Source organism: Algoriphagus zhangzhouensis, from assembly GCF_900148515.1.
Lineage (GTDB): Bacteria > Bacteroidota > Bacteroidia > Cytophagales > Cyclobacteriaceae > Algoriphagus > Algoriphagus zhangzhouensis.
On the sequence record NZ_FRXN01000002.1, the window covers coordinates 519,044 to 576,714 of the forward strand.

Below are 57,671 nucleotides of genomic sequence, written 5' to 3' on the forward strand. Positions count from 1 at the left end.
TGATCCGTGATGCAGTAGCATATGAGCTAAGAAGAGGAGGTCAGGCCTTCTTCGTTCACAATCGTGTGGGAGAAATTGACAGTATCGCCAACTTGATTATGAAACTGGTGCCAGATGCGAGAGTGATCGGGGCCCATGGACAAATGGATGGCAAAAAGCTGGAACAAATCATGGTAGATTTTATCAATCATGAATATGATGTCCTTGTCTCAACCAACATCATAGAATCAGGATTGGACATTCCAAATGCCAATACCATTATGATCAACCGAGCACATATGTTCGGAATGAGTGACCTTCATCAAATGAGAGGCCGGGTTGGTCGAAGCAATAAAAAGGCATTCTGTTATCTATTGACACCTCCAATGTCTGGATTGACTCCAGAGTCCAGGAAACGACTTCAAACATTAGAAGAGTTTTCTGATTTAGGAGATGGATTCAAGGTAGCAATGAAAGACTTGGATATTCGAGGTGCTGGAAATCTTCTAGGAGCAGAGCAAAGTGGATTTATCACAGATCTGGGCTTTGAGATGTACCATAAAATCCTGGACGAGGCTGTTCAAGAATTGAAAGAAAATGAATTTGCTGCTTTGTTCGAAGTGGACCTGAAAGAAAAAGTCAAAGTATTGGTTCAAGATTGTACCATCGAAACCGATTTGGAATTACTGATACCAGAGAATTATGTCAGCAATATTTCTGAGCGTTTAGGATTGTACTCGAAACTTGATTCCATCAAAAATGAAGAGGAATTAGAAAAGTTTGGATCTATGCTAGATGATAGATTTGGACCGATTCCAGAAGCAGTTGTAGATCTAATGGAAACCGTTAGGCTAAGATGGAAGGCGGAGAAATTGGGAATCGAGAAATTGGTTCTAAAAAGCGGTCAGATGAAATGCTACATGCTACCTGCTTCAAGAGATGACTTCTATTCATCTCCTATCTTCCAGAAAATCATGCTATTTGCACAATTGAATTCCAAATACTTTAAAATAAAAGAACACAAGAATCGTTTGATTCTTACGGTCAGCGAAGTTTCCGGGATTTCGAAGGCTCAAAATTGGCTGAAAGAGATGCTTGAAAGCTAATTTTTAAAAAATTTAACTGGCATAAATATTGCAGTTTTGCACAAAAATTTTGCAGGATTCTCCCGATTTGGGCCATTTTTGGCTTTTTCGAGAAAATATCAAAGTTAATAATCATTGGAAGTGCCTATGATTGACTTTATATTAGCACCTTAAAACTTGATCTAAACTCCTAGAATATATGCGTTTCAGTGACAAATCTTGGGGAATGTGGGCAGCAGCGTTGATGATCGTCGGCGGCTCCGTACTTTCCTCCTGTAACAAAACCCCAGGTTATGGCCGAAGAACAGCCAATAAGCCAGGTAAAAAAAGTGCTACAACTGGAGCTGAGTTCTCTTTTGACGAACAAGACACCACTCAATTTTTCGTAGCTAAAAATGCCGAGCAGATTCCTGGTCCAAATTTGAAGTTTATCCAAGGTGGTCGAGCTGTATTGGGTTCTCAAGAAGAGGATGTGATGGCGCTTCGCGATAACTTGGAAAGAACTGTCACAGTTGCAAACTTCTACATGGATGAAACTGAAATCACGAACAATGATTTTCGTGAATTCCTCTTCGACATGAAAAAGCATGTAAGTGCTGATTCACTTTTAAAATTGGAGCCTTCTGAAGATGTCTGGGGTGGAGCTTTGTCATTCAATGACATGTACCAGTCTTATTACTTCAGATTCCCTGGTTTTAACTTCTACCCTGTTGCTGGTGTTTCTTGGAAACAAGCAAATGTCTATGCAAAATGGAGAACCGAATATGTTGAGAATCTAATTAGAGAAGAAAGAGGAATTGATTCTTCTTTTACAAAGCCTCAATTGATCGAAAGAGGTGTTGCGATGGCTGATTATAGATTGCCAAGTGAAGCAGAATGGGAGTATGCTGCTAAAGCAATGATCGGAACGCAATATTTGGATGAAAATCAAGAATACGGACGTATCTATCCTTGGGATGGTCGTGGTGTTAGAAACCCATACAATGTGAAGCGTAAAGGTAAGCAAGGTGATTTCCTAGCTAACTTCAAAAGAGGTCGTGGTGACTACGGAGGTATTTCCGGTAACCAAAGAAATGACGGTGAAATCCTTCCTACCAACGTTTATGATATGGCTCCAAATGATTTCGGCTTGTATCACATGGCAGGAAACATGAATGAGTGGGTTTATGACGTATACAGACCATTGACTTATCAAGATGCTGATGACTTGAACCCATTGAGAAAAGATGGTTACGGGGATGAAATGGAAAACTATGAAGTTTCTGTAATCACTGACGAAATGAGAGTCTATAAAGGAGGAAGCTGGAGAGATGTTACTTACTGGCTAGCTCCTGGTACCAGAAGATTTATGCATCAAGATTCTGCTACCAATGACATTGGATTTAGATGTGCTATGATCTCCATCGGAGAGCCTGGTAAATAATCTTAAAGAACATATTACATGAAAAAGCCCCGAATTATCGGGGCTTTTTTCGTTAGTAGCTGAATGTTTCTAAGGAGTCCCAATCCATTAATTTCTTCAACAAATCAAGATCTCCAGAATAAGCATCTAATGTAGAAGGATTTGATGGGTAAGAGTTCCCGTCAAATTTTACAAGTCTATTATCTCCACCGCTATATACTATTAAATTATTCCAGCCATTTGACTTTTCAGTGTCCAAATAAACTGGCATTCTCGTGACTGAAAATTGAGTGATGATATCTCCATGATGACTTAAAAGAAGAAAAGTACATCCACCAGATCCACAGAAATAGGGTCCGGTCAATCCTACCAATATTTCCTTATTTGAATCGTCATTTAAGTCTACTTGAACATACTTATATTTTCTACTTAAGGAATCTACAATTCCAAGGTCTATGTCCTCTTTGAATTGATCCGTCAGAGTTAGTCCTATTAGCCTCTGGATGTTTTCCTGATCTTCTTGTGTAAACTGTTCTGGAGCCTCAGTAAGTGTATCTTCCTCTTCCAAAATCTCAGTTACCACTGTCAAATCTTCAAATGATTTGGTCTCCCTACAGGATGAAATCAAGATAACAAGTAGGATACTCGCTAATGGTAGTCTCATAAAACACCAATTGAATTTATTAAATAATGTAGGAGTAAATCCTCCTACATTATTTAGACATGATTAGATAATCTTAAAATCTTAAGCCAGCAGTTAAGAAAAACCCTCTCGAATTTCCCAAGTCAATATTCGTAACATCCGTTTGCAAATTGGTCGCCGACCATTGATAAGATGCGTCTATATAAATAATAGAAATATCTACCCCTGCTCCTGCAAACACTCCCCATTGAGGAGACGAAATTTCGTCTTTGTCCAAAAAGTCACTGCTGGTCCCTGTCACGATAAAACTGGAAGCTCCACCAAATGCTCTTAGACCAAATGAAGACTCAGAATTTCCCAAAATATTGAACCCCAAAGCCAATGGAATTCTAATACCATGATAGGAAGCATCTGTCACTGGTCCAGAATCTACCGTCGTATACTCAAACGATGAGTTTTGATAGAAAATCCCAGGTTCAGTGTAAAACTTGTTTCCGAAAGCAAAACTTGCTCCAACTTGCCAACCAGTCTGACCTGTGGCATCCGCCCCATCTCCAGTCACATTTGTGAAATTTAATCCTGCTCCAGGCTTAATAGTTGTCTGTGCCATAAGGCTTGAACCGACAAAAAAGATGAAGCAACAAGTAATCAAAAACCTTTTCATAGCTCTTTAATTAATAGTTGAATAAAATTATTTATGAATTTAACATTTTGAAAAACAAATTGTTATCCCCCAATAGAATAAACTTATCAACTATTTACTTCAGAGTATTTTTATTGTTTAGATAGTGTTTTGAATTACATTATTTTAAAAACTAAATATTAGCACATACTCTCTTAATACCTACTAAAGCCACCATTTTACCTCTTGTTTATTTTTTTTACCAATAACCTTTACCATTATCTAACTTGATCCTAAATCAAACATTTGAAAATGAACCTAAATATTAAACTACGCCAACTAGTCTGTGCGGCACTGGTGGGAATGGCATTTCCAGCCTTCTCTCAGGTCACCTATCAGGCGCCTCCCAAAGCCATTGCAGACTTGGTCAATGCACCGAGTACTCCATCTGTTTCTTTCTCAAAGGACGGTGAATGGATGATGCTTTTGGAAAGAGCAGACAATCCTTCTATTGAAGAACTTTCTCAACCAGAATTGAGAATTGCTGGTCTACGAATCAACCCTGCTACTTCTGGTCCAAGTAGATCAAGAGGAGTGGAAAACATCAAAATCAGAAAAACAAAAAGCGGTGAGGAAATCCAAATCACAGGACTTCCATCTAAGGCTTCCATGGGTAGTTTTTCTCTTTCCAAAGATGAAAAATACCTAGCCTTCATCAATACTGAATCGAATGGAATCAGCCTTTGGGTGGTAGATTTGTCTACTTTCGCAGCAAAGAAATTGACTGATGGAATCTTAAATGATGTCATGGGAAATGTCTTGATTTGGACTCCAGAAAATCAGCTTTTAGTGAAAGCTGTAAACCCAGCAAGAGGAGCAATGCCACAAGCTCCATCCGCTCCTGCAGGGCCGGTTGTTCAAGAGACTTCAGGAAATGCAGCTCCATCTCGTACCTACCAAGATCTTTTGAGCAATCCATATGATGAGACTTTGTTTGCCTATTTCATGGATTCTCAGCTTCAGTTGATCTCCTTGGATGGCACTAGCAAAACTGTTGGTCCTAAAGCGATGATTAAGTCTTTTGACTTGTCTCCTGATGGATCCTATATCTTGGTGGATATCATCAAAAGACCTTTTTCCTATTTGGTACCAGCTTCTAGATTCCCTTATGATGTAGAAATTTGGTCTAAAACAGGTCAAAAAGTAAAAACATTGGCTCAAATTCCTTTGGATGAAGTAAGGCCAACAGGTTTTGATGCTACCGTAACTGGTCCTAGAAACATCAACTGGAGAGCAGATAAACCAGCTGTATTGTATTGGGCTGAAGCTCAAGATGGAGGTGATGGCAAAGTAGAAATGGAGGAAAGAGAAATTGTCTACACGCTTGCTGCTCCATTCTCTGGTCAAAAACAAAAATTGGCTACAACTTCACTTAGATTCGGTGGTATCGCATGGTCCACAGATGATTTTGCCGTTTTGAATGAAAGATGGTTTGGTGCTAGAAGAGAAATCCGTTCTGTAATCGATCCATCTAATCCTGGTGCCGGTAAAAAAGTAATCATCGATCGTTCTTACGACGATATTTACAATGATCCGGGAGATCCAATGTTTACCGAAAATGAGTATGGCAGAAATGTATTGATCAGAAAAGGTAATGTTCTGTTTATGACTTCTGAAGGCGGAAGCCCAGAAGGCAGCATGCCCTTCCTATCCACATTTGACACGAAAACAAAAGAGCAGGAAATCCTATGGAGATCTCAAGCTCCGTATTATGAAAGAGCTGTCAAATTGTTGAGTGATGATGGGAGTGAGTTTATCACTATCAAAGAAAGTACTGATATTCAGCCAAATTACTGGTTGGTTAACACGAAAAAAAGAATTGCTCCGCAACAAATCACCAACTTCGCTCACCCTTTTGAGTCTATCAAAAATATCAACAAGCAATTGGTGAAATACAAGAGAAATGATGGATTGGATCTTTCTGCGGTGATCTATACACCAGAAGGTTATGACCCTAAATCAGATGGTCCTCTTCCAGTTTTGATGTGGGCTTATCCTAGAGAATACAAATCCGCTGAAATCGCTGCTCAAGTAAGAGGGTCGAAATACAGATTCACAAGATTGAGCTGGGGTTCTCCAATCTATTGGGTGACTCAAGGATACGCGATCATGGACCAAACAGAGATGCCAATCGTAGGTGAAGGCGATAAAGAGCCAAATGATTATTTCATCGAACAATTGGTTGCCAATGCTGAAGCTGCAATCGACCATATTGTCGAACTAGGAATCGGTGATAGAAATAGAATTGCTGTAGGCGGACACTCTTACGGTGCATTTATGACAGCAAACTTGCTTTCTCACACGGATTTGTTTGCTGCAGGTATCGCAAGAAGTGGTGCTTACAACCGTACATTGACTCCTTTTGGATTCCAATACGAGCAGAGAACATATTGGGAAGCTCCAGAGGTGTATTTCAATATGTCTCCTTTCTCTTTTGCTCACAAAGTGAAAACTCCAATCCTTTTGATCCATGGGCAAGCTGACAACAATTCTGGTACATTCCCAATCCAGTCTGAGCGTTATTACAATGCTTTGAAAGGTCATGGAGCAACTGCTAGATTGGTATTTCTACCAAATGAAAGTCATGGCTATGCAGCGAAAGAATCCATTTTGCACACCTTGTATGAAATGGACAGCTGGTTGGATAAATATGTGAAAAACAAGAATAAAATCGACACTTCTAAGTAAGTAGAATTAAGCAAAAAAAGCCCTTCCAGTAATTTGGAAGGGCTTTTTTTAATACAAGAATCCGAACAACCAAAGGGGAATAATATTCCCTACTCCTATTTCAATATCATTTTTTACCAGATACGAATCTGGAATTCCTTGAATTTGAGATTGATTTTTATTCCTTCCTCCAACTTCAAAAACCCATTTTTCATCTAAGATGAAATCTCCCTTTTCTGCCAAATTTACTTTGCTTACTACAGCTGATTGATTAGCGAAAAATGTCTCACGAATTGTTCCTATCTGAGCACTGCTTCCTGCTAAAGCATAAAATAGAGATGGGTTATTCAAATAAATTTTTTCAGGCTTGGTTAAAGCTCCGATTCCAGAATTTACTTTATGGAGATTTTGGATGATTCTGGCTCTATCCAGTAAATCCAAAGCTCTCAATAGGCTAGGTCGGGAAATCCCTGATTTTCTTGCCAACTCAGAAACATTGGGAGTGAAAGGTACCGAGGTGCTGATCAAATTGATCAATTTTTTCAACTTAAAAATCATTTCAAAATCCATGTTTTCAACTGCATTGATATCTACCTCCAAAGTCAACTGAAGCGTCTTTTGAAACTTTTCAGGAAAAGATTCAACTCCTTCTTTAAAATAAGGATAGGCACCATAGTGGAGATAGTTTTGAAAAAGTGGAATTGGTTTTAACTCTGATAAAATGTCTGAGGTAAATTCGACATGGCTTTTTAGTAAATCTTGAAGTTTTACAGATTGAAAAACTTGGCCAGATTCTAATTGAATAAATTCCCGAAAGGATAATTCAGGCAACAAATATGTGACTAATCTTCTACTTAAGTCAGATTCGCCTTTGTAGATCTCCAAAATAGAAGATGACGTAAACACTATCTTCAACTCTGGTAAATTATCATAGATTAACTTCAATTCCCGGGACCAAGAAGGATACTTATGGATTTCATCTAATAGGAGATAGCGTCCGCCTTTCAGATTGAATTCTTCCGCAAAATCAAATAAGCGGTGATCCGAAAAATAAAAGTCGTCCAAACTTGCGTACATGGCAGTCCCATCCATTGGCAAGTCCTTTTTCAAATGCTGAAGTAGCAAAGTAGTTTTTCCTGCCCCTCTTGCACCCAAGATCCCAATCATTCTTTCTTCCCAGCGAATTTGATCGATCAAAAATCGCTGAAAATCAAGTGACACCAAACGCACCTTATTTTGAGAGCGAAGTAATAATGATTCCATATTGTAAAATCAATTTTACATAAAGTTACCAATTGTGTTAAACAAAACTAACATTTCTAGCGCTTTTTTGTAAAATTTAATTTACATAAAAGAGCCCTTCCAACAGATGTTTGAAGGGCTCTTTTAATAATTTACCTAAGAATAATTATCCTAAATCTGTTCCCCACATAAGGATCAAGAACAAAATTCCGATGACTATTCGGTACCAGCCAAAGGCTGTAAAACCATTTTTTGAAACATATTTCAAGAACAATTTCACCGCAATCCAAGCGGAAATAAAAGCTACCAAAGACCCGACAGCCAGCATCATGATTTGAGCTTGAGTAAAAACCAATTCGGATTTAATTAAGTCATATCCCCCTGCAGCTATCATGGTTGGGACGGCCAACAAGAAGGAAAACTCAGTCGCTTGTTTTTTGTCCAAGCCATTGAATACCCCGCCGATGATGGTAGCAGCTGCTCTGGAAGTACCTGGAACCATGGATAGACACTGGAACAATCCGATGAAAAAGGCATTCTTGTAAGAAATATCCTCTACTTCAGCCAATTCAGATTCTTTGCTGACCACTTTTTTATCGATCAAAATCAAGATAACCCCACCGATAATTAGGGAAATAGAAACCACAACTGGATTGAATAGGTATCCTTTGATGATGTCATATGCCAAAAGCCCAACAATCGCTGTCGGGACAAATGCTGCAAATAGTTTGTAATAAATTTGTAGCCCTCTGAAAAAACGCTTGATGTACATCAGCGCAATCGCCAAAATCGCTCCCAACTGAATAAAAACTTCGAAAGTTTTCACGAATTCATCATCGTGAATTCCCATGGCTGCTGAAGCCAAAATCATATGTCCTGTGGAAGAAACTGGTAAAAATTCGGTTAGCCCCTCTACGATGGCTATGATAATTGATTGAAATAAAGTCATGCTTGGTGATTAGAATTTGTGCAAAAATAAGAAACCCAGTTTCTATGACTAGTTAATTTTTATAAAGGTCTTTCAAGATCTGAGGAATTTTCATTTCTTACCATTAACTAACGTCATCATTATGAAAAATTACATTTTTGGTTTAGTCTGTCTTTTAGTAAGCTTTTCTAGTTTTTCGCAAGATCTACCAGAGGAAAAAACCCAATCCAAAATTCAGGAAATCACCCTCTTTTTAAATGGAGCACAGGTTTTTGAAAAAGCTGAAACCAACATCCCTTCAGGGGAGTCTACTGTGGTGATCAAAGGACTATCTCCATACCTCGAAGAAAAAAGTATCCAAGTCAAAGCCTTGGGGAACTTTACAATTCAGGCAGTGAACAAGCGGATGGATTATCTCACTGAAGATGCGATGAGTGAATCAACTCAAAAGATTGAAAACCAGATTAAAACTTTAGAAAAGGATATCCAAAAAGAGGAATTGAGATTATCTGTTTTGGCTGAAAAAGTCAGTCTATTGGATGTTAACAAAAAACTAGGTGGAAATCAGAGTCTAACATCAGCTGAATTTAGACAGACATTGGAACTCTATGATACGGAGCTGATGAAGATCAAAACTGAGCAATTGACTATCCATGATAGAATATCAGAAAGCTCCAAGGAAATCAGAAAACTTGAAAATCAAATTAATGCCATCCGAGAAAGCAATAGAGATTCCAAAGCTGAAATCCGGATCAGAATCAAAGCTCCATCGGCTGGAAAAGCCCAGTTTGAATTCAATTATTTAGTAGCGAATGCAGGTTGGTTTCCAAAATATGATGTTCGAGTAAAAAATGTAACTAGCCCACTAACTATCAACTACAAAGCGGAAGTTTATCAGAATACTGGAGTGGACTGGAAGGATGTCAAACTTCGTTTTTCCAACGGAAATCCCAATCAAAGTGGAGTAGCTCCCAATCTGGATAAATGGAATCTGAATTATGCCAGATTGACGGTTTTCGAACCTCGAAATACACAGCCTTTCAATGGCACTGTCAGCGGTGTGGTGGTAAGTGCAACAGATGGAGAACCATTGCCAGGTGTTTCAGTTTTGGTCAAGGGAACATCCATAGGGACTGTTACGGATTTTGATGGAAGATATAGCATTACGATTCCATCCAATGGGAATACCTTAAACTATTCTTTTATTGGATACCAAGTTCAAGAAACACCAATCCGAAGTAGATCCTCCATCAATATTTCTTTACGGGAAGATATGCAAGCATTGAATGAAGTGGTGACAACAGGGTATGGAAATAGAAATAAAAGAGCATTAACTGGTTCTATAGTGGAGGTAGCTGATGAAGAATCCGTATTTCCTCCCCCATCGGCTCCAATTCTAGAAACCACCTTCCAAGAAAACCAGACAACGGTAGAAATTGAAGTCACTGAACCCTACTCCATCAAAACGAATGGTGAACGGACTTTGGTTGACTTGAAAGCCTACGATATCCCGGCCAATTACCAATATAAAGCCATTCCAAAAATCGACAATGATGCCTTCCTAATCGCCCAAATCAGTGATTGGAATCAATATTCTTTACTCGAGGGAGAAAGCAATTTGTATTTCGAAGATGGTTTTGTGGGGAGATCAATCTTGAATGCAGCCTCTCTGGAAGATACACTTTCAGTCTCCATGGGACGGGATCGAAGCATAGTGATCCAGAGAGAAAAAGTGGATGAATTTGCCAAAAAGCGAACGATTGGCTCCAATATCACCGAAAGCCGAGGCTATGAGATCACTGTAAGAAACAATAAATCCCAAGCTGTCAATCTTCAGATTATTGATCAGATTCCTGTCTCTGTGAATTCAAATATCACTGTTGAAGTGGGAAATATTTCTGGTGGAATACTGAATGAAGAAACTGGGATCATCACTTGGAATATCACCATTCCACCAGGATCTCAGGAAAAATTGACTTTTCAATATGAAGTGAAATATCCTAAAAATGAAAAGGTGGTTTTGGATTAGGAAAAGAAAATAATAGCCCCCGGTTTAAACCGGGGGCTATTGATTAATCTACCTTATCAAGCGTCATTTCGAAAAACTGAAACCATTCGGTCCCCATATTATATTCACCGATTTCGTGCCACTGACCGGATTCATTGATCTGGATCACATAGCGAACTTGCTCTGTGGGATACCAATACAAAACTTCTCCTTTCAATTCAGCTTTGAAACTTCCGCTAGTGCCACTTTGGAGGAATGAGTTAAAAGCAAACTGGCCACTTTCTTCTTTAGGAGAAATAACTGCCAAAGCATTGTGTATAACTTTTCCATTCGAAATCCCCTTTCCTTCTATCATCAAATGGGTCCCGCTCAGTTGCATTTCCACCTTTTCAATCTGTTCAAAAGTGTGACGTTGTTGATCCGGAGTGATCATCCACCCGCTTCCTTTCCAGTCTCCAACCAGAAAAGCTAAAGCTTCCATTTTTTCCTGAGCCACAGGACTCAAGTCATAACTCTGTCCATGGGCCAGATTTAAAAACCCCATCATACAGGCTGCAAACAGATAAATTTTGAATACTGTTTTCATGATATAAATTGGTTTATATTATAAACTTTTTTTAGAAAATTTTTTTATGTGATGTATTTTTTGAGGTTTTCTACATAGGATTCGAAGGCTTTCACACCTACTTGGGTGATTTTACAGGTAGTCAAAGGTCTTTTACCACGAAAAGACTTTTCGATTTGGACATACCCTGCTTTTTCCAACTTATCCAATTGGACAGAAAGGTTCCCTGCAGTTGATTCTGTTTTCTCTTTAATAAAGGTAAATTCCGCCTCATCCACACTCAGGAGCAATGACATCACGGCCAACCGCAACTGAGAATGCAAAAGAGGATCTAATGGTTTAAACTCGCTCACGATACTTCTTTTTCATGTAATAGCCGGGCACAAGATAACCCAAAATGACAGCAATTCCGGACAGCAAAAACTGTTGAGAAACCGGTAATAGAAAAGCTATCACTGCTGCTACCAGCAATAAAACCCCTCCATTTCTGACTATTGAAACTTGAATCAAAGCTCCTGTAACAAACATCCCAATACCCGTAATAATCAGAATAACAGGGTTTTGATTAAACCCCAATACTGGCATAAAAGCCAAAGTGATCATGATTCCGGCAAATACCACCATCCACAATTGATTGACTACCTGGCTAATGTGGGACTTGATCCTTTCCTTTTTAGAATTTTTGAATCCATGCCAAAAGCTTACAAAAACTGCCGGCACTACCAGCCACCAAATCATGTAAGGTTTTTCATATCCTAGGATCCCTAAAGCATAATGTCCCAAATTGCAAATCGCAATTACCCAGCCCCAAAGGAGCAACTGAAAACCACCGTCTCCGGCAGTATCTTTTTTCGCCTTACTTATCATCTCTGTGATGATACTCAGCGACTCTTCACTGGTTAATGATTTTTCCATATTGTTCCGTTTCTAAAGACATAACGGGTTAAATATAAATAGGTTTATTTTATAAACTATTTTATTTATGAAAATATTCGAGAATTAATCAATTTTCTCTATACTTAAATTTATAATTCAAACTTTTAAACATGGCAAAACCGCTTTTTTCAACACTATTCATCTTATTTTCAAGCATTTCTATTGCACTTTCACAAGCTGAATTTAAGGCTGATTACCCTCAAAAAGTCAATGAAATTCTCGCAAAAAGTTTAAAATTTCCCGCCGAATCTCGTCAAAAAAGAGAAGGCGGGAACATACTTCTTTCGATAAAAATAGATTCAAAAGGGATGCTGGATAGCGTCTTTGTTTTGGAAGAAAGTCATGCACCATTGATGAATGAAGTGATGAAATCTGTTGCAATTTTAAAAGAAAACTGGGAGCCCGAATACCTAGAAGGACGTGAATTTGATACTAAATATTTGTTGAATTTTAACTTCAAATCTGAGTTGGCTAGAGGAAGGCCAATTAGCTATAAAACTGCAGTTTCAAAATTAATTGAAAAGGAAAAATACCAAGAAGCAATGGAAGAAATAGAGCGTTTGATAGCAGAAAATCCTTATGACCCAGAACTCTATTTTTTAAGATCTCAAGTCTATAATAATACTGGAGAGACTACGAAATTTCAAGAGGATTTTATGAAGACTCGGTACCTAAAAAAAGAGATGCTTAGTACAGTAATTATTCAAGCAGTAAGGTAGTTTTAAGAAGGTATTGAGTGACCAAAATCAATCCTAATTCACCTCTTTTTAGAGAAAATTAAACAGTATTTTTAGACTATATTTTTTCATTATACAATGATCATAAAAACAGAAACATTTTATCCTGTAAAAAGCAATTTTTAATGCCGGGTTTTCCTTTCTTAAGGGCCAAAAAAGCCTTAAATTAGCCAATAAACCGACATTATTATCGAAAGTTCAAAAAGCGCCCAACCTTCCTTTTTCAAAAGCATTCAACCTTGGGTTTTCTTCCCTTCAGCTGCTTTAATTCTCATCTTTGTCACCCTTACTTTGATCTTTCAAGAATCCGTCGGATCCTTGTTTGAATCATTGCAGGCACTGATCTCACAGGACTTTGGCTGGCTCTATGTAATTGCCGTCAATGTGGTCCTTGTTTTCTGTATTTTCCTGGGATTTGGCAAGTTCAAAACTATCCGTCTCGGAGGCCCTAAAGCCAAACCAGAATTCAGCACTTTTGCTTGGCTCAGCATGCTCTTTAATGCAGGGATCGGATTGGTATTGATGTTCTACGCAGTAGCAGAACCCATCAGTCATTTTACCAATCCTCCGATAGGCGAAGCTGGAACTTTGACCGCCGCCAAAAATGCATTAAATCTTTCCTATTTGCACTGGGGTCTTCATGGCTGGGGAGTCTATGCATTAATGGGATTGGCCATTGCATTTTTTACTTACAATCGAGGTCTTCCTTTGGGAGTAAGATGGATCCTTTATCCCATTTTGGGCGACAAACTGAAAGGTCCAATCGGCCATTTTATCGACACTATGGCAGTAGTAGCCACCATGTTTGGACTAGCTACTACCTTGGGATTGGGGATTCAGCATATCAATTCCGGAATGAATTACCTCTTTGGGGTCAAAGAAAGCCCGGAAGTTCAAGTAATCCTTATTGGAATCATCACTATTTGTGCCACTATCTCAGTAGTTTCTGGTCTTCATAATGGGATCCAGCTTCTCAGTAAAATCGCTTCATTTATGGCGATTATCCTGATGGCATTTATGCTTATTGTTGGACCAACCTTGTTTATTATTGGGTCTACAGTCCAAAGTACAGGATTCTATATCCAAAGCTTGATAGGTACAGCAACATGGATGGAAATCTTCCAAGGCACCCATTGGATGGATGGGTGGACCTTCTTTTATTGGGCTTGGTGGTTTGCCTGGGCGCCTTTTGTAGGACTATTTATTGCAAGAATTTCCAAAGGAAGAACAATCAGAGAATTTATTCTGGGTGTATTACTTGGTCCAACAGCAGCTAGTATTGTTTGGATTTCCATTTTTGGAAGCACTGCATTTCATGTCGAACTATTCGGAGCAGGCGGAATCAGTGAAGCAGTTCAAGAAAATATCAACACTGGTTTATATACTCTCCTTCAAATGTTCCCGCTTCCCTATGTCAGTATCCTATTTGTGGTAATGGCAGGAGTAATTTTCTTTGTCACGTCCTCAGATAGCGGATCCTTAGTCATTGATTTTATCACGAGCGGTGGAAAAGATGACACTCCGGTGAAACTGAGAATTTTCTGGGCATTGACCGAAGGAGCAGTTGCTTCGGTTCTTGTTTTAGGTGGTGGATTAATCGCCTTGCAAACAGGATCTTTGGTCACGGGCTTACCAGTTTGTGTCCTAATGCTCCTAGTTTGCTACTCAGTAAACAAAGCCTTGAAAAAATATATGGAAGAGAAAAAAGAAAGCCAGGAATAAGAAATCCCTGGCCTTTAATTGCTACTCAAAGCTCTTCAAAATTGAATTTGAAGAGCTTTTTTCACGCTTGATTAATCTTGCTTTTTGTAAAAAGGAACGTGCTCAGGCTCGAGCGGCTTATTTCCCAAAATGATATCAGCAGCTTTCTCAGCAACCATCATGACTGGTGAATAAATATTCCCATTCGTCACGTAAGGAAAAACAGAAGCATCCACTACTCGTAGATTTTCCACCCCATGAACTTTCAAGGTTTTCGGGTCAGTCACATCCATTGGTCCGACACCCATTCTACAGGTAGCACAAGGATGATATGCGCTTTCTCCTTCTTTGGCTACAAAATCTAGGATCTCTTCATCAGTCTGAACGTCCTTTCCAGGAGACAATTCTTCTCCTCTCAATTCTCCCATTGCCTGGGTTTCAATGATTTTTCTGGAAAGCCGAATCGCTTCTATCCATTCTTTCTTTTCTTTCTCGGTAGAGAGGTAATTGAAAAGGATACTTGGATATTCTGTAGGGTCAGCTGATTTGATTTTCACCCGACCTCTCACGTCAGTATTCATAGGTCCGACATGAAGTTGGAAGCCATGTCCTTCTTTAGGAGCGGATCCATCATATCTGATTGCAATTGGCAAGAAGTGAAACTGTAGGTTTGGATATTCTACTTCATCATTCCCTCTAATAAAACCACCTGCCTCAAAATGATTAGAAGCACCGACACCTTTCTTTCTAAACAACCAGTCGAAACCAATTTTTGGTGCTCTCCAAGGGCTCAGTGAAGGATACATACTCACCGGTTTTTTGCAAGCCCACTGAACATATACTTCCAAGTGATCTTGAAGATCTTCTCCTACGCCAGGCAAATCATGGACTACAGGAATCCCCAAACTTTTCAAATGCTCAGCATTTCCTACTCCAGAAACTTGCAAAAGCTGAGGAGAATTGATAGCCCCTCCACAGGAGATGATCTCTTTCCCGTAGACTTGCTTGATTTTTCCTCCCTGCTTGTATTCAACTCCAACTGCCTTCTTTCCTTCAAACAAAATCCTCAAAACAGTCGCTTGAGTTTCTACATGTAGGTTTTTGCGCTGATCCTTGATAGGATGAATATATGCTCGAGCTGCATTGAGCCTTCTAGAATTGTAGATCGTCTGGTCAAACTTGCCGAAGCCTTCTTGCTGATACCCATTCACGTCATCGGTCAAAGGATAGCCAGCTTCTTGAACTGATTCAAAAAAGGCATCAAAAAGAGGATTATCACATTCAGGAGTCGTCAATTTCAGATTCCCTTCGTTACCTCTATAATCATCTCCTCCAATCAATCTCTCTTCTACTCTTTTGAAATAAGGAAGACAATGTGCATAATCCCAATCCTCCAATCCTTCATCTTTGGACCACTTTTCGAAATCCATGGCATTTCCACGAATCCAAATCATACCATTGATACAGGAAGAGCCACCCAAAACTTTTCCTCTCGGCTGAGCAATTCTTCGATTGTTCATGTGGGGCTCTGGATCAGAAGAATACCCCCAATTGTAGTTGGTACCTGTCAAAAGGTAAGTCAATGCTGCCGGCATGTGGATTCTAAAATCCCATTTATAATCCGGTCGACCAGCTTCTAAGACTAGGACTTGATTTGCTGAATTTTCACTAAGTCGATTGGTGAGAACGGCACCAGCAGAGCCTCCACCAACAATGATATAATCGTACGTCATCAATCGTATTTATTTCCATGAATAAGATAGACAAGGTCTCCTTGCTTGAGCTTGAATCTAATCTTAATTTGTCTCTTCAATAATCCAATAATTCAAATAACCAGAAGGTGTTTCCAACACAATTTTGTAGAAATCAGAATCCAAACCTTCGGTTGAAAAGGAGAATTTACCATCTTTTAGATTTGCTTCCCCCATTGATTTATATGTGTCTTTACCTCCAGTTTTGAATTCGTTTGTTGTGCTCACCCAAACCTGACCTTTTTCTGCTTGAGAAAGCGAATGCCATGTCAAATCGATGGAATCTCCAGCTTTAACAGCCTTCAATTGGCTAGCATCTACCTCCCCAATGAAAGGAACTCCATCTAGTTCCATTGCCTCTTCTTTAGGGATTTCAAGGTTTAGGAAATTAGCGATGGAAGGCAAAATATCTACTGTTTGTCCTCTCTCTGCAAAGTGAGCATTCAAATCTTCCGCATTCGTAGCGATCCAAATACTTCTCTCTCTATCACTCTGACCTCCATGTCCATAGCCATCATCCCCTCTTCCATGATCCGTGGTGATCACGATCAACCAGTCCTCATTGAAGTTTGCTTCTCTTTCCATGATTGCATCCCAGACTCTTCCAATTTGGACATCAGCTTTTTCTACTGCATCGACGAATTGTGGGCTATTTCCAAACATATGAGACATATCATCTGTAAACTCTAGATACATCCAAGAAAGATCCGGGGCGTTTTCACTAATTGCTTTAGCGGCAGCTTTGGAAACTTCCTCGTCAATATTATGGATGAAAATTCTTTCATCATCATGTGGATATTTGACAGTATCCAATTCCAAACCATCGAAATGGTAATCGAAAGTCAATCCACCCGTTTGAGGAAGTTCTGCCCCAGCCAATTTGGTTCTATTATCCAACCAAGTGGAGAAAATCCCAATAGATTTATCTGGATGCTGGTCCTTGAACAACCTAAATATTGTCGGATAATGATAGTTTGGGTCTTTGATACTATTTCCCCAAACGTTGTGCTTGTTTGTCCAAACCCCTGTCAATACTGAATTGTATCCAACTGCAGAAATCGTAGGCGTTTGGCTATAGCCATCTTTTTCACCTCCCATGGTAGCTCGCATGAACCCACCTTCTGCAATGATTTTATCCAAATTTGGAGTTGCAACAGAATCTATGACATCATCAGGGATCCCATCAACAATTACAAAGAGTACTTTTTTTTCAACTGACTCTTCCTTTTTTTCTGGAGTAGAGCAACCCTGAAATAGCAATATGCCGGAGCAAATTGCCCAAATAAATTTCTTCATTTCGTTGTGTGTAGAACTTTAGAAAGCCCGGAGGTACTCCCCGGGCTCATATTGGTTTCTAATTTAAATTAATCCCACCCAAAAATCTGAGTAAGATTCGGGTTAAGTGTCACTTGCTGGATAGGAACCGGTCTGTAATAATACTTCGGCTCTTCAAAGGTTCTGGTTTTTGTTTCGGTAACCATATTTCCTCCGTTTTCCCCATTCTCTAAGAATACTCCAACATTTTCATCGATAGTTCCTGCTTTGTAATAGATCAAATCAACACCCAGGCTATTTTGCTCTTTTTCATCTCCTACAGGAATATCTGCATCTTTATTGATCAAAATGATGTCTTCAATACCGTCTCCAGTCATGTCATATTTTCCAAGACCAGGGAAATACATTCCTTGAGGAATTTCAGCTAGAAGCTGACCAGCATTCCATCTCATCAAGTCATCATAACGATAGCCTTCCATGGCCATTTCAATTCTTCTTTCTCTTCTGATTTCCAACAAAACACCTTGATTGGAACCAGAAACTTGAGAATATTTATCAACAAGGAATTGATCAGGATTAGCATTGGCTTCTGCCATAGTCAAAGCTGGCATTCCAGCTCTAGTTCTTAGCACATTGATTGTCGCATCAAGATCCGATTGACTTAGCGTATTCAATTCAGCTTTTGCTTCTGCCAAAGTCAACAATACTTCTGCATATCTGTAAACTGCAAAGTCAACACTCGCAACATCAATGTTATCCACCGTGTTTTTATAGCCTTTGATTTGATGATAACCCGTGAAGTTTTTGTTCAAAGTTTGAATGTATGGCGTCGAATTTGGAGCCAAAATCCATCCTGGATATGCGACAGTCTGTGCTAGTCTAGGATCTCTATTTTGGAACTCCTCTACAAAAGTCATCTCTTTATATCCATCAATATCAGTATAAGGAGTCCCGTCTGCCATCAAGTAAGTCATGACTAAATCACGGGAAGGAGACTGCTCATAATCCCCAAAAATTCCTCGATTATTATCACTGCTTCTGTCTTTGTTGACATCGTAAGCATTATTCAGAATCACTTCAGGATTTCCGGTCAAATTTGTACTGGTAAACAAAGTTCCGTAGTCACTTTGAGGATTTCCTGTCATGTAAATAGAAAACATTCCAGACTCCATGATTTCTGTCGCCTGATCCACAGCCATCTGCAAGAAAGAATCTGCAGATGCCTCCAATCCTAACTCAGAATGGTATTTTCTATACGTTCCTTCATACAAAGCAACTCTTGCAAAGAACGCTTTCACAGCATATAAATCTGGAGTTCCTTGAGGAACTGACTCTCTTACATTTGCTACTGCAAATTCTAGATCTTCAATCACATTTGCCATCACGACATCTCTTGGATCACGAGCTTTGTAAAGATCTTCATCACCCGGATTCAACGTCTTGTCATACCATGGCACATCAGAATAACGCTGGACCATGTCAAAATAGAAATAAGCTCTGTAATACCTCGCCAAACCAACATAGTGAGAAACTACCTCATCAGAAGTTGAAGTTTCTGCTTTTCCATAATTGTCCAGAAAGTAATTGATATTTCTTAATCGGCCCCAATTCCAACCACTGGTCACAGTTTGGGAAGATGGAGTACCTGTCATGATATTTTTGATTTCCACAGCTGCTGTGGTAGCCATATTGTCGCTGCTTTGGTCATCCAAAAAGCTGCCTCTACCAGGCATGGATAACAAACCATTGACATAAAGCTCAAGATCTTGCTCTGTTTTGAAAAACTCTTCAGGAGCTACAGATGTTTGAGGATATCTGTCCAAGAAATCTTCTTGGCAAGATGATAAGGCAAACATCGCCCCGATTATTACTATATATTTTTTCATGATTTTATCCTTCTTAATTATAAATCGATATTAACCCCAAATGATAATTTGCGCTGGAATGGATAAGCCCATCCATAGCCATCATTGATTGCTTCAGGATCTATAAATTTCTTGATGGAAGAAAACTCAAATAGGTTTTCACCGGATACAAACACTCTTACTCTATCTACTTTGATTTTATCGGTAATTACTTCAGGGAAAGTATAGCCAAGAGTCACATTTTTGATTCTCAAATAAGCTGCGCTTAACAAGTATTTTGTCTGAGGAATATCCAGACCAGAACCATAATTGTTATCTGCCAACCAAGACTGAAGAATTGGATATTCTGAATCCAAATTAGCCTCTGCTAATCCAGCATCGATATAGGATTGAGAATGTTGAGCCATTAAGGCTTCGCTATCGGCCTGACCTCTGTAGAAGTCTAGATTCCATGGATAAACATTCGCATAGGGCTGCTGATATGGCCCCCAGAACAAGTAGTGATGAGGATAGTAATCTCTTTTTCCAACACCTTGAACAAAAACTGACAAGTCAAATCCACTCCAAGCAACATCTACATTTGCTCCATATCTATATCTGGCAGAAGTATTTCCAATCACTTGAAGATCTTTTGGGTCATCGGTGGTCTGACCTCTTTCGATTTTGCCATCACCATCCAAGTCCACATATTTTGGCCAGCCAGGTACGATGTCCAATGCTCCCCAAGGGACAATAGCAGATTGATCCAACTGCTCGATCTCATCTTCGGATTGGAACATCCCGTCATTTACCAATCCCCATAGCTCACCGATTTGCTGTCCTACTCGATAGTTGGAGAACAAATTCTGCTCATTTTGGAATTTGGTAATCTCAGATCTAGAGTCTGAAAGAACCAACCTCATTCCGAAATTGACAGGGTTGGCTGTACTTCCATAAGTATCTCTATAGCCCAAAGTCAATTCAAATCCTTTGGTTCTTAAATCAGCTGCATTTTGCTTTGGAGGACTTGTTCCCAATACACCTGGCAGCTCAACAGGATCCGTCAACATTCCTTTGGTATCCCTCACAAAGTAATCAAATGATCCAGTGATTCGATCAGCCAGCATTCCGAAGTCCAAACCGAAGTTGGATGTTACCACCTGCTCCCAAGTGTAGAAGTTGGGATCAACAGCCAAGGAAGGAGATGAAGTGATTATAGTTTGTCTATCACCATTGATCAAGTAACTAGATAGGCCAGTAGGCAAAGCCTGAATATATCCGAAGTCACTTACATTTTGGTTACCCAATCCACCGTATGATGCTCTAAGCTTAAAGGTAGAAACCGTATTAGTCAAACCGGAAAAGAAATCTTCATCCATCATCAACCAAGAACCTGAAACAGAAGGGAAGAAGCCCCATCTATTGGAAGAAGGGAACCTAGATGAACCATCATATCTCCCATTCAATTCAAGTATGTACTTGTTTTTGAAAGAATAATTTGCTCTTCCGAAGACACTTCGCGTACCGTAAGTGCTGTAAGTAGGAGTGATAAAGGCATCACCAGTTGTCAATCCGATATAAGGGAGAGAAGAGGAAATCAAAATTCTCTTTTCAGCCTGAATAGTGCTGTAGGTATAGCTCTGCTGGTTATATCCAGCTAGAATTCCGAAAGTATGGTCTCCCAATGTTTTTTCGTAGCGACCGTATAGGTCTAGAATGATATCTGACAAGTCTCCATTTCTTTCGATCACGGACCCATCACCTCCTGCAGCTCTTACATCACCAGGACCGTATCCGATATTGTATCTTCTTTGGTCTCTGTGATATTTCCATTGCTCTCTTTTGAAACTAGCATTGGCATTCACTGTCAGGTCACCATTCAAGAATGTACCAGTCGTTCTGAGAATATTGTGGAAACCAAACATATTCTCTTCGTTTTTACCTCCATCGGTCAACCTACCAGCAAGTCTACCAGCGCTAGTGTTTGCCCAAGTACCATCAGGGTTCACAGCGACATCAGTTGGCTGTAGATAGTAGATATCTGTGATGCTATTGGTTGGATCTGCTCGCTTGGTTTGATAGATATTTAGGTTGTTATCCACATTCAACCAAGGCAATGGATTAGCCGTCACTCTTGATCTCAAGGAGTATCTATCCCAATAATCATCCGCTAGTTTGTTCAAACCATTCTCATTGGTATAGTCACCAGATACGTAATAAGAAACTGGAACTTTTCCACCACTGCTTCCACTGATGGAAAGGCTATGGTTTTGAGAGAAAGAGGATGGACTGAAGAAGTAATCATACCAGTTGTTGTTCCCCATATATGCCCAAAGATTTGGGTTGTTAGGATCCAATCGGGTATCTTCCACAGAAGGATCTTCAGATCTTTCCTTTGCCCACTGATAATGCTGATCAGAATAGTTTACATAATCCCAAGGAGTATTATTAGTAGAAGTCTCCAATACTCTGGAGTAGATATATGGATCTGTCACTGGCTCAACCAAAACTGTTGGTCTACCCCAAGAGAAATAATTATTATAACTGATCTTTTGTCTTCCTTCTTGGCCTTTTTTGGTAGTGATCAAAATCACCCCGAAAGCAGCTCTTGCTCCATAAATAGCAGCTGAGGCGGCATCTCTTAATACTGAGTAAGACTCAATATCTGATGGATTCAAACGTAGCAAGTCACTGTTGTTTCCTGCTACACCATCAATCACGATAAGTGGACCACCCCCATTAATGGAAGTAAATCCACGAATATTAATGTTTGGAACAGATCCTGGACGACCTCCTTGATAGGTGATGTTCAGTCCAGGGCTCATTCCCTGAAGACCTTGAACCAAGTTTGCAATCGGTCTATCGATAATATCTTCACCACTTACTTGATCAACTGCACCGGTTACATTGACTTTTCTTTGAGTGCCGTAACCAACCACCACCACTTGATCTAGAAGAGTATCTTCTTCCTTAAGGGTGATATTGATAGTCGACTGACCATCGACAGGCATCTCAATCGTTTGATAGCCGATAAAAGAAAAAATCAACACGGAGTTTTCTGAACTGGTTGAAATGGAGAACTCTCCATCCAAACCTGTAATGGTACCGTTTTGAGTTCCTTTTTCCAATACAGAAACTCCTGGCATCCCAAGCCCCGAATTGTCAGTAACATTTCCTTTCACTTGAGTCTGAGCAAGTGATTGAAATACCACCGCCAGCATGACCAAAGCCCATAGCCCCATCCCTCTTATGAAGGTGTGCCGGACAGAGATTCTTCGTAAAACGTGTTTCATAAATTATTCTATTGATTTGATTCCTTGTCCAATTTTTTATTCCAAAACCAAACAGTTTACACCATTTTAAGAATTGAGTTTATTGAATATTCATTCAATATTAAATATTGTAAATTACTTATCAAAGGAATTTAATTTCATTTCTTAATATCTTAACGAATAATTAATACTGATAAAGGAAATTTTACACAGAAGAAAAAGCTCGATAATAACTTGCCTGAATTAGGAGTTATCCCCATTAAAAAATGCCTTACCACCTATCTATAGAAGGAAATTTGGAAGATGACTTAACATTGAATTTGTAGCCAAAAAGAAAAAAGCAGCCTATCTGGCTGCTTTCCATGATTCTCAAAAAAATCGCTTTTACATTAATGGGAAATAGTCATTTTCCACTTTCCCATCTTCATGAAGTTTGAGGATCGCATAACCTGGAGGTGTTTCTAGGTAATATTGCTTACCTGCAGACTCCCCATCACCTTCACCCCACCAAAATCCACTTAGAGAACCGTTACAGAAGTAATGAACATCATTGTACCAAGTTCTATCCAATAGATGCTGATGACCACTTAGACAAACTCTGACTTTGTCTTTATGCTTGTAGAATAATTTCTTCAATTCCTTGTGATCCTTATGTTGTCCTCCAACCAAAGCGTTGGTAATTGAAGTAATTGGAAAATGAGACATGATCAAAGTTGGAGTTCCTGCTGGAATACTTTCCAAATCCTTTTCCAGCCATGCCATTTGCTCATCTCCCAAGCTTATCCCTTCATGATTCCCATCCAAAATGATAAAGTGCCAATTCCCCTTGTCAAAACTGTAATATTCAGAAGGTATCCCTAACCTTTCTACCACATAAGGCTTTCCATACATAGGCTCCTCATCTTTGTTTGGTACATCCCACCAAGGATCATGATTTCCAATACAGCTGTAAACATCATCTTCCTTTATTTCTTCACGAAACAAATCCCAAGCTTTCCATTGCTCTAGCATTCTTTCTTTCGTGACTCCATCATATGACGCATCATGAATACTATCTCCACCATTTAGGTAAAAATCCGGCTTATGTTTTTTCACTAATTTGAGCCAAGCCAAAGCTCTATTTGGAATATCGTCTTCCGGCCTAATATGCACGTCGGTAATATGCGCCACTGTCAAATATGATTTCTTGGCCTTCTCTTCAGCCTCTGCGGGAATACTATTTGATACTGCAACTCCTGCAGAAAGCAAGGCCGATTTAGTTAAGAAACTTCTTCTCTTCATTCTGGATATTTTCGATTCTAGATTCTGGTTTTCAATATTTTAGTGCAGGAAAACAACAAAAACTGAAACATTTTTGTTGAATGACCATTCAATATTATGTATTGTATTTTTTTAAACAAAAGAACATAGATTAAATAGAAAGTTGATTAACTTAGTTTTATTATATATTTAACATGAGCAGCAAAGTTTCCACTGATAGGAAAAGAGAAATAATTGAGGGCTTTTATGAGCTAGCAAAAATCAATGGGATCGAAAACACCTCGATAGCCAAAATCGGGAAACACTTAGGGATGCCACCAAGCTTGATCATGCATTATTTCCCGACCCGAAACATTCTGATATCCAATTTAATTTCTTTCATTCTCAAGAGGATTCTAAAAATATACACTCCTATCATCAAGGAGTTAAGAACTCAGAACTATACCGACCCCGAAACTTTCGTGAATCGTTTGTTTTCTAGAGACTGGAATTTGCTGATTGATGATGGCGTATTTTATAGCTGTTTCAGTTTGATTTTTAGAAATGAAACCATCAAGAGAGAATTCCGAAATCTTCACGTCAAGCTTAGAGAGGACCTGAAGGAAATCTTAGATCAAGATGAAAATTTAAAAGAAAAAAATACCGCTCTGTTGTCAGAGCAGATTTTCGTAATCGTGGAGGGAGCTTATTATTACCTTTCTATGGTTGAAGATCAGGAAGAGTATGAAGCAAAGGTCATAATTTTTAAAAATCAGGTTTACCAACTTCTTCAACCTTAGCATCCCGTCTACCAATCATCTAGTTAATTTTTTGTACTTTGAGGCATCAGATTTTTCTTCTCTGAAGCCCTATCTTTTGAGAAACTTTTCCGATAAGTCCATCAAACCCAGTACAAACGAAATGAAAAACATTTTTGAACCTGAAGTAACAAAAGAGCTAATCACCAGAATTAATGCTCTTACACCTGAAACCCAACCTCAATGGGGTAAAATGAGCGTGGATCAAATGTTGGCTCATTGTTCTGTAGCTTATGAGATGGCATTCACAAATAAACACCCCAAGCCAAATGGTTTCATGCGATTCATGCTAAAAGCCTTTGTCAAAAATGGAGTAGTGAATGAAAAACCATATCCTAAAAATTCCAGAACGGCACCCGCTTTTATCATTTCAGATCATAGAGATTTTGAAAAAGAAAAAGATCAGTTGATCTCTTATCTCAATCATACACAGCACTTAGGCTATGATCATTTTGAAGGAAAAGAATCCCTTTCCTTTGGTCCTATGACGGCATTGGAGTGGAACAATCTCTTTTATAAACACCTCGATCATCATCTGACCCAGTTTGGAGTATGATCCAACCTGGAAAATCCATACGGACATTTATTGGAGCCAAAAACTTTGAGGAAAGTTGCAGGTTTTATGAGACTTTGGAATTCCAACTCAATCATCATGGAAAAGGCTTTGCCTATGTCTCTATAAGCCCTGAAATTGGTTTTTATCTTCAGGATTACTACGTAAAATCATGGTGCGAAAACAGCATGGTTTTCTTGGAAGTAGAGGATTTGGAAGCTTATCTAGAGAAAATCATAAGCTTGGACTTACCTGAAAAATTCCCCGGAGTAAAGGTTTCCCCTATTAGAAAAGATACCTGGGGTAATGAGTTTTTCATCCATGATCCTGCTGGTGTTCTTTGGCATATTGGCCAGTTTACACCTTAATTTTCAGTTATATACAAAACCAATTGGTTTAGTTATATTTCCTAAAACCTCAGGATTTATGATATTAAATGCCTAATTTTTAAGACACTAAACTCCATAACCATGAAAAAACTACTTGCAATTACACTTTTTACTTTTTCTATGGCCTTTTCCACGTTCGCACAGGAATCAAGTCCGATGAGAGAATTCAACCAATTCTTAGCTAAAAACTTGAAGTATGGCAGTGAATTAAGGCATGAAAGAATCCAAGGGCCGGTGACTGTTTCATTGAACATCAATGAAAAAGGAGAATTGAAAAATCAGCCCGAGCTGGTAGGAGGAAATGAAGACCTTGCTCAAGAAGTTTATCTTTCAATTGAAAAAATGGAGGCAGAAGGGATTTCTAAATTTATCGAACCTGAATTTTTCGGCAAAGAGGTATTGGTAAGTGTTGAGTTTAAACTTTCTGAATCTAATAGAACGGGATTTTATGTCCCAAACACACCCGAAAATGAAAACAAGGAATTAGAAAAGCTAAATATAGCAATTGACGAGAATCCATATTTCGCTCCCAACTACATTAAAAGAGCAGAATTTTATGAGCACATGGGCAAGAAAGTTCAAGCTCAATTGGATACAGAATATGCGGAGTTATTGAAGGAAAAAAATATATCAACAATAGTTGTTGTTGGTTATATATCTAACGATATCCAAAGAAAGTTGAAAAGCGAATAGTTACCCTCACATTCAAGGACTTGCACCCCTATTTCCATTGGGGTGCTTTTTTATTGGACTCTATTTTTCCTTTGTTCAAAGGTTTCATAAGTTTATTCCTCAGAATAAAAGCTATCATGAAGCAGTACCTGTCCCTACTTTTTCTTATTTCCTTATTTGCATTTTCTTGTGCCGAAAAGAAAACAGAATTAAATGAGGAAGAGGCTATTGAAGTCATTCAAGAGCCAGTGGAGGAAACCTTGGATGAATTCCCTGAAACGATTGAAATCCCCATGTCCATGGGAGACAATTCCAGAACATCTTTGGATTGGAACGGTACTTATTTGGGAAACCTTCCTTGTGCCAGCTGCGAAGGAATCGAGACAAAAATCACCCTCAACACAGACGGAACATATCATTATACCACCCATTACTTTGGGCTAAATGATGCCCTTGAGCATGAGTTTTTAGGCAAATTCACTTGGGATGAGACCGGCTCCATTATTACACTTCAAGGAGTCAATGGGATCCCCGGTAAATACAAAGTAGGAGAGAACCAATTATGGCATCTGGATATGGACGGCAACCGAATCACAGGAGATTTGGCTGACCGCTATATTTTGAAGAAACAGTTCTGATTATTTAAATCGAACGATTTTTCCGTGAGCTTTTGAAGTCATCTCTTGAGGAATAGATTCGGTGATTTCATTGAAAAGCAACTCTACCAGTTTTTGCTTTAAATAGCTGCGATTCAAAATAATACTCACCTCTCTTGTCGGGGATTCCCCTTCGAAAGGTCTCAGTCTTGTTTTCTCCTCATCAGAAAGCTCATCAGTAGCAAGCTCAGGTAGCAATGTCAAACCCTGATATCGATTTACCATATTTTTCAAGCCTTCCAAGGAGCCGCTTTCGTAGTGGAAGTTTTGATGGCCACTATTGGTTTGGTCACAGAAGTTGATCACTTGATCCCGAAAACAATGTCCCTGCTGCATGATCCACAATTCATCTGATTTGATTTGTTCAACACGGACTTCCTTTTGAGCCAAAAGAGGATGATTTTTGGAAAGGTAAACGTAAAACTTTTCGTAAAACATCGGCTTTTCCACAATCCCTGGCTCAGCCACAGGGGTAACTATTATCCCCAAGTCCAACTCATCATTTTTAAGTCTTCTCACCACTTCTTCGGTGACCATTTCCTGAACTTCCAATTTGACATTTGGATACTTTTCCAAAAATCTCCTAACAAACCTATGCAATAAGTAAGGAGCGAGCGTCGGAATGATTCCCAATTTGATGGTTCCGGAGATATCTCCTTTTAGTTGGGCGACCAATTCCAAAATCCCCTTGCTTTCAGAGACAACCTTTTTGGCCTGAGCAATGATCTGAACTCCAATCTCAGTAGGAATCACAGGCATTTTACTCCGATCAAACAAGATCACACCCAACTCACGCTCCAATTTGCTCAATTGAGCACTTAAGGTTGGCTGGGTTACAAAGCATGATTCTGCTGCCTGTCCAAAATGTCGGTACTTATCTACTGCTATTAGATATTCAAGTTGCTGGATTGTCATTTCTAAGGGGTTTCGATGCTAATTTAGAAAAAGCTGAATAGGTTCAACAGCCAAATTCTTTTTGCTTTTGGTCAATTCATCCATTTTTTTCGGTTCATCATCCCTTTCAGCTTCGCTTTCCTAAAGATTTCCAGTATTTTATGTTTTTGGATAGACCAAAAACAATCAAACCCAAAACCCTATCAAACATGTCAAAATCTAATTTTTCAAGGAGAAAATTTATCGGTACCAGCCTGCTTACTGGAGCCGGTTTAGGATTAACTCCTCAGTTTTCATTTGCTTCTTCAGCCAAAAAAGCATCAGACTCCAGTATCAACCTAGGGTTTATCGGAGTCGGCAGACAAGCAATGGGCCTACTTAATCGCTTTATGGCATTACCGGAAATTGAAGTTCTGGCAGCTGCCGATGTCTATGAAGTGAAGCGAGAAAGATTCATCCAAAGAGTAAAAAAGAATTACGCTGATCGAGGGACTGCAGCTCCAGAAATCAAAGTTTATGAGGATTATCAAGACCTATTGGCCAATCCAAATATAGATGCGGTAGTGATTGCAACTCCAGATCATTGGCATGCCAAAATCGCCATAGATGCCTGCAAGGCCAAGAAGGATATTTATCTTGAAAAACCATTGACTTTTACCATTGTTGAAGGACAAGAATTGGTAAAAGCAGTGCGGGAGAATTCGATTGTCTTGGCTGTGGGAAGCATGCAAAGATCTGCTGTCAATTTTCAAACTGCTGTGGCACATGTACAAAAAGGGAAACTGGGTAAGTTGAAGCAGGTTTTAGCTCATGTTGGAGAAAACCCATTTCCAAAACCATACGATCTTCCTAAAGAAACGGTCCCTGCTGGATTGAATTGGGAAATGTGGACTGGGCCTCTTCCAAATATTTCATACAATCCTGAATTGGATCCGCCGATTTCTCTAAATCCTGAGGAAAACGAAAAGTATTGGGGTGCTTGGAGATGGTATGAAGAAACCGGTGGCGGACTGATGACCGATTGGGGAGCTCATATGATTGATGTAGCCCAATGGGGGATGGGAATGGATAGAAATGGACCTGTTGAAATCCTACCGCCAGCTGGAGACAAGCCCTTGATTTATAAATATGCTAATGGACTTGAGCTTTGGATTACTCCATTTGATGAAGGTAGACAGGGAGTGAAGTTTATTGGTGAAAAAGGATGGATTAAGGTTTCTAGAGGCAATTATGACACTTCAATCCCAGAACTTGCATTGGAAGACAAGCCAGAGAACTTCAATTATGATCAGCACTACATAGATTTTGTAGAATCTATCAACCGAAGAAAAGACCCGATGGTCCCAGTAGAAATCGGGCATAGCTCCTGTTCCACTTGTACCTTAGGTAATATCGCCCATCAATTGGGAAGACCTCTAAAATGGAATCCTATCGCACAAAACTTTGGTGACGATTATGAGGCAAATACCAAATTGCATTACGTTTATCAACACGGAATATCGCTCACTTAGTCAGTAATAGCTGATTTTATAAAGAGAGATTAATCGGGGAGAGTTTTCTATTTCCATGGATTCAAATTAAATTGAGTCAAATTTAGATTCCATGGCAAACCTTAGAGAACTCTCCCTTTTACTTTATACCAATTCAAGGCTTTTAATTCAGGCTATTCAGTCTCGGCTGAATGAATTTGAAATCACTTATCCACAGTACCTTACCTTGGCAGTTCTTTGGGAGGAAGACGGGCAATACGTCAACCAAATCGGACAAAAATTAGCCTTGGACTCAGGTACTTTGACTCCTTTAATCAAAAAACTAGAGGCTCATAACTATGTGAAAAGAATCCGAAGCGAAGAGGATGAGCGCAAAGTGAAAGTGGAACTTACCTATCCTGGAAAAACCCTTCAATCCAAAATCAACGCTGCCTTACATCGCCTAGAAATTGATTTTGGAGGCGAAGACAATATTGAAGTGGGCACCTTTATCACAGCGATGGAATTGCTCCAGGGAAAAATCAAAAACTTCCAGGAAGAAGAAAAATAAAGGGAATCAAATCACCACAACCACTTTCCCTACTAACTTCCTATCCATCATGGCACGTATTGCTTTAGGAGCATCTTCCAAGGAATACTTCGAAACTATTGGTTTTTGAATTTTCCCTTCGGAAATCCAATTCATTAATTGATTTAAATTCTCACGGTTTTTATCTGCTTCCTTTCTGGAAAAATCACCCCAAAAAACACCCAAGATGGAACAACCTTTCAGCAAAGGTAAATTCATAGGAATCTTTGGGATTTCTCCTTGAGTAAAACCAACAATCAAATACCTTCCTCCCCAAGCCATTCCTCTCAAAGCCAGTTCAGTGTAAAAACCTCCAACTGGGTCTAAAACCATATCCACACCTTTTCCACCTGTTAATTCTTTGACACGGGCTTTCAGATCCTCCTCGGAATAATTTATTGTCAAATCAGCACCCTTAGCCTTTGCGGCTTCCAACTTATCCACAGAAGAAGCCGCTGCTATGACTTTGGCTCCCATCAGTTTCGCCAACTCCACTGCGGCCAAGCCAATCCCTCCACCAGCTCCCAAAACCAATAAAATTTCTTCCTTTTCCAGTCTTCCTCTATCCTTCAAAGCATAAAATGAAGTCGCATAAGTATACAAAGTGGATGCTGCTACCTCTGCCGGAATTCCTTTAGGCAAAGCAAAAATTCGGTCTTCATCCACTAAGGCCTTTTCGGCCATTCCTCCCCATCCGCTTAGTCCCAAAACATAATCGCCAACCTGAAAGCTGGAGACATCTTTTCCACATTCGATTACTTTCCCAACCAATTCCCCTCCTGGAGAAAAAGGCAATTCTGGTTTGAACTGATATTTGTTTTGGATGATCAACGTATCTGGAAAATTGACACCACAAGCCTCTACTTGAACTAGAACTTGATTAGGGCCCGGAATTGGATCAGGTATTTCCCCAACTTGGAGAGTTTCTGGCATTCCGAATTTTTCACAAATCAGGGCTTTCATAGAGATTTTATTTGAGTCGGAGAAAAGTGGCTTGAAAGTAGGCATTTCCTATCGAAAGCGATAATTTTGAGGCCTTTAAACAAATAGAATACAAACCCATGGCTGTAAACGATTTTATCCAATCCAACAAAGATAGATTCCTAAACGAACTGATCGATCTTTTGAAAATCCCTTCTGTCAGTGCAGATCCAAAATTCAAAGATGATGTGTTCAAAGCTGCAGATTTTGTCAAAGAAAGCTTGATCAAAGCAGGAGCTGATGTTGCAGAAATCTGCCAAACGGCAGGCTATCCGATTGTTTATGGAGAAAAAATCGTAGACCCAAGTCTTCCTACAGTTTTGGTCTATGGGCACTATGATGTGCAGCCAGCAGATCCTTACGAATTATGGGATTCTCCTCCTTTTGAACCTGTCATCAAGAAAACCAAAATCCACCCTGAAGGAGCAATTTTCGCTCGTGGATCTGCCGATGATAAGGGGCAATTTTACATGCATGTGAAGGCATTTGAAGCGATGATGGCATCTGGCGAACTTCCTTGCAATGTGAAGTTCATGATCGAAGGGGAAGAGGAAGTAGGTTCTGACAACTTGGACAAATTTGTCATCAAGAATAAAGAGAAGCTGAAATCGGATGTGATTTTGATTTCAGATACGCATATGATTTCAATGAAAGATCCATCTATCACAGTTGGTTTAAGAGGCATGGCCTATATGGAAGTCGAAGTAACAGGACCAAATCGTGACCTCCACTCAGGAACTTACGGGGGCGCTGTTGCCAATCCGATCAATATCCTTTGCAAGATGATTGCCTCTCTTAAAGATGAGAATGAACATATCACGATCCCTGGTTTCTACGACAAAGTTCAGGAATTGACAGCTGAGCAAAGAGGTCGATTGAATGAAGCTCCATTTGACTTGAAGGAATATGAGGAGAAACTAGATGTAGACACTGTTTTCGGTGAAAAAGGATATACCACCATCGAGCGTGTTGGAATCCGTCCAACTTTGGATGTCAACGGAATTTGGGGTGGATACATCGGAGAAGGTGCCAAAACTGTACTTCCTTCCAAAGCTTATGCAAAAATCTCCATGAGATTGGTTCCTGATCAGGATTGGCATGAAATCGCACAATTGTTTGAAGATCATTTCAAATCTATCGCTCCTGCGGGTGTAAAAGTGAAAGTGAAAAGCCATCATGGTGGTTCTCCTGCGGTAGTTTCCGACACGTCAGTTGGATACAAAGCAGCTGAAGCGGCAATGGAAGAAACTTTCGGCAAAAAGCCAATCCCTACTCGTGAAGGTGGATCAATTCCTATTGTTGCTTTGTTCCAAAAAGAATTAGGCTCAGATCCTATTTTGTATGGATTTGGATTGGATACAGATGCACTACACTCACCAAATGAGCATTATGGCGTTCAAAATTACTTCATGGGTATCGAAACCATTGCAGCCTTCTTCCGTCATTTCAAAGCCTTAAGTGACCAATAATACAGAACCATTCGTCCAGTTAAATCCGTTGTGATTTAATTCCCTATGAGTTTATGAGCTTCAAATCCATTCAAAAATTCGGCTTTTTCAGTATGCTTTTGCTACTGGTGAGCTTTTCCGCTTTTTCCCAAATCATTAAACCTCCAGTTTGGACCAGCAGAATAGAACCTGCAAATCCAACCGTGGGCGAGGAAGTGATTTTGATTTTTGAAGCGGACATCCCTGCCGGCTGGTATGTGTATGGAACAAGCTTTGATCCAGATTTGGGGCCTTTATTGACTGAGTTGAAACTGGATCTCTCTGATCAGTATCAAATCGAGGGAAGACTCAATGAAGTTGGCGCTAAAACGAAATATGATGATACCTGGGAAGGTGACATCACTTATTTCATGAAAAAGGGCGTTTTCCAACAAAAGCTAATTCTCAAATCTACTTCTGGACAACTCAAAGGAACTTTGGAGTACCAAATGTGTACTGACCTGACGGGACAATGCATCAATTACGAAGAGGATATTTTGGTGGATTTTAAAGCTCAGCCAAATGTATCTGCTCCAGCTGAAAAAGTTGTAGAATCTCCAAAAATTGAAAGTCAAGAGCCAGAGGCATCAATTCAGGAGGACGATCAAGAAAGTCCTTTTACAAGTGTTGACACAGAGGAAACAACTGAAATTGATTCTACTTCTCAGGTTTCAGAAAATAACGCTGCCGGAGCCTCTTCGGAACCTACCAAATTTGAACTGACCAGTCCAGAAGAGTCAAGCTTATTGGGATTTATGGTTTTGGCATTTTTGGCAGGATTGGCCGCACTATTGACTCCATGCGTATTTCCTATGATTCCGATGACCGTGAGCTTTTTCACCGGAAGGGCTTCATCGAAAGCAAGCGGTATCAGAAATGCATTTATCTATGGATTCTCAATCATTGCAATATATACTGTTGCAGGCACTGCTGTGGCGGCAATCCAAGGACCTGAATTCGCCAACTGGCTGGCCACACACTGGGTTCCAAATCTGTTCTTCTTTGGGATCTTTATCTTCTTTGCCCTTGCATTCTTAGGCTTATTCGAGATCAATTTGCCTTCCTCTTTTGTAAACAAAGTGGATGCAAAAGCAGAAAAAGGCGGCTTGATGGGGATCTTCTTTATGGCTTTCACACTGGTTTTGGTATCCTTTTCTTGTACCGGACCGATTGTAGGTTCCATTTTGATTTCCTCTGCAGGAGGTGAACTTCTCAAGCCTATTTTAGGGATGTTCTCTTTCTCTTTAGCCTTTGCGATTCCGTTTACCCTATTTGCCATCTTCCCTGAGTGGATGAATAGACTTCCAAAATCTGGAGGATGGTTGAACTCAGTTAAGGTGGTTTTAGGATTCCTGGAGTTGGCTTTAGCTTTCAAATTCTTATCTATCGCAGACTTAGTCTATCATTGGGGCATTTTGGATAGGGATATCTTCCTTGTTATTTGGATTGTGATTTTCTCAGCCTTGGGACTTTATCTCCTTGGAAAAATCCGACTCCCTCATGATTCCAAAATGGAAAGCATTGGTGTACCAAGACTTCTTTTAGCACTGATCACTTTTATGTTTGTGGTCTATATGATTCCAGGCCTTTGGGGAGCTCCATTAAAGTATCTAAGTGGCTACCTGCCCCCATTGACTACCCAGAATTTCAAATTGGGTGAAAGTAGTTCTGAGGTGGATGGGGCCTATATTCTGGATGAACCTGTGAAGTATGGGGACATCTTGGAGATTCCTCACGGGATCAAAGGATACTTCGATTATGATCAGGCGATGCGTGCCGCCAAAAAAGCTAATAAGCCACTTTTGATTGACTTTACTGGACACGGCTGTGTCAACTGTCGTAAGATGGAGGAAAATGTCTGGGTGGACCCTGAGGTACTGAAAAGACTGAAAGAAGACTTCGTGATGGTTGCCCTATACATTGACGAAAGAACAGAGCTTCCAGAAAGCGAATGGTTCACTTCCGACTATGACGGAAAAGTCAAAAAGACCTTAGGTAAGCAAAATGCAGATTTCCAGATCACCGAGTTTGAAAACAATGCCCAGCCTTATTATGTGATCTTAGATCACAATGGTGAATTATTGGCTTCACCGCGAGCTTACGACACCGATATCCAAGCTTTTATCGACTTTTTGGATGGGGCGAAGGGTGAGTTTGGAAAGAGGAAGTAGATTTTTAATTACAGTCTATATCCAATTAAGAAATAGTATCTATTGGCTAAATGTCCGAGAGAAACCCATTTGGACATTCCATTTCCTCTTTCGAATCGACCTTCGAAAGAAAATCTATTTTTCATAACTCCTGCACCAAGAATAAAACTCTGTTCGTATTTTCTAGGATCTTCTATTGCTGGACCTTCATTGATTTTATGGTCCTGGTAAAAAGTTTTATCTTCTCTTCTGAGGTTTGTTTGAGAAACAACAAACCCATTTGAAGCACCTCCATTTACAAATAAAAAGCTAGAGCCTACAGGGAATTTATATTTTAAAAGGATATTTAATTTAAGGTAGGAATTAGAAATTTTTGACTCAAATGAAGAATATTGGTTTTCGCTAATATATTCATCATAAGTCCCCTCAACACTATAGGAAGAGAATTGAAGTTCACTTTGAACAGATAGCTTTCCTTGATTTCTTGGTAGCACAAAATTCAAAAACAATCCTGCTGTTGGATAGATTGAAGTATTAAAATTACCTTGAGTCAAATAAAGAAATCCATTGCCTTGGAAGTCCACTGAAGTGTAGTCTACGCCAGTAAAAATTCCCCATTCAGTATGTCCCTTTTCAATCTCTTTTTCAAAAGTCAGTTCCGATCCGGTGCACTTATAATAAGCCTGAAAAAGATCGGAAAGAGATTTCTTTTTATATGACACCCTCGTCAACCTATCCCGAATAGATTCACAATCATTTAAATAAAGCGTCAATTGACCTGCATACTTTTTACTCTCTATGATTTTAGGATTGCCATCATTTTTTTTTTCATACTTCTTGTATAGCAATAGTTCATAGCCAGATTCGCCATCAATATAAAAGTAATCTCTTCCAAGGGGGTGTCTATAATAGTATAGGCTTTTGGGACCTTTCACCAATGTTTGTAAAAAAGTCGTGTCCCTACCCAATTGAATTTGTGCAGATTCTGAAAGGTGTTCTATTTGAATTGGAGAAACTTCGATATCAACGATTCCACTCACATAAATTTCACCTCCTACTTTAAACTCCGAAATGTCATGGAAGGTGAAAACACTTGGGTTTTCTCCCAATTGAGTAACAAAGTTTATTTTATCTGGATTTTTCTCCCAATTCCGATAATCTATAAACCCTGATAGTGTATCGGCATCGGTTTTTATAACATAACCTGGAAGATAATTTTCTTGAGAAAATGAACTCTGAAAAATTAAAAGTGATAAAACAAGTAATCCAATTTTTCTAAAGGAAATGGTTTCTTTCATAGTGAAAAAGCGTGAATCTAGAATTATTCTTCCCTTCATCTTCTGAAGAAAAGGGAGCGCTAATAAAAGGAATAATTTGACTCAAAGCATTCACTATTTTGATTGTTTTGAGGCAAAAGAAATTGCGCTTTTAACCATTTATTTAATCATAAAATATCATCCATTACAGAAATGACTAAATATCAAATATTTAGAACTAATAATTAAGATTTTAATATTTCTTTTATCAGATAATTCAAAAATTGAAAACTTTAACACATTACACTTTATTGACTTTTATCAAAAGGAATAAGGAAGTGATTATATCTTCCCAAACATTACCCTCTCCCCAATATCTTCACCACACGATTGTAAAGAACCTCAGAAAGATTCCAGTTGTATCCATCAAAATTCACGGTATTCGTAAACTGGATAACTACTGCATCCAGTTCTGGATGGTATTCGGCGATGGTTTGATAGCCAGGAATCAACCCTGTATGATTGAAAACATAGATGGAAGAATAAATTTCTTGCTCGCCATTTTCAAATAATGACCCGTCATTCAATGCTCTCAGGAATATCCCCACATCCTCCGCTGTAGCAATGATTCCCCCAACATTATCTGTTTTCAAGTCTCGATCAACTCCCACATAATAACCACTCATCAGCCTATCCATATCGATCTCGTCCATCGATAGGTAAGTATTTTTAAGCCCTAAAGGCTCAAAAATTCTGGTTTTGAAATACTCAACCTTATTTCCGCTAACCTTTTCAATCAATTCGGAAATCAGCAAATAGTTGGTATTGGAATACTCATAGCCTTGATCTGGCGCGAATGAAGCAGGCTCGTCCAAAACCAAATCCAAGATAGCTTCAACTGATTGAGGTGGATTCGCCCAATAGTTAGGGTAATTGGTATAATTGGGGATCCCACTTCTATGCTGAACCATCATTCGAAGTGTGATTTGATCGGCATATTCGATTCTATCCTTCAGTTCTGGAAAATATTCAGCCAATGTCCCATCCAAAGAAAGCTTGTTCTCAGAAACCAGCTTCGAAATAGCCACTGCATGATACAGCTTTCCTACACTGGCGATTTTGAAATAAGCCTTTGGATCAGCAGGAATCTTTTTATCCCGATCATGCCATCCAGCGGCATAATACTGGGGTTCTTTGCCTTTCTGATCGACGTAAACAATAATTCCTTCAAAGCCATAACCTAATCCATCTTCCAATTGCTCCTCAATCGTATTTGGAACAGGAGGAAGCCAAGCCCAAACAATAGACCACGGGACATAGAACAAGGAAATCGCTGTACTTGTCAGTAAAATGATCTGGAAAATCCGTTTTTTGTTTTTCATTAAAAGAGAAAAAAATTGAGCATCAAGTTTTTATCTTTTTCAAGTACGCCCCCACAGTAAAAAAGTTGGAGAACGGGTATTTTAAAATCCTTACCCTAAAAAAAAGAAAAGACCTTCGAGGTTTTAAAACCTCAAAGGTCTGTCTAATATTATTCGTGGGCTGCTTTGTAAATCGCATCTAACAAAGAGCCTTCTTCCTTGGTGTCATTGCCCAATTCCCAGAACATGATCCCTCCGATGCCTTTTTCCATGGCATACTTGGTTTTCAAAGCCACCGAAACGGTGTCATCATAAGAAACCAATAGACTATCCTGAGCATTGTACATGTAAGGAGCTTGCGCTTTGTCATCCCAATATCTTTTGAATTTAGAATCTGGCTCATATTGATCACGGATGCTGTGGTAAGCCATCCAACCAATATGCAAACCACTACTTAGCTGGTACAAACCATTGTTGGTAGGAGGAACACCTTTCCATACTCTACCATAAAATGCGCCACCGATCACTATCTGCATTGGATCCACACCTTCTGCAATCAAAAAGTCCACGATTTTCTGAGCGGAACGAGGATCTGCATCTAAGTTCTCACCACTTTGATACAAGCTATCCATATGAGCACCGAATGGAGTGCCTTCCACATCTGAACTTTTCATGTCTCCCAACGGAGTATGATGACCTGTATAAATTGATACCCCGGAAACCTGATCATAGGTCATTACATTGGTGTAATCCGCATATTTCATTACCTCCAAAGTCTCAATATGATCGTAATATTTTTTCCAACCTGCCGATGCAAAAGTCAAGACTTTTGGCGAATCAAAGGTGTCCAGCATCTCTCTCAAACCTTTCATCAATGCGGTGAAATTCTGGGTATCTTCTTCGCGAGCCATAGTTCCAGCACCGGAGATTCCTGGATATTCCCAATCCATGTCCATGCCATCTAGCTGATATTTCTGGATGAAATCATGCGCACTTTGAATGAATTTGGCTCTACTTTCCTCTGTCAAAGCCATATCAGAAAAGCCATCTGCTCCCCAGCCTCCACAAGCAATCATCACTTTCAATTCAGGATTCCGTTCTTTTTGCTTCACCAAAGCTTCCAATTTAGGGCCGGCAGCTTCTGGATTTCTGAATTTCATTTCCCCATCGATCACATTAGTGAAAGAAAAAATAATATGGGTCAATTCCTCTACAGGGATAGATTCAGGTTTATAATCTCGCTCGGGCACGTAATAGGCCATGATCACGGGATTAGGGTTTTTCACTTCACTTGAAGGTGTTTCTTTTGTTTCCTCTGTTGCCTGAGGAGAACAGCCCAAAACCAGCATAGCCAATGCCAATATGGAGCAATTAATTTTGGTTAAGTTCACAGGTAGGTTGGTTTAAACTTGGTATATATTTTCGATGAAGTTACGAATGCTTCAGTTATTTTTTTCATTTAAACTGTGAAACCCAATATTTTATTCAATTCTTCAATAAATGGAAGCTTCTTATTCTTTTGACTTTATAACAAAAAAAGCCCTCTGCAAGCGCAGAAGGCATTTAGTTGGTTTAGACCATAAGTATTTATTGATCAGTCTCTAGTTCGGCCTTTCTCATCCAGGTCAACACAAAACTGGAGATATGTCCTATAACAAAAACTAGAAGACCAAATAAGGGAGATAGTAAAGTGATTTTTAAACCTCCCGCCAAGACATCCGGAGCAATATCTCCAGCTGCTTCTATCGCATCAAATGCTCCTATCAATGCCAAAAGCGAATTCATAAAGGAGATCACCAATCCAAGTAAAGCCGCATGTTGAATCAACTTTTTGTTCTTCGAAAATTCTGCCTCAGGCCCTGCTAAGCCAGTAAATGCTTTGAATGAAAAAAAAATTGCAACTAATAGACACAGTAGGACTAAGGTCATTCCGAGTGTGCCTCCATCTTGGAATCGGTCGATTATATTAAATCCCAAAACCAAGCTCCAGCTAATAGAAAGTACGTTCATTTGATTTGTTGTTTTGTTGATGGGACAATAGTACCCATATCCAAAAGCCCATATTAATTAATGCGACCAATGACCTTTGTGGGATTAGTTTCTACCAAATTTATCCGAAAATTGGGAAAGAGAGCCTTCTGAATGCAATCAGTCCTGCTAAAACAGTCATCTATCGCAATTTTTTTGGAAAAAGGAATTTTTCAAAGACCTTGTCCCATTCAATGAAGAATCGAAAGTTCGTATTTAAACAAGTGGGCAAAGAACTAGGAAAGCAAATTGGTATTGCTGCTGGTTCTCTTTTGTTTTTTGCTTTTTACTTCGGTATCACCCTCTCCAATTTGGGCCCCGCCTTTACGTTTGGATTCTTTTTGCTACCAGTCACTATGGGAATGGTCAATGTCTTTAGCTTTCATCTGATCCCAGAGTACTTATTTAAACAGAGGTACGGACTTTTCGCACTTTACACCATTTATTCTCTGGTAATCTCCATATTTCTCATCGGACTTTCTTCCTTTTATGGGGTGCTTTTTATCAATACGCTGGATCTTTTGGGAGGAGAATTCCTATTGACCAAAAACCTATATTTGATCATTATCGCGGTCTACATCGTGGTCTTAATGACCTCCGTATTTGCTGCCTATCAGGAAAATATCAAAACCCAAATTCGAAATCAGGAACTTCAATACACTTTAATCAATGGGCAACTGCAATTGAAGCAGGAGGAACTTTCCTATCTGAAGATGCAGATCCATCCGCACTTTCTTTTCAATACTCTGAATACGATTTATGGATCTGCCATTGCAAAAAGTAGTCAGACCCCAGAACTGATTTTGAAGCTATCTAACCTGCTGGATTACATCCTATACCAAACCAAAAAAAGCATGGTTCCATTGGCCGAAGAAATAGCGCATTTGGAAGATTATTTGGCTTTGGAAAAGATGAGACATGGATCCAGAATTAAGGTAAAAACCGATTTCCCTGAGAAAACGGATCATTTGATGATCGCTCCGATGCTCTTCCTCCCATTGGTCGAAAATTGTTTCAAACACGGGAAATTCGACGAAAAAGACCCATTTCTGGTATTAAAAATAGAAGTACAAAACGATCAAATTGAGTTCCGCTCCAAAAATAAAATGGATGAATCCCAGGCAAAAGTCAACTTGGAATCATCTGGAATAGGTCTTCAAAATATCGCCAAAAGACTTAAACTCCTTTACCCAAAAAAGCATCAGTTCATCATCAATAAATCCGCTGATTTCTTTGAGGTCATTCTCAAACTTGAATCCTTTACTCCAAATCCTGTTTCTGTATGAATTGCCTAATCGTAGATGACGAACCCATCGCTCAGGATATTTTAAAGGAATTTGTATCCAAAGTGGATTTCCTTAATCTCACTGGAGTTTGCAGTAATGCCCATGATGCTTTCAGTGAGGTTCAAAAAAATCAAATTGATTTAGTCTTTTTAGATATCAATATGCCGGGGATTGATGGGATAGCCTTGGCCAAGATCCTGCCCAAAGATGTTCAGGTCATTTTTACGACAGCATATCGAGAATTCGCTGTAGAAGGCTTCAATCTGGAAGCAACTGATTACTTGTTGAAACCGATACCTTTCGAGCGCTTTCTAAAGGCAGTGAACAAATTCCGAGAATCAAAAAGCATTTCAAATCCAATTGCCGAAAGGCCAGACTTTATTTTCGTTCGTCAGGATAGGAAAATGGAGAAAATCGGGATTCAAGAAATCCTATTCGTTGAAAGTTATGCTGATTATATAAAAATTCATCTTCCAGACAGGGTCTCAATTGTAAGAGAAAGTATCAGTAATTTTGAAAAGAAGCTCCCAGAAAAACAGTTTATCCGCTTTCACCGATCCTATATTGGAAATATTTCAAAAATTGATTCCTACACCAACGAATACTTGGAAATCGGAGGAAAAGCCTTGACGATCAGTAGATCCTTTAAAAAGGAAGTATTAGAAAAACTTTCAGAATTTGAATAATTAAAGTTCCATTTTGTCAAAATCTGAATCTGTAAGATTTTGGACATTCCGAGTGATTTTTTCGATATCCCAATCCCACCATCTCAAATCCAAAAGCTTTTTGATTTTATCATCAGAAAATCGCTTTTTGATCTCCTGTGCAGGATTCCCACCTACTATAGAATAGGGAGCGACATCTTTGACAACAGTGGAATTTGAGGCGATAATTGATCCGTCGCCAATCTTCACTCCACCCATGATTGTAGCATTGAATCCTATCCAGACATCATTCCCAATTTCCAAGTCTCCTTTTTGTGGATAGGTCTTTCCTTCCATAGCTTTTTCCCAACCATTTCCAAAAATCGCAAAGGGGTAGGTAGACACAGCCTGAGTTAAATGATTAGCTCCATTCATGATAAATTTGACATCAGAAGCAATCATGCAAAACTTTCCGATGATGAGTTTGTCTCCAATGAAGTCAAAATGATACTTGACGTTCTTTTCGAAGTTTTCTACATTTTCAAAATCATCATAGTAGGTGAAATCCCCGACAATAATATTTGGATTGGTGATGATGTTTTTCAAAAAGCAAAGCCGATCGTAATGCTCGAGAGGAAATTTCTTGTTCGGGTCTGGTCCTATCATATTTCTTTCTAAAAATTGAAACTAGTAAGATAAAAAAAGGTCTTCAGTTTAGACTAAAGACCTTTTTCGTATTTAAAATTTGATTTTCGTTTCTATGAGCTTCCCATCACGCTCATAGGCAACCTGCGCTTCATCACCTTTTTGGAAGGCGCTCAATGCTCTCATATAGCTCATCATATCATAGATGGTTGAATCCCCCAGTTGAACCACTACATCTCCTTTTTCCAAGCCGGCCAATTTTGCGGGCTTATCTTCGGAAACACCATCGATTCTCATCCCTTTACCATCAAAAAGATAATCTGGAACTACCCCAAGAGAAACTGTGAAACGAGGAGAATCCCCTGAATCGTCTTTGGTTTTAGTAAAGGCCAATTTTGACTCAGAATCCAATTGATCCACCAATCGATCGATGTATCGAACCACCTTCAAAAGACCTTCATAATTGATTTTAAAGGCATCATCACTTGGCTTGTGATAATCCTCATGCTGACCGGTGAAGAAATGAAGTACAGGTAAATCCTGTAGATAAAAAGAAGTATGGTCGGAAGGCCCAACTCCAGATTCAGAAGTCACCAATTTCAAACTGTCAGAATTGACCAAATCCAATGCGGGAACAAAACTTGGACTAGTTCCTACGCCATTGATCGCCAAGGTATTTTCCTCATTCAATCGACCTACCATGTCCATATTGATCATATAATCCACCTTCTCAAGGTCGATGGTCGGATTTTTTACGAAGTAATTAGAGCCCCAAAGTCCATTTTCCTCACCAGAGAAAGCAATGAAAAGAAAGTCATAAGGATGCTCTTCAGAATTCAGAATCTCTGCCAAAGCAACCAAAGCTGCAGTTCCAGAAGCATTGTCATCCGCACCATTATGAATTGCAGAATCTCCTCTATGCAAAGAGCCGGAACCTCCCATGCCCAAGTGATCAAAATGAGCTCCAATCACAATGATTTCATCGGAGACATTATCAATATAACCGACCACATTTCTACCAGTTACTCCTTCACCATCTGTTCCGATCACCGCTTCCTCATGTGGATTGGTCGGTTTGGAAACAGTAAATTCCTGGAAAAAACCATCTGTGCCTTTCGGAGTCAAACCGATTTTTTGAAATCTTTCTGCCAAATATTTAGCTGCTTTTTCCTCACCATCTGTTCCTATAGATCTTCCTTCCAAATTATCGGAGGCTAGGAAATACACATCCGTTTTGAGGTCGGCTAAAAGACTCGTGTCAGAAGGAGCTTTATTACATGAAACTGCTGCCAATAACAGAATGGCAGAAAAATAGAGGTGGTGGATTTTCATATCTTTCTTTGGTTTAGACCAAAGATAATAATTGGTATCTTCGGCCTGCAATAATTTAAACTCGAATTACTCATGAGAATAAAATTACTGGCCTTGGTAGCATTGGCATTTGCCTGTGGACCAAAAGCAGTAGAAACTACTGAAGAAATCACCACTTCCACCCACACAGCTTTAGATTCTCTACTTCTTTCAGAAAACGAGATGAAATTTCTGAAAAACGTCAAGCAATTGACTTTTGGAGGAAATAATGCCGAGGCCTATTGGTCATTTGATGATAGTAAATTGGTATTCCAATCCGATTATGCCGAGTGGGGAAATGAGTGCGATCAAATTTTTTATACCAATTGGCAAACTGACGACCTGAAAAACAACGCACCTCAAAGACTTTCAACTGGCTTAGGAAGAACGACCTGTTCTTATTTCCTACCAGGTAATGAAACCATTGTCTATGCTTCTACCCATTTGGGAGGAGATGCTTGCCCACCTGTACCAGAAAGGCGAACCGATGGAAAATACGTTTGGCCGATTTATGATAGCTATGACATATTCACAGCAGACTTGGATGGAAATATCATCAGCCAGCTGACTGACGATCCGGGTTATGACGGAGAAGCGACTGTTTCTCCAAAAGGTGACAAAATTGTCTTCACTTCTATGAGAACGGGGGATTTGGAACTTTACACGATGAATATTGATGGCTCAGACATCAAGCAAATCACTTCAGATTTGGGTTATGACGGTGGTGCATTTTTCTCCCCTGATGGAAACAAACTAATCTGGAGAGCATCTAGACCTCAAACCGAAGAGGAGATTGCCGAATACAAAGAGTTGCTTGCCGAAGGATTGGTAAAACCAACAGAAATGGAGCTTTACGTTGCCAATGCAGATGGATCTGATATCCAAAAAATCACTGATTTGGGTCAGGCAAACTGGGCTCCATTCTTCCATCCATCAGGAGATAAAATCATTTTCGCTTCCAACCACCATACTGAAAGAGGCTTTCCTTTCAACCTATATATGATCAATTTGGATGGAACGGGTTTGGTTAGAATCACAGAAAACGACACTTTCGATGCCTTCCCAGTTTTCTCCAATAATGGTAAATATTTGGTTTTCTCCTCCAACCGAAACAATGGTGGAACCCGAGACACCAATCTATTTGTCGCCGAATGGATCGGAGATTAATTGAAAATCAACTCTTTGAATTAAAACCGCTTTTTGGCGGTTTTTTTTGTATCCATTCAATCCTTGTTTAACTTCTCCCCTAACTCAAACCTACTATTCTTATGAAAATCTACAGAAGATTAATTTTTCCTCTTCTGGTAACTACCCTATTGGTGGCTGCCAAACTATATTTTCGAGGGGAATCACAAAATTGGGAAGGGATCCTTGGTTGGCTTCCACATATCAATACAGTGCTAATCATTACTGGATTCACCTGGTGCCTTTTGGTATTGACAGGGATTCTTAAAAGAGGTTTTTTGAAGCAATTTGACATTGGAAAAGAAGACAACCTGAGGGCTAGGAAAGTCTATACCCAGCTAAACATTCTTCAAAAAATAGTCAATTTCGTCATCATCGTACTTGGTATTGGCTTGATTCTAATTTCCTTTGAGGAGATAAGGAAAATTGGAGTGGGCGTTTTTGCCTCTGCTGGCTTGGCGGGTATCATCATCGGTTTCAGCGCACAAAAAGCAATCGGAACATTGGTAGCTGGGATTCAGATAGCCTTTGCACAGCCTTTTCGATTAGACGATGCCGTAGTAGTAGAAAATGAATGGGGATGGATCGAAGAAATCAACCTGACTTATGTCGTAGTAAGAATTTGGGATCAAAGAAGACTCGTCTTGCCAACTACTTATTTTTTGGAAAAACCATTTCAAAACTGGACAAGAACCTCTGCTGATATCATCGGATCAGTATTTTTATATACTGATTATAGAGTTTCCTTTGATGCACTCAGAGAAGAATTGGATAGAATATTGGAAAATACTCCTCTTTGGGATAAGAAAGTGAAGGTTTTGCAGGTTACCGAAGCAAAGGAAAGGACCGTGGAAAGCCGAATCTTGGTTTCTGCCAAAAACTCTCCAACTGCATGGGATTTGAGAGTGCATGTGAGAGAAAAAATGATAGAATACATTCAAAAGAATTTTCCAGAATCTCTCCCAAGAACTAGAATTGCTTTGGATCAAGAAGCCATAGAAAAATGAAAAAACTAGCTTTCTGTTTTTTAGCATTGATTTGTATTCCCGCTTTTTCGCAGGAAAATGAACAGAAAGCGACTATTGAATTGAGGGGCTTTTTGGATCTCTACTATGGCTCTGATAATAATGAGCAGGCAGGAGATCCAAAGCGATTGCCCTTTCTGTATAATCATGCGCGGCCTAATCGCTTTGCAGTCAATCTTGCCTTAATTACTTTCCAATTGGAAGCAGATCGGGTTCGCGCAAACTTGGGGTTGCAGCAGGGAACCTATGCACAGGATAATTATGCTTCTGAGCCCAAAGCTCTTCGCTGGATCAATCAAGCAAATGTTGGCTATGCTCTCAACCCTGAAAAAACCATCTGGATTGATGCGGGCGTTTTGCCTTCACATATTGGATTTGAAAGTGCAGTTTCTACGGACAACTTGACACTTTCAAGATCTATTATTGCTGAAAACAGTCCTTATTTCGAAACAGGAGCACAATTAAGTTGGCAAAAGAGTCCAGAATGGTACTTTGCATTTTTGGTTCTGAATGGCTGGCAACGAGTTCAGTTTATCAAAGGAAAAAACAAGCCCTCTTTTGGGACACAAGCTAAATTTACGCCTTCGGTAAAAACCACTTTCAATTGGTCTACTTTTTTGGGAACTGATCAGAGTAATGAAGCTGGAACCATGCTTTATTTCAGCAATCTCTATGGTGAATTTGATTTAGGAGAAAAATGGAAAGTAAAAGCTGCTTTGGACGCTGGAAAAAGGACCTTACCCGATGGATTTAATCCCAATTGGTGGGGATTTGCATTGATCACTCAATATCAATTTACTGAGAATTTTGCCTCTGCATTTCGAGTCGAGCATTACGATGATGAATTTCAAGCAATTGCAACCAGCTATTCGAATTTGGGTATAAAAGCCAGTGGATTATCTCTGAACGTGGATTACATTTTTGAAAATTTTGCGACCCTGAGAGTAGAAGGAAGATATTTGGAGGCCCCGGGAAGAGCTTATTTGGGATTTCAAGATGATCTAGCCAATTCAAATATGTTTTTTGTTCTGACTTCCTTGGCTTTCAACTTTGATTAAAGCTCCTCGATCCGTTCTAGATATTCATCTGCCTGTTTCAAAATCTGGGCTTTATTTTTCATTCGATCCAGAGTTTTATAAGCCATTCCAATACGTGGATTTTTCTCCAAAAACTCTCGATTTCTATCATAGAAATGCCAATACAAACTATTGAAAGGGCATGCCTTATCTCCAGTTTTTTGATTGGAGCTATAGGCACAGTGTGTACAATAATTGCCCTGCTTTTTGATATAATTGGCGGACGACACATAGGGTTTGGTTCCCACAATTCCCCCATCAGCAAATTGGCTCATCCCTCGGGTATTGGTAATTTCTACCCATTCTATCGCATCAATATAAATCCCCAAATACCAAGCATCAACCTCGTCAGGATCGATTCCCGCCAATAAAGCAAAGTTTCCGATTACCATTAACCTTTGAATATGGTGAGCGTAGGCCAAGTCCAAACTTTGATTAATGGACTGCGAAATACATTTCATTTTGGTCTTTCCTGTCCAAAACCATGAAGGTAATTTCCTGTCATGGCCAAAGAAATTCATCTTCGAAAATTCTGGCATTTTTGCCCAATAAATTCCCCGCATATATTCCCTCCAGCCAATAATCTGTCGGATAAATCCTTCTACCTGAGAAATAGAAATTTCATCTCTCATTTCATGCCAATGAGATTGCACTTTTCTCACCACTTCCATAGGAGAAATCATTTTTGTATTGAGAGCGAAACTCAGCCTGGAATGGAATAAAAAGGGATCCCAGGTAGTCAAAGCATCCTGATAATCTCCAAAATGAATCAGGAGATTTTCGCAAAAATGATCCAATAAGTCCAATGATTCAGTTCTGGAAATGGGCCAAGGGAAATTTTTTGGATCTACATTGCCAAAGGTCTCGATTTTCTGATCCTGAATCATTTGATAGATATTACTCAAATCATGTTTGAATTCAAGATGCTTTCGAAGCAATCTCTTATCTGTCAGAGCAGATCGGTTATCGTGATCATAGTTCCATTTTCCTCCCTCCGGCTCTTTCCCATCCATTAAGATTTCAAATTTCTTTCTGATATCACGATAAAAAGACTCCATCAGGTAAGTCTTTTTCCCTTCAAAATATTGAGCTAAAAAGGAGCGTTCAGTAAGGAAATGCTCTGTGTCAAAAGGCTCACTATCTATGGAAATCAACTTACAAATATCTTTAAGCTGTTGGTCAAGCCTATATTCATCAGGAAGCTGATATTCAAACTTCTCAATACCTTCCTTTTGGATAAGATTAGTAATAATTTGATCTAGTTTCTGGGGATTTTCTGGATCATCCAATTTGAAATATCTGACATGCCTACCCTCATTTTTTAGATGATCAGCAAAGCATCTCATAGCAGTAAAAAATGCCATCACTTTTTGAATATGATGCTTGACATAGTCAGTTTCTTGTCTCATTTCTGCCATCAAATAAATGACATTTTCATTGGGAGACTCAAACCAAGAGTGAGTTGAATTCAGCTGATCACCTAAGATTAATCTGAGAGTTTTGGGCATAAAAAAAGGCTTTAAGTATAAAGCCTTTTTCTTGATCCAATGTTTAACCCGAAATATGCATTAGTAATTCTATTTCATCCATTAATTGCTTCATGACGAAACCTATTGCATAATCCGGGTTTAAATCAATACTTAAAACATGGCATGGAGGACTTTCTTCCCCTTCCTTTCGCGGAACCAGCCAAGAAACTGTAGCGCAATGAAATCTCATTTGCACCACCTGTATTCGCGTTGCCAAGGGAAGAAAGTGTGAAATCATGGCTATAGCCAACATCTAATCCCCCACCCAATGAAATTCCTACTAGGGCTATGACTGACTCATGATTTGGTTGTGAGTTGTCTGAAACTGGAATTCCTCGGTACCAAACTCCCAAAACAAGGGGTTGGATATTGACTTGAGTTCCTAAATCCAATTGGGTAAAAGGACCTTGGTTTTTATAATTGAATGCAAAAGTTAATTCTTTGGTGCCTGTTCTTTGGGTGAAAAACTCAGTAGAAGACCCTCCAGAAAGATCCAATTTTACACCTCCATGAGCTGACATCTTAAGGGGCAATTCACTGATTTGATCATCTAGGAAAGAGATATTTGGCTGGGTAACATGATGAGCTGAAACCCCCAACCAGAAGTTTTCATTGTGAAACAAAGCACCAAAGCTATAGTCTACAAACTGATGACGGCTATCGGCTCCTAAATTTTCACCTGAATAATCTCCGATTGATCCTGTTTGATCATCGATTTGACTTCCAAAGACCAAATCTCCGAAATAGGCATCTCTATCCATATAAGAAACTTGTCCACCTATTCTTAGGAAAGAACGGAAGCCCAATCGAGCTCGGTAAGAATAATTAGCACCAATTTCAGATACCTGAAGATTAGCCATGCTTTGTTGTGACTGATTGAAAATCAAACCTACCCCACTATTCGCACTGAATATATAATGATCTATATATGCTGAATATGAAGTAAAAGACTGATCCAATCCTGGCCACTGATTTCTGTAGCTTACACCAATTCTTGTCATCTCCGAAGCTCCAGCCATGGCGGGGTTTAGGTATAGGGGATTTGCATAGAATTGAGAATATTGCACATCCTGAGCCTTGAGGCTCAGGCTGGCAATACTGAGGATGATAAACATGTAGATTTTTCTCATTATCTATCTTATTAGGGTGATACCGCCGGTTCGGACTGTTTGGGTTCCTTCCCGGTCGGTATAGGTGATTTTGTACAGGTAGTTTCCAGCAGAAAGGGATTGTGCCTTGTAGGTACCGTCCCAGCCTTTGGATTCAAGCCCTGTTGTTGTGTATAATTTTTCTCCCCAAGTGTTGAAGACATCCATGGAAAATGAATTGATGCCTTTCATTTTTGGGATAAATGAGTCATTCAAACCATCTCCATTGGGGGTGAAGGCATTTGGAATGACCACTTGTGGGGTAATCGAGGTTACTTCAATTGCATTGGTCTCAAAAGAAGAACAACCATATATATCGAAACCTGTAAGTTTTACCTCGTAGGTTCCAGGGGATTCAAATACGTGAATGGGGTCTTTATCATTTGAAGTATTTCCATCACCAAATTCCCATTGCCAAGCAATGAACTCTGGATCGATAACACTTTCAAAAAGAATTTCTTCATCGGTCAATACCTCAGGCTCTGAGTTGATCTCAAGCTTCCGGTAGTTGAATTGCAACCTTCCATTTTGGGAAACTGCATTGGAAGGGAAGTCCACTTTAGCTTCTGCTTGAACCTTACAGCCCAAGGCATCTTCTACTGTTACTATTAATGTGCTGGTTTTATTAAAGGTGATTTCACGCATGTTTTCTTCACCTGTGCTCCAAGTGATTTGATAAGGTTCCATTCCTCCTTGAATAGACACCCAAGCATTTCCCATCACTGAACCAACTTCACAATTGACATCTAGCACACTTTCGATTCTAGCTTGAATTGCAGCGCTTTGTGTAAGTTGAATAACTTGAGAAATAGTACAACCACTAGCATCTGAAACTTGAACTTCATATTCTCCAGCAGCTAAACCTTGTCGATGTGTTTCTCCCTCTACTCCATCAGACCAAAGGATTTTCGCTTCTCCTTTAGTACCACTGACAGCAATTTCAATTTCACCATCATTTTCTCCTGAGCAGCTGATTCCTTTGGATTGAACTAACTCCAGTTCTAATGGAGCGTCTGCTTGAATCGAGAATGTTTTTTGGAAGCTACAGCCAGATGCGTCAGAAATCGAAACTGAATATATTCCAGCACCTAAATTTTCAATCGATTTTGTGTTTGCACCATTGCTCCATGTATATGAAAAAGGCGCGGTGCCTCCACTTACCTGAAGTTCGATTTTACCATTTTCAGATCCTTCACAGGTCGGAACAGAAACGGTCTCTTGAATGGTGAATCCATCTGGTTGCTTTACTCTATAGGAGCCTTGGAAAGTACAGCCTTTGCTATCTTGAATCAAAACATCATAGATTCCAGCTTTCACATCCAAAAGATCCTTGCTTGTCGATCCGTTGCTCCAAGAATAGGTATAAGGTGCTACTCCACCAGAAACAGAAAGGGAGATATTCCCATCGGAATTTCCCCCACATGAAGCATCGAATATATTTTCGCTAACTGAAATTCCTTCAGCTGCGGCCTTAATATCAAAACTTACTGTGATGTCACAGTTATATTTATCAGCCACCCGAACTGTATAGGTTCCTGGGCTTAGGTTATCAGCTTCCCAGACATCCTCAAGACCATTGCTCCAATAAATTTTATATGGGACATTGTCATCCTCATATTCATTCCTTCCGAGCTTCACGGCAATTTTTGCATAGCCATCATTACCAGTTCCACAAGTGGCATCTTTCGTTTCAATTTCTTCTAAAATGAGTGGAAATGGAGGTTGCACCACGATACGCTCTACATATTTCAGGCCTTTGGCATCAGTAATTTCAACCGTATAAGTGCCCGCGTAAAGATTATTTCTGTTTTGAGAAGTCTCATTGGTATTCCAAAGGAAAGTATAAGGAGCAGTTCCACCTTTGACGTCCAATATGATATGCCCTCTTTCCTGATGAGAACAAAGCGCCAATTTACCGGACACCTCTACTTGGATTCCATCATAGGATAAAATTCGAGCATTGGACTCTTTGGGGATTTCAAAAGAAAATTGGGCATAGGCAGGGATAATCAAACCAATGCCCAATAAGAGCATTGTTGTAATCCTTCCATATGACATAAGCCTTTTTTTCATTTTAATCTCTCAAGAGTGCTTTTAACGGGTAAAATTTGCCTTATAAATTGCCTTTTGTGTATTTCATTTTTTAGAATATTATTTTTTGTAAGTTAAATACAGCAAAATGATATTCTTTATTTTTACTAATTTCATGAAATAAGGATATAATAATTCTTTTATGCAAACGTTTCGCAAGCAGTCCCGGAAATGAAATGCAGCTTTAAAAAGTATTATTTTTCTTCAAATTCTACCATTTTCAAAAAACTCAGAATAGGAAGCTTTTTTTAGGATATGAAATGAAAAAAGGCCTGAAAATCAGGCCTTAAAAAAATTTTGAATTTTTTTTGAAATTTTTTCTTCGATTGCAGAAGAAATGGCAAAAATCAGTATCTAAAGCATGGGATTGTCCTTGCTCTTTGGTTTCTTCTTTTAGGATCTCCCCACAAAAACCGATATGTAATGGAGATTTCATGGGCTCCACCAGAGTTTTTCAGCCCTAATTTTGAGATGGTTACGTCATATGAATAACCAATATCTAATCCAGTTGGTAAGGAAACTCCTACCAAGCCGATAACCGCTTCATTATTTGGGAGTGAGTTTTTAGTTGGAAGACCTCGATACCATAATCCGAGCACCAAGGGATCCAAATACAATTGAGTTCCGATATCCAGCTGATTAAACGGGTCTTGTTGCTTGTAATTAAAGGCGAATGAAATAGCTCGCTCTTGGTATTCATGCGTGAAATAATCCCTTCTTCCTCCAGTCAAATCAAATTTGATCCCGCCCTGAGCTGAAAGCTTCATCGGAAGTTTGGAGATATTCCCTTCAACGAAAGAGACATTGGGCTCACTTAGGTGATGGGCAGAAGCACCTAGCCAAATATTATTTGTATAGAACATCCCACCAAAAGCAAAATCAAAAAAATTGTATCTGCTATCGATAGGTATACCATCTAATTCATCGGTAATTCCTCCAATTGATCCATTGATGATATCAATCTGGGTACCGAAAACGAGATCAGAGAAGAAAGCATCTCGCTGCATGTAACTTGCCTGACCCCCCAATCTGAAATAGGTATCCTCCCCCAATTGAAGCTTGTATGCATAGGAAAGACCGATTTCATTGGTTGCCAAATTTGCCATGCTTTCACGATTCCCATTAAAGATCAGTCCAATCCCACTATTGTAGTCAAAGATGTAATGATCGATATAAAAGGAATAGGAGTTAAAATTTTGATCTAGACCCGGCCATTGGTTTCGGTAGTTGACCCCAATTCTGGTTAATTCAGAGGCTCCGGTCAAGGCAGGGTTCAGATAAAGAGGGGCAGCATAAAATTGAGAATACTGTACATCCTGGGCTCTAGTAGTCAAACTAAGCCCTATCAAAAAAAGCATCCCAAATAATATCCTTTTCTTCATACCGATCCCCCAATTTCAAACAAAGGAAAGCTTCAAAACTCTCCTGCAGAAATCTAGATTCTTAAAGGTTGTGAAACTACTAGGGCTCACGATTGGGGCGATCAATCATATTGTTTCAGACCTTGATATAATTTTTTGTGAATCCCCACAAAAACTCCCACTCCATACTCAATAACTATACCAAAGCCCGCTACAATTCAATGAATGATTTTCTATAAATTCAGAATCACCTGATTATGAGTTATATCCTCAAAGGTTTCTCGCTTCCTAATCAATTGTGCTCTTCCTTCCCAAACCAAAACCTCTGCAGGCCTTAACCTTGAATTATAATTAGAAGCCATACTATATCCGTAGGCCCCCGCATTTTTAATTACCAAAATATCACCTGCTTTGACTTCTCCCATTTGCCTTTCTGCAGCAATGGTATCGGTTTCACAGATATATCCTACCACATTGTATGTGGCCTCATTTCCTTCTGGATTATTCAATGCATATACATCATGATATGCATCATACATCATAGGTCGGATCAAATGATTCAAACCTGAATCTACCCCGACAAATGTGATTGAAGGAGATTTTTTAACCACATTAGCTTTAACCAAGAAATAACCGCTTTCGCTTACCAAAAACTTACCTGGCTCCAACCAAAGCTCCAGTTCTTTCCCATATCGATCACAGAAATCTCTAAAAGCTTTACTTACTTTTTCTCCAACCTCATCAATATCAGTGTACGGATCTCCAGCCTTATATGCTACTTTAAAACCACCTCCACAATCAATAAATCTCAAATCTGGAAATTGTTTTGCTGCATCAAAAAGGACATTTGCTCCTCTTAAGAAGATCTCAGCATCCAGAATATCAGATCCGGTGTGAATATGAAGTCCAACAATTTTCAATTGTTTTTCCTTCACCACTTCCAAAATCTCAGGAAGCATATCTACTGATATCCCAAACTTGCTGGCTTTATGTCCAGTAGAAATTTTCAAATTGCCTCCAGCCATAATGTGTGGATTGATTCGAATACAAGCTGGAACACTATCTCCATACTTATCTCCAAACTGACGCATCAAAGGAATACTGTCCAAGTTGATCATGACACCCAAAGCAACTGCTTCCTCAATCTCCTCAAACCCAACACCACTAGGAGTATACATGATTTCTTCGGCTTTGAATCCCGCCATCATACCCAAGCGTACCTCTTCCACTGACACTGCATCGATCCCGGCACCTGCTTTTTTAATCAATTTTAAGATATTGATATTGGATAGAGCTTTTGTTGCATATTTGATTTTGAGAGGAATAGAAGAGAATGCATTTTGGATTGCTTTCACTTGACTGGTAATCTTCTCTCCATCATAAACATAAACTGGAGTACCAAACTCCTCCGCTATTGAAGCAAAAGGAATACCTTGAATCTGAGTAGGTTTTTGAACGCTTGACATGGTTTGAAATTTGCGTTCAAAGATAGAAAAATAGGCCCGGAATGAAGAAAGATATGGGATCTTTTCAAGCACTAAATATGTTCACAAATACACTATTGATGAGGCGAAAAGAACAGAAAACACCTTTAGCTCAGCCCGTTAAATATTGTTAACCCTAATATATGGCCTCACAAAGCCTTTAAATTTGTAGCATGTCCAAGAGTAAAATCACCTTTATTATCGTTCTGATGTCTGTTGCCAGCCTTGGCTTGGTGGCTTTTCAGTATTACTGGGTGAATAATGCCATTCGTATTTATCAGGATCGCTTCGACCAAGATGTCTACCAAGCCTTGACTGGTACGGTAGATCAATTGGAGAAAAGTGAGGCCACTGACATATTTTTGGGACAATTAATCAATGATCCTGCTTTACAAGAAACATTATTTGAGAAAATTGAACCTATCAATTTCGAAATCAAGCCTCGGCAACGTTTTCGAAGAGGCCCCTCTATTGTCGACACTTTGAATATAGAGCCAGTCCCTCAAGTAAGCGCAACTTTCAAAAGGATGCTGGAATCTAGAGGGATCAATATTTCAGAAATGAATGAATTGGAGACATTTTTTACTCGCATGACTCCTGAAGTAGCCTCCAAAATCTTCACTCCTGATGAGATGGCAGTCCTTTTAGAAGAAAAGGAAAGGCAACTTCAGTATATCAGTAAAATGGAAGTCTATAGCCTCACACAAGCTCCACCTTCTTTAGACCAAAGACTTGACCAGCAAATAAATATCTCAGAGGAAGAGCTTCAAAAGATCCAAAAAACAAACCTTAAGATCGATATGATCAATCAGGCTTGGGAAGAATTATCAGCTGGTAATCAAGCCATTCTAGACAGACTAGACACTTCTCAAGTTCGAAAATTGGTAAAAAACCACCTCCTAGAACGTGGTATTTATGAAGACTTTGAGCTGGGACTTCTGAAAGATGATAAGCTTCTGATGCCTATTGGGACAGTAAAAGAACCGTTCCGATTGGTACAGTATGGGGTCCAGGCCAAACTCTTTCCAAATGACATTTTCGGAAATAAAGAAAACTACCTTTTCATCTACTTTCCCGATAAAAGCCAACATGTAATTCGTCAGGTTTGGCTTCCTGTTTCTTCCTCTATCCTTTTCATCGGAATAATCATCTGGTGTTTCATTTATGCAATTAGAGTCATTTTCAAACAGAAGGCTCTTTCCGAAACCAAAAACGATTTTATCAACAATATGACTCACGAGTTCAAAACTCCATTGGCAACTGTGAGTTTGGCTGTTGAGGCCCTTCAAGACCCGGAACTCTCCTCTCAAGATAAATTTCGGGCAAGATATTTGGGAATCATAAAAGACGAAAACAAACGTCTAGTTGCTCAAGTAGAAAACGTTCTTCAGGCTGCTGCGTTGGATAAAAAGGATTTCAAACTAAAAATCGAAGAAGTTAATTTGTCTGACCTACTTGTAGAAACAGTGGATCATATTTCTCTTCAAGTAGAAAAGAGAGAAGGGTCCATTGAATTTGAAAATGAATTGACATCTGGAAAAGTGCAAGGAGATTTGTTCCATTTGACTCATATTTTCAACAATCTATTGGACAATGCAAATAAATATTCACCTGAAAGCCCTGAGATAAAAATTCGGGCTTGGGAGGATTCCGACCAAGTATATGTGAATATTTCAGATCAAGGAATAGGAATGAGCAAAGATGCTCAACGAAAAATATTTGATAAATTTTATAGAGTTCCTACCGGAAACATCCATGATGTCAAAGGTTTTGGATTGGGACTTTCTTATGTGAAAACCATGCTGGAAGCACATAAAGGAGGTATTTCTGTCCAAAGTGAGCTCGGAAAAGGAAGTACTTTTACCATAAATCTACCCAAAAAACAATGAGCAAAGCGAAACTATTGGTAGTGGAAGATGACCCAAATTTGGGTGATATCCTCAAGGAATATTTGGAAATGAAAGGCTATGAGCCAACTCTTTGCAGAGATGGAGAAGAAGGCTGGAACAAATTCAAGAAGGACAAATATGATCTCTGTCTGATGGATATCATGATGCCCAAAAAGGATGGTTTTACGCTTGCCAAAGAAATCAAAAAGGTTCAAGATGATCTTCCAATCTTATTTTTGACAGCCAAAAATCAAAAAGACGATATCATTGAAGGTCTAAGGATCGGTGCGGATGACTACATCACCAAGCCTTTTAGCATGGAAGAACTCCTTCTAAGAGTAACAGCTATTTTGAGAAGAACTCAGAAATCTCAGGAGGTAACACAATTGAAGGTTTACAAATTTGGAGATTTCGAGCTACACTATGATGAGCAGATTTTAGATGGACCAAAAGGAAAACACAAACTCACTTCCAAGGAAAACGAGCTCCTAAGAATCTTAGCTGCTGAAATGAATAAGCTGGTAAACAGAAGCCATGCATTGAAGCAAATCTGGGGAGACGACAGTTATTTCAATGCGAGAAGCATGGACGTTTACTTGAGTAAAATCCGAAAAATATTAAAAGACGATCCAAAAGTCCAGATCATCACTGTACATGGTGAAGGATTCAAACTGATCGTAGGCGACGCATAATACCAACTCTACAACAATAAATTCTAAAAAACCCGAAGGTGATGATCTTCGGGTTTTGTGTTTTTAAAAAACAAACTTCAAGAGTTTGAAACCCTTGAAGAGTCTAGAGCATTATCAATCTACCAATTCAGCTCCAATCCCAGGTCGATCTGGGAAAGTGACTTTTTCAGGAGTAATTTCAACACCTCTTGCAGGATCTTGTGATAAAAGCATCGCTCCATCCATATCCACATAATCCAAGAGTGGTGCAATATGAGCAATGGCTGAAATACCAACTGAAGATTCTGTCATACAGCCCACCATCGTTTTCATTCCCAATTTTTTTGCCTCATAGATCATTCTCAATCCCGGAGTAATTCCACCAGCCTTTACCAACTTTACATTGATTGCATGAAATAAACCATGGCATTTCTTTACGTCTGATTCTACGATGCAGCTTTCGTCAGCCATTACTGGAAGTTTAGAATATTTGAAAACTTCTTTCATTCCTTCCAAATCATCCTTTCCCAAAGGCTGCTCCATAAACTCTACTCCCAATTTTGCCAGTTCTTCAGAATTACGGATCGCTTCCTCAGCTGACCAAGCGCAATTGGCGTCAATTCTGAAAACAGCATCGGTATGTTTTCTCAATTCTTTGACGATTGCCAAGTCCTCATGGGTACCTAGTTTAATTTTATAAATAGGCCAATCCACTTCTTTCATCTTCTGAACCATCTTTTCGATAGTATCTATGCCGACAGTGAAATTGGTTGTCGGGATTGCAGATGGATCCAACTTCAAATATTCATAAAGCTTCAATCCTTTTTTCTTGGTGAACAAATCCCAAGCGGCCATATCCAATGCACATTGTGCAAAAGGGTTATTCTTGAAAATCTCTTTTCCCAATGCCCATAATTCTTCTGGACTTTCCCAGTTTCCTCCTTCGACAATTGGACGAAACTCCTCCAAAACCAACATCATATTGGGAATAGTAATCCCATAAAATGGATTGGTAGTGGATTCTCCCA

The 57,671-nt window shown here is 39.3% G+C and carries 48 protein-coding genes (2 of these 48 running past the window's edge); 22 read left to right on the top strand and 26 right to left on the bottom strand.

Translation table 11 applies throughout. The features are described 5' to 3' along the window. A protein-coding gene (gene mfd / locus BUF13_RS08140) for a transcription-repair coupling factor (protein WP_073571281.1) crosses the window boundary here: on the top strand, window positions 1-1,085 show its final stretch. 2,269 nt of this gene lie to the left of the window's left edge; the window shows 1,085 of its 3,354 coding nt (coding positions 2,270-3,354); the start codon falls outside the window, past its left edge; it ends in the stop codon at window positions 1,083-1,085. Between the two features lie 178 nt (window positions 1,086-1,263). Then, window positions 1,264-2,487: a gliding motility lipoprotein GldJ gene (gldJ, locus tag BUF13_RS08145; protein ID WP_073571282.1), complete on the top strand. Its 1,224-nt coding sequence runs from the start codon at window positions 1,264-1,266 to the stop codon at window positions 2,485-2,487. 52 nt (window positions 2,488-2,539) lie between these two features. Here gldJ and BUF13_RS08150 read toward each other — a convergent pair whose 3' ends face one another. Both BUF13_RS08150 and BUF13_RS08155 read right to left on the bottom strand, forming a co-directional pair. Further along, a complete protein-coding gene (locus BUF13_RS08150) occupies window positions 2,540-3,130 on the bottom strand; it encodes a hypothetical protein (protein ID WP_073571283.1) in 591 nt (196 codons plus the stop codon). Window positions 3,131-3,203: 73 nt separating this feature from the next. Continuing rightward, window positions 3,204-3,773 (bottom strand): outer membrane beta-barrel protein, encoded by a 570-nt coding sequence (locus BUF13_RS08155; protein WP_073571284.1) that lies wholly within the window; start codon window positions 3,771-3,773, stop codon window positions 3,204-3,206. A 270-nt stretch (window positions 3,774-4,043) separates the two neighbouring features. On the opposite strand from BUF13_RS08155, the gene BUF13_RS08160 reads away from it, so the two are divergent. Beyond that, window positions 4,044-6,479: a S9 family peptidase gene (locus tag BUF13_RS08160; protein ID WP_073571285.1), complete on the top strand. Its 2,436-nt coding sequence runs from the start codon at window positions 4,044-4,046 to the stop codon at window positions 6,477-6,479. Window positions 6,480-6,527: 48 nt separating this feature from the next. Here the strand turns inward: BUF13_RS08160 and BUF13_RS08165 are convergent, their stop codons facing one another. Then, a complete protein-coding gene (locus BUF13_RS08165) occupies window positions 6,528-7,721 on the bottom strand; it encodes an AAA family ATPase (RefSeq protein WP_073571286.1) in 1,194 nt (397 codons plus the stop codon). Window positions 7,722-7,866: 145 nt separating this feature from the next. Further along, the gene (locus tag BUF13_RS08170) at window positions 7,867-8,649 is read right to left on the bottom strand and encodes an undecaprenyl-diphosphate phosphatase (RefSeq protein ID WP_073571287.1); all 783 of its coding nucleotides are present in this window, start codon (window positions 8,647-8,649) and stop codon (window positions 7,867-7,869) included. 121 nt (window positions 8,650-8,770) lie between these two features. On the opposite strand from BUF13_RS08170, the gene BUF13_RS08175 reads away from it, so the two are divergent. Further along, entirely contained in the window at window positions 8,771-10,657 is a 1,887-nt protein-coding gene (locus BUF13_RS08175) for a mucoidy inhibitor MuiA family protein (RefSeq protein ID WP_073571288.1), read from the top strand. A gap of 43 nt (window positions 10,658-10,700) precedes the next feature. On the opposite strand, the gene BUF13_RS08180 is transcribed toward BUF13_RS08175, so the two are convergent. From BUF13_RS08180 to BUF13_RS08190, 3 genes are read right to left on the bottom strand one after another with little or no spacing between them, the layout of a single operon-like run. After that, window positions 10,701-11,222, bottom strand: coding sequence for a hypothetical protein (locus BUF13_RS08180; RefSeq protein ID WP_073571289.1), 522 nt, complete (start codon window positions 11,220-11,222; stop codon window positions 10,701-10,703). Window positions 11,223-11,266: 44 nt separating this feature from the next. After that, window positions 11,267-11,554 (bottom strand): winged helix-turn-helix domain-containing protein, encoded by a 288-nt coding sequence (locus tag BUF13_RS08185; RefSeq protein ID WP_134204385.1) that lies wholly within the window; start codon window positions 11,552-11,554, stop codon window positions 11,267-11,269. Then, the gene (locus BUF13_RS08190) at window positions 11,541-12,116 is read right to left on the bottom strand and encodes a threonine/serine exporter family protein (RefSeq protein ID WP_073571291.1); all 576 of its coding nucleotides are present in this window, start codon (window positions 12,114-12,116) and stop codon (window positions 11,541-11,543) included. Before BUF13_RS08190 ends, BUF13_RS08185 begins: the two co-directional genes overlap by 14 nt. A gap of 131 nt (window positions 12,117-12,247) precedes the next feature. Between BUF13_RS08190 and BUF13_RS08195 the strand changes: the two genes are divergently transcribed. Continuing rightward, window positions 12,248-12,856 (top strand): energy transducer TonB, encoded by a 609-nt coding sequence (locus BUF13_RS08195; RefSeq protein ID WP_073571292.1) that lies wholly within the window; start codon window positions 12,248-12,250, stop codon window positions 12,854-12,856. A 249-nt stretch (window positions 12,857-13,105) separates the two neighbouring features. Then, complete coding sequence (locus BUF13_RS08200) at window positions 13,106-14,596, top strand: BCCT family transporter (protein ID WP_073571293.1); 1,491 nt, start codon at window positions 13,106-13,108, stop codon at window positions 14,594-14,596. Window positions 14,597-14,667: 71 nt separating this feature from the next. On the opposite strand, the gene betA is transcribed toward BUF13_RS08200, so the two are convergent. From betA to BUF13_RS08225, 5 genes are all read right to left on the bottom strand, one after another. Continuing rightward, a complete protein-coding gene (gene betA / locus BUF13_RS08205) occupies window positions 14,668-16,308 on the bottom strand; it encodes a choline dehydrogenase (RefSeq protein WP_073571294.1) in 1,641 nt (546 codons plus the stop codon). A 63-nt stretch (window positions 16,309-16,371) separates the two neighbouring features. Continuing rightward, window positions 16,372-17,622 carry an alkaline phosphatase family protein gene (locus tag BUF13_RS08210; protein WP_073571295.1) on the bottom strand — a complete coding sequence of 417 codons (1,251 nt, stop codon included), beginning with the start codon at window positions 17,620-17,622 and terminating at the stop codon, window positions 16,372-16,374. A 68-nt stretch (window positions 17,623-17,690) separates the two neighbouring features. Then, window positions 17,691-19,487, bottom strand: a complete 1,797-nt coding sequence (locus BUF13_RS08215; RefSeq protein WP_073571296.1) for a RagB/SusD family nutrient uptake outer membrane protein — start codon at window positions 19,485-19,487, stop codon at window positions 17,691-17,693. Window positions 19,488-19,504: 17 nt separating this feature from the next. Further along, window positions 19,505-22,738, bottom strand: a complete 3,234-nt coding sequence (locus BUF13_RS08220; RefSeq protein ID WP_083586404.1) for a SusC/RagA family TonB-linked outer membrane protein — start codon at window positions 22,736-22,738, stop codon at window positions 19,505-19,507. Window positions 22,739-23,101: 363 nt separating this feature from the next. Next, entirely contained in the window at window positions 23,102-23,998 is an 897-nt protein-coding gene (locus BUF13_RS08225) for a metallophosphoesterase family protein (protein ID WP_073571298.1), read from the bottom strand. Between the two features lie 173 nt (window positions 23,999-24,171). Between BUF13_RS08225 and BUF13_RS08230 the strand changes: the two genes are divergently transcribed. The 5 genes from BUF13_RS08230 to BUF13_RS08250 all read left to right on the top strand — a co-directional run bounded on the left by BUF13_RS08230 (window position 24,172) and on the right by BUF13_RS08250 (window position 27,026). Continuing rightward, on the top strand, window positions 24,172-24,756 hold the full coding sequence (locus tag BUF13_RS08230) for a TetR family transcriptional regulator (RefSeq protein ID WP_073571299.1): 585 nt from the start codon (window positions 24,172-24,174) through the stop codon (window positions 24,754-24,756). Between the two features lie 121 nt (window positions 24,757-24,877). Then, entirely contained in the window at window positions 24,878-25,330 is a 453-nt protein-coding gene (locus BUF13_RS08235) for a DUF1569 domain-containing protein (protein ID WP_073571715.1), read from the top strand. Next, window positions 25,327-25,695 (top strand): VOC family protein, encoded by a 369-nt coding sequence (locus BUF13_RS08240; protein WP_073571300.1) that lies wholly within the window; start codon window positions 25,327-25,329, stop codon window positions 25,693-25,695. Before BUF13_RS08235 ends, BUF13_RS08240 begins: the two co-directional genes overlap by 4 nt. A gap of 102 nt (window positions 25,696-25,797) precedes the next feature. Beyond that, window positions 25,798-26,409, top strand: a complete 612-nt coding sequence (locus BUF13_RS08245) for a hypothetical protein (protein WP_073571301.1) — start codon at window positions 25,798-25,800, stop codon at window positions 26,407-26,409. Between the two features lie 116 nt (window positions 26,410-26,525). Then, window positions 26,526-27,026, top strand: coding sequence for a copper resistance protein NlpE (locus BUF13_RS08250; RefSeq protein ID WP_134204383.1), 501 nt, complete (start codon window positions 26,526-26,528; stop codon window positions 27,024-27,026). On the opposite strand, the gene BUF13_RS08255 is transcribed toward BUF13_RS08250, so the two are convergent. Continuing rightward, window positions 27,027-27,959: a hydrogen peroxide-inducible genes activator gene (locus tag BUF13_RS08255; protein WP_073571302.1), complete on the bottom strand. Its 933-nt coding sequence runs from the start codon at window positions 27,957-27,959 to the stop codon at window positions 27,027-27,029. 188 nt (window positions 27,960-28,147) lie between these two features. On the opposite strand from BUF13_RS08255, the gene BUF13_RS08260 reads away from it, so the two are divergent. Both BUF13_RS08260 and BUF13_RS08265 read left to right on the top strand, forming a co-directional pair. Continuing rightward, complete coding sequence (locus BUF13_RS08260) at window positions 28,148-29,449, top strand: Gfo/Idh/MocA family protein (RefSeq protein ID WP_073571717.1); 1,302 nt, start codon at window positions 28,148-28,150, stop codon at window positions 29,447-29,449. 91 nt (window positions 29,450-29,540) lie between these two features. After that, window positions 29,541-29,978 carry a MarR family winged helix-turn-helix transcriptional regulator gene (locus tag BUF13_RS08265; protein ID WP_073571303.1) on the top strand — a complete coding sequence of 146 codons (438 nt, stop codon included), beginning with the start codon at window positions 29,541-29,543 and terminating at the stop codon, window positions 29,976-29,978. A gap of 6 nt (window positions 29,979-29,984) precedes the next feature. Here BUF13_RS08265 and BUF13_RS08270 read toward each other — a convergent pair whose 3' ends face one another. Next, window positions 29,985-30,959, bottom strand: a complete 975-nt coding sequence (locus BUF13_RS08270; protein ID WP_073571718.1) for an NADPH:quinone oxidoreductase family protein — start codon at window positions 30,957-30,959, stop codon at window positions 29,985-29,987. A 98-nt stretch (window positions 30,960-31,057) separates the two neighbouring features. On the opposite strand from BUF13_RS08270, the gene BUF13_RS08275 reads away from it, so the two are divergent. Further along, a complete protein-coding gene (locus BUF13_RS08275) occupies window positions 31,058-32,446 on the top strand; it encodes a dipeptidase (RefSeq protein WP_073571304.1) in 1,389 nt (462 codons plus the stop codon). 92 nt (window positions 32,447-32,538) lie between these two features. Continuing rightward, the gene (locus BUF13_RS08280) at window positions 32,539-34,635 is read left to right on the top strand and encodes a cytochrome c biogenesis protein CcdA (protein WP_243839716.1); all 2,097 of its coding nucleotides are present in this window, start codon (window positions 32,539-32,541) and stop codon (window positions 34,633-34,635) included. 8 nt (window positions 34,636-34,643) lie between these two features. Here the strand turns inward: BUF13_RS08280 and BUF13_RS08285 are convergent, their stop codons facing one another. The 4 genes from BUF13_RS08285 to BUF13_RS08300 all read right to left on the bottom strand — a co-directional run bounded on the left by BUF13_RS08285 (window position 34,644) and on the right by BUF13_RS08300 (window position 39,241). Next, window positions 34,644-35,912: a porin family protein gene (locus BUF13_RS08285; protein WP_134204381.1), complete on the bottom strand. Its 1,269-nt coding sequence runs from the start codon at window positions 35,910-35,912 to the stop codon at window positions 34,644-34,646. 317 nt (window positions 35,913-36,229) lie between these two features. Beyond that, on the bottom strand, window positions 36,230-37,252 hold the full coding sequence (locus BUF13_RS08290) for a serine hydrolase domain-containing protein (protein ID WP_073571306.1): 1,023 nt from the start codon (window positions 37,250-37,252) through the stop codon (window positions 36,230-36,232). A gap of 149 nt (window positions 37,253-37,401) precedes the next feature. Beyond that, window positions 37,402-38,622, bottom strand: a complete 1,221-nt coding sequence (locus tag BUF13_RS08295) for a glycoside hydrolase family 18 protein (RefSeq protein WP_243839715.1) — start codon at window positions 38,620-38,622, stop codon at window positions 37,402-37,404. Between the two features lie 196 nt (window positions 38,623-38,818). Further along, the gene (locus tag BUF13_RS08300) at window positions 38,819-39,241 is read right to left on the bottom strand and encodes a hypothetical protein (RefSeq protein WP_073571307.1); all 423 of its coding nucleotides are present in this window, start codon (window positions 39,239-39,241) and stop codon (window positions 38,819-38,821) included. 212 nt (window positions 39,242-39,453) lie between these two features. Between BUF13_RS08300 and BUF13_RS08305 the strand changes: the two genes are divergently transcribed. Then, on the top strand, window positions 39,454-40,545 hold the full coding sequence (locus BUF13_RS08305) for a sensor histidine kinase (protein WP_073571308.1): 1,092 nt from the start codon (window positions 39,454-39,456) through the stop codon (window positions 40,543-40,545). Beyond that, window positions 40,542-41,231, top strand: a complete 690-nt coding sequence (locus BUF13_RS08310; protein ID WP_073571309.1) for a LytR/AlgR family response regulator transcription factor — start codon at window positions 40,542-40,544, stop codon at window positions 41,229-41,231. The genes BUF13_RS08305 and BUF13_RS08310 overlap by 4 nt, the downstream gene beginning before the upstream one ends. Here the strand turns inward: BUF13_RS08310 and BUF13_RS08315 are convergent, their stop codons facing one another. Beyond that, entirely contained in the window at window positions 41,232-41,855 is a 624-nt protein-coding gene (locus BUF13_RS08315) for a CatB-related O-acetyltransferase (RefSeq protein WP_073571310.1), read from the bottom strand. It lies immediately after the preceding gene. 72 nt (window positions 41,856-41,927) lie between these two features. Continuing rightward, complete coding sequence (locus BUF13_RS08320; protein WP_073571721.1) at window positions 41,928-43,166, bottom strand: M20/M25/M40 family metallo-hydrolase; 1,239 nt, start codon at window positions 43,164-43,166, stop codon at window positions 41,928-41,930. A 72-nt stretch (window positions 43,167-43,238) separates the two neighbouring features. On the opposite strand from BUF13_RS08320, the gene BUF13_RS08325 reads away from it, so the two are divergent. The 3 genes from BUF13_RS08325 (at window position 43,239) to BUF13_RS08335 (ending at window position 46,452) form a co-directional block, all read left to right on the top strand. Next, complete coding sequence (locus BUF13_RS08325) at window positions 43,239-44,351, top strand: TolB family protein (protein WP_073571311.1); 1,113 nt, start codon at window positions 43,239-43,241, stop codon at window positions 44,349-44,351. A 101-nt stretch (window positions 44,352-44,452) separates the two neighbouring features. Next, window positions 44,453-45,376, top strand: coding sequence for a mechanosensitive ion channel family protein (locus tag BUF13_RS08330; protein WP_073571312.1), 924 nt, complete (start codon window positions 44,453-44,455; stop codon window positions 45,374-45,376). Beyond that, window positions 45,373-46,452: a porin gene (locus tag BUF13_RS08335; protein WP_073571313.1), complete on the top strand. Its 1,080-nt coding sequence runs from the start codon at window positions 45,373-45,375 to the stop codon at window positions 46,450-46,452. The genes BUF13_RS08330 and BUF13_RS08335 overlap by 4 nt, the downstream gene beginning before the upstream one ends. Here BUF13_RS08335 and BUF13_RS08340 read toward each other — a convergent pair. The 5 genes from BUF13_RS08340 to lysA all read right to left on the bottom strand — a co-directional run bounded on the left by BUF13_RS08340 (window position 46,449) and on the right by lysA (window position 54,065). Further along, on the bottom strand, window positions 46,449-47,978 hold the full coding sequence (locus BUF13_RS08340; protein ID WP_073571314.1) for a cryptochrome/photolyase family protein: 1,530 nt from the start codon (window positions 47,976-47,978) through the stop codon (window positions 46,449-46,451). The genes BUF13_RS08335 and BUF13_RS08340 overlap by 4 nt on opposite strands. A gap of 125 nt (window positions 47,979-48,103) precedes the next feature. Further along, window positions 48,104-49,129: a PorP/SprF family type IX secretion system membrane protein gene (locus tag BUF13_RS08345; protein WP_073571315.1), complete on the bottom strand. Its 1,026-nt coding sequence runs from the start codon at window positions 49,127-49,129 to the stop codon at window positions 48,104-48,106. A gap of 3 nt (window positions 49,130-49,132) precedes the next feature. Further along, on the bottom strand, window positions 49,133-51,220 hold the full coding sequence (locus BUF13_RS08350) for a T9SS type B sorting domain-containing protein (RefSeq protein ID WP_073571316.1): 2,088 nt from the start codon (window positions 51,218-51,220) through the stop codon (window positions 49,133-49,135). A gap of 365 nt (window positions 51,221-51,585) precedes the next feature. After that, entirely contained in the window at window positions 51,586-52,620 is a 1,035-nt protein-coding gene (locus tag BUF13_RS08355) for a PorP/SprF family type IX secretion system membrane protein (RefSeq protein WP_073571317.1), read from the bottom strand. Between the two features lie 212 nt (window positions 52,621-52,832). Next, on the bottom strand, window positions 52,833-54,065 hold the full coding sequence (gene lysA / locus BUF13_RS08360; protein ID WP_073571722.1) for a diaminopimelate decarboxylase: 1,233 nt from the start codon (window positions 54,063-54,065) through the stop codon (window positions 52,833-52,835). A gap of 191 nt (window positions 54,066-54,256) precedes the next feature. On the opposite strand from lysA, the gene BUF13_RS08365 reads away from it, so the two are divergent. Together BUF13_RS08365 and BUF13_RS08370 are read left to right on the top strand one after the other, a co-directional pair. Next, on the top strand, window positions 54,257-55,972 hold the full coding sequence (locus BUF13_RS08365; protein WP_073571318.1) for a sensor histidine kinase: 1,716 nt from the start codon (window positions 54,257-54,259) through the stop codon (window positions 55,970-55,972). Continuing rightward, window positions 55,969-56,664 carry a response regulator transcription factor gene (locus BUF13_RS08370; RefSeq protein ID WP_073571319.1) on the top strand — a complete coding sequence of 232 codons (696 nt, stop codon included), beginning with the start codon at window positions 55,969-55,971 and terminating at the stop codon, window positions 56,662-56,664. The genes BUF13_RS08365 and BUF13_RS08370 overlap by 4 nt, the downstream gene beginning before the upstream one ends. A 114-nt stretch (window positions 56,665-56,778) precedes the next feature. Here the strand turns inward: BUF13_RS08370 and BUF13_RS08375 are convergent, their stop codons facing one another. Continuing rightward, on the bottom strand, window positions 56,779-57,671 hold the 3' portion of the coding sequence (locus tag BUF13_RS08375; protein ID WP_073571723.1) for a dipeptide epimerase. Its footprint extends 121 nt past the window's final position; 893 of the gene's 1,014 nt are visible here — the last part of the coding sequence; its start codon lies off the right edge, out of view; the stop codon is at window positions 56,779-56,781.

Coding starts and splice junctions, on each gene's coding strand:
- gldJ (WP_073571282.1), top strand. CDS start 1,264: ATGCGTTTCAGTGACAAATCTTGGGGAATGTGGGCAGCAGCGTTGATG.
- BUF13_RS08150 (WP_073571283.1), bottom strand. CDS start 3,130: ATGAGACTACCATTAGCGAGTATCCTACTTGTTATCTTGATTTCATCC.
- BUF13_RS08155 (WP_073571284.1), bottom strand. CDS start 3,773: ATGAAAAGGTTTTTGATTACTTGTTGCTTCATCTTTTTTGTCGGTTCA.
- BUF13_RS08160 (WP_073571285.1), top strand. CDS start 4,044: ATGAACCTAAATATTAAACTACGCCAACTAGTCTGTGCGGCACTGGTG.
- BUF13_RS08165 (WP_073571286.1), bottom strand. CDS start 7,721: ATGGAATCATTATTACTTCGCTCTCAAAATAAGGTGCGTTTGGTGTCA.
- BUF13_RS08170 (WP_073571287.1), bottom strand. CDS start 8,649: ATGACTTTATTTCAATCAATTATCATAGCCATCGTAGAGGGGCTAACC.
- BUF13_RS08175 (WP_073571288.1), top strand. CDS start 8,771: ATGAAAAATTACATTTTTGGTTTAGTCTGTCTTTTAGTAAGCTTTTCT.
- BUF13_RS08180 (WP_073571289.1), bottom strand. CDS start 11,222: ATGAAAACAGTATTCAAAATTTATCTGTTTGCAGCCTGTATGATGGGG.
- BUF13_RS08190 (WP_073571291.1), bottom strand. CDS start 12,116: ATGGAAAAATCATTAACCAGTGAAGAGTCGCTGAGTATCATCACAGAG.
- BUF13_RS08195 (WP_073571292.1), top strand. CDS start 12,248: ATGGCAAAACCGCTTTTTTCAACACTATTCATCTTATTTTCAAGCATT.
- betA (WP_073571294.1), bottom strand. CDS start 16,308: ATGACGTACGATTATATCATTGTTGGTGGAGGCTCTGCTGGTGCCGTT.
- BUF13_RS08210 (WP_073571295.1), bottom strand. CDS start 17,622: ATGAAGAAATTTATTTGGGCAATTTGCTCCGGCATATTGCTATTTCAG.
- BUF13_RS08215 (WP_073571296.1), bottom strand. CDS start 19,487: ATGAAAAAATATATAGTAATAATCGGGGCGATGTTTGCCTTATCATCT.
- BUF13_RS08220 (WP_083586404.1), bottom strand. CDS start 22,738: ATGAAACACGTTTTACGAAGAATCTCTGTCCGGCACACCTTCATAAGA.
- BUF13_RS08225 (WP_073571298.1), bottom strand. CDS start 23,998: ATGAAGAGAAGAAGTTTCTTAACTAAATCGGCCTTGCTTTCTGCAGGA.
- BUF13_RS08230 (WP_073571299.1), top strand. CDS start 24,172: ATGAGCAGCAAAGTTTCCACTGATAGGAAAAGAGAAATAATTGAGGGC.
- BUF13_RS08235 (WP_073571715.1), top strand. CDS start 24,878: ATGAAAAACATTTTTGAACCTGAAGTAACAAAAGAGCTAATCACCAGA.
- BUF13_RS08240 (WP_073571300.1), top strand. CDS start 25,327: ATGATCCAACCTGGAAAATCCATACGGACATTTATTGGAGCCAAAAAC.
- BUF13_RS08245 (WP_073571301.1), top strand. CDS start 25,798: ATGAAAAAACTACTTGCAATTACACTTTTTACTTTTTCTATGGCCTTT.
- BUF13_RS08250 (WP_134204383.1), top strand. CDS start 26,526: ATGAAGCAGTACCTGTCCCTACTTTTTCTTATTTCCTTATTTGCATTT.
- BUF13_RS08255 (WP_073571302.1), bottom strand. CDS start 27,959: ATGACAATCCAGCAACTTGAATATCTAATAGCAGTAGATAAGTACCGA.
- BUF13_RS08260 (WP_073571717.1), top strand. CDS start 28,148: ATGTCAAAATCTAATTTTTCAAGGAGAAAATTTATCGGTACCAGCCTG.
- BUF13_RS08265 (WP_073571303.1), top strand. CDS start 29,541: ATGGCAAACCTTAGAGAACTCTCCCTTTTACTTTATACCAATTCAAGG.
- BUF13_RS08270 (WP_073571718.1), bottom strand. CDS start 30,959: ATGAAAGCCCTGATTTGTGAAAAATTCGGAATGCCAGAAACTCTCCAA.
- BUF13_RS08275 (WP_073571304.1), top strand. CDS start 31,058: ATGGCTGTAAACGATTTTATCCAATCCAACAAAGATAGATTCCTAAAC.
- BUF13_RS08280 (WP_243839716.1), top strand. CDS start 32,539: ATGCTTTTGCTACTGGTGAGCTTTTCCGCTTTTTCCCAAATCATTAAA.
- BUF13_RS08285 (WP_134204381.1), bottom strand. CDS start 35,912: ATGAAAGAAACCATTTCCTTTAGAAAAATTGGATTACTTGTTTTATCA.
- BUF13_RS08290 (WP_073571306.1), bottom strand. CDS start 37,252: ATGAAAAACAAAAAACGGATTTTCCAGATCATTTTACTGACAAGTACA.
- BUF13_RS08300 (WP_073571307.1), bottom strand. CDS start 39,241: ATGAACGTACTTTCTATTAGCTGGAGCTTGGTTTTGGGATTTAATATA.
- BUF13_RS08305 (WP_073571308.1), top strand. CDS start 39,454: ATGAAGAATCGAAAGTTCGTATTTAAACAAGTGGGCAAAGAACTAGGA.
- BUF13_RS08310 (WP_073571309.1), top strand. CDS start 40,542: ATGAATTGCCTAATCGTAGATGACGAACCCATCGCTCAGGATATTTTA.
- BUF13_RS08315 (WP_073571310.1), bottom strand. CDS start 41,855: ATGATAGGACCAGACCCGAACAAGAAATTTCCTCTCGAGCATTACGAT.
- BUF13_RS08320 (WP_073571721.1), bottom strand. CDS start 43,166: ATGAAAATCCACCACCTCTATTTTTCTGCCATTCTGTTATTGGCAGCA.
- BUF13_RS08325 (WP_073571311.1), top strand. CDS start 43,239: ATGAGAATAAAATTACTGGCCTTGGTAGCATTGGCATTTGCCTGTGGA.
- BUF13_RS08330 (WP_073571312.1), top strand. CDS start 44,453: ATGAAAATCTACAGAAGATTAATTTTTCCTCTTCTGGTAACTACCCTA.
- BUF13_RS08335 (WP_073571313.1), top strand. CDS start 45,373: ATGAAAAAACTAGCTTTCTGTTTTTTAGCATTGATTTGTATTCCCGCT.
- BUF13_RS08340 (WP_073571314.1), bottom strand. CDS start 47,978: ATGCCCAAAACTCTCAGATTAATCTTAGGTGATCAGCTGAATTCAACT.
- BUF13_RS08345 (WP_073571315.1), bottom strand. CDS start 49,129: ATGAGAAAAATCTACATGTTTATCATCCTCAGTATTGCCAGCCTGAGC.
- BUF13_RS08350 (WP_073571316.1), bottom strand. CDS start 51,220: ATGAAAAAAAGGCTTATGTCATATGGAAGGATTACAACAATGCTCTTA.
- BUF13_RS08355 (WP_073571317.1), bottom strand. CDS start 52,620: ATGAAGAAAAGGATATTATTTGGGATGCTTTTTTTGATAGGGCTTAGT.
- lysA (WP_073571722.1), bottom strand. CDS start 54,065: ATGTCAAGCGTTCAAAAACCTACTCAGATTCAAGGTATTCCTTTTGCT.
- BUF13_RS08365 (WP_073571318.1), top strand. CDS start 54,257: ATGTCCAAGAGTAAAATCACCTTTATTATCGTTCTGATGTCTGTTGCC.
- BUF13_RS08370 (WP_073571319.1), top strand. CDS start 55,969: ATGAGCAAAGCGAAACTATTGGTAGTGGAAGATGACCCAAATTTGGGT.